We start from the raw sequence: 57671 nt of genomic DNA on the forward strand, positions 1-57671 counted from the left end.
GCTGAGGTGCTCGCCGCCCACCGTTTTTCGGGGCAGTGTTCCGAATGCACTGCTCGTGTCGGGAAGGCTGGGTGTGCGCAGCCGGTCGTCGCCCCCTTGGTCAGCCAGTGGTCGCGGGCGTGAGCATTTGGCCGGCTTGCGTAAATCATTCACCGAGATAGGGAGCGGGGACTTGTGGCTACTGGTGTACGTGCGTCGCCGTGACAACAATGGCGGATGACCGCCAGCGTAGCTTTCGCCAGCCAGTGTGTCGTCCTACATTGCGGTCATCTGCTTTCCCGTCTTTGTGGTTACATGGCTGCCCGGCGGACGGCAGTGAGGATATGTCGGAGGACAGCTCGTGCCGGGGTCGTGGGGACTTGTGGCTGGCGCGGCGGGGACTTTTGGCTAGGAAGCGGGGACTTGTGGCTGGGAGGTGTGTGAAAACGACGAGCAAATACCGGGACATTTTGCCGTTTCGTGGACGACAATACATAAATAAGAGATATTCAATCAAGCGGCTTGGAGGATTAATTCAGCTCGCTTCGCTCGCCGCTGCACATGGAAGTTTTGCCGCCTGCGAGGGCCACGTGTGTCTGTGCCCCGTGTGAATCGGCTTGCCAGGGCGGGCTGCGTACGGTCTTCCGGGCACTGAGGTGCTCGCTGCCCGCCGTTTTCCGGGGCAGTGTTCCGAATGCACTGCTCGTGTCGGGAAGGCTGGGTGTGCGCCGCCGGTCGTCGCCCCTTGGTCAGCCAGTGGTCGCTGACGTGAGCATGTGGCCGGCTTGCGCAAATCATTCACCGAGATTGGGGGCGGGGACTTGTGGCTACCGGTGTGTGCAATGTCGTGACAACAGTCACGGATGACTCCAGCGTAGCTTTCGCCAGAGAGTTAGACACAATTTTTCGGATGCACGCCCGAAGCCAAAGCGGGCGTCGAGTCGTGGGGAAATGCTTCCGGCATGTCACTTGGCTCCATCTCATTGCGGCACTAAAAATTTGATAGGAGCTTGGCTGGTCATTGCGTCCTCCGTTGGTTTTCGGGGAGCCACAGATTTCAGGCGGTCCTGCTGTGCGAACCGCAAGGTCCATGCCGAGCGGGCGGTGCCGAAGCCGGACTCAAAGTCTCACCGAGTCGTTATCTTCGGTTTGTGAAGCCAGATAGGCGGGCTGCGCGGTTTTGTTTTTCCGTCCGGAAAGTGAATTTAAATTGATGAAAGTGTCCTATTTTCTCTAATATTCTCGGGTTGCCGCCTCACAAGCGTTGCGAAAGACACAGGGTTGTCGGTCGCGAACCGCGCTTGCGCGCATTGTGGCTGTAGCTAGAAAAACGCACCGGAAAATCAAACAACATGCTTCCCTTCGCACCAGGTTCGCGAGCCGTAATCCGCGATGAAGAATGGCTGATTCGCCGTGTTGACCCCACGACCGATGGCGGTTCGATGTTGACTTGCGACGGCGTCTCAGCGCTGGTTCGAGGTCAGTCAGCGCTGTTTCTGACCGAACTAGAAGACACGATTGAGGTCCTCGACCCAGCAGAAACCGAGCTGGTGCCCGATACGAGCCCCACGTATAACGCGACGGTCCTGTACCTCGAAAGCCTGCGGCGACGTGGCGTGGCGAACGACGCGCGCATCCATCTCGGACATCGTGGCGTGATGAACGTCGTGCCGTACCAGCTTGACCCTGCGCTTCAGGCGCTGCATCAACCACGCTCGCGCATTCTGATTGCCGACGCCGTCGGTCTTGGTAAGACACTGGAAGCAGGAATTCTTGCCACCGAGCTGATTCAGCGCGGGCGTGGCAAGCGCATCCTCGTCGTCACACAGAAGGCAATGCTTACGCAATTCCAAAAGGAATGGTGGAGTCGCTTCACGATTCCGTTGGTCCGCCTCGATTCCGTGGGCCTCGCCCGGGTGCGCAACCGGATTCCGACGAACCATAACCCGTTCAACTATTTCGACCGCAGCATCATCTCCATCGATACACTTAAAAGCAATCTCGAGTATCGGAACTATCTCGAGAACGCATGGTGGGACATCATCGTCATCGACGAATGCCATAACGTCGCCGCGCGTGCGGGCGAAGGCGCCCTGTCTCGTCGTGCACGCTTGGCGCGGCTGCTGTCCAGCCGTTCAGATACGCTCATCTTGCTGTCCGCGACACCTCATGATGGCTCCGCTCGCAGCTTTGCGTCGCTGATGAGCCTGCTGGACCCGACGGCCATCCCCGACCCGGATGATTACACGCCAGAGGATTTTCGCAGCAAGGGGTTGGTCATCCGTCGGTTCAAGAAGGACATCAAGGACCAGGTGCAATCGGATTTCCAGGAACGCAGGACGCTTTGCCTGCGCCAGGATGCCAGTGCAGAGGAGGAGGCCGCGTACCGTGCGCTGCTCGACGTGCCTTTCACGCAGAGCGGCCAAAGGAACGGCGGGCGCCAGCAGGAGCTGCAGCGCGTGGGCATGCAGAAGGCGCTGTTCTCGAGTCCCGCGGCGGCCCTGAAGTCGACCGACAGGCGTATTGCGGTGTTGCGGAACAAATCTGGTTCGACGCCCGAAGAGCTGTCCGAGGTAGACGGTCTTGAGGTCCTGGCTGATGCGCTCAACGTGCTCGTCAATGACTCCACTGCGCGCAGCTTCAGCAAATACCAGCGACTGCTCAAAGAGCTGCGTTCGGATGAGTTCGGTTGGCAGCCGCATAATGCAGATGACCGTCTGGTCATCTTCTCCGAGCGTATCGACACACTAGAGTGGCTGCAAAGACAGCTTACCGTTGACCTTCGGCTCAAGTCGAATCAACTGGCCGTATTGCATGGCGGCTTGCCCGACACCGACCAGCAGTCACTGGTCGAGCGCTTCGGTCGCAAGGAGGACACGCTGCGTGTGTTGCTGTGTTCCGATGTCGCGAGTGAAGGTCTGAACCTGCATTACTTCTGCCATCGCCTCGTGCACTTCGACCTCCCGTGGTCGCTGATGGTGTTTCAGCAGCGGAATGGTCGTGTTGACCGGTATGGGCAGAGGCATCAGCCGAATATCCTCTATCTGTTTACCGAAACGGAGAGCGAAAAGATTCGTGGCGACCTGCGCATCCTTGAAATTCTGCAGGCTAAGGACGAGCAGGCGTACCAGAATCTCGGTGACCCCTCGGCGTTTCTCAACGTTTTCGACCCGGATAAAGAAGAGGCAAAAGTCGCCGATTTCATGGCCGACGGGATGCAACCGGAGGAAGTTGAAGCTCAGCTCGAGCAGAATGCTGCGAACGACAGTACCGACGAAGACGATGGCGATTGGTTGATGCAGCTCTTCGGTGGTGGCGCGGACGGTCCAGATGGTCACATGGACCATACTCCCGCTACGGCTGCCAGTAGCAGTCTCGACCAGATTGACGACCGCGCATCGCTGTTCCAGAGTGATTACCACTTCGCGAACATCGCCCTCACGCAGCTCAATCAGGGGCAGACGTTGTGCGACTGGGCCGCGCACGACGAGGAACAGGTCATCACGTTGACCGCCCCGCGCGACCTACAGGAACGCCTGCGGCAGCTCCCACGTGAAGTACAAGCCGACAACGACCATTACACGCTTTGTGCCAACACGAAGAGTATGATGGACGAGATTGAAATTGCCCGTCAGGCGCGCTCCGAAGAAGAAACTTGGCCTCAGCAGCACTACCTATGGCCGCAGCATCCCATTATGGAGTGGCTTGGTGACCGGGTACTCACGCACTTCGGTCGACACAAGGCGCCGCTGCTGCAAAGCCACAAGCTTGCGCCCGATGAACAAGCGTTCATCCTGATGAGCCTGATTCCGAACCGAAAAGGCCAGCCGCTGCTGGTCGAATGGCAGGTAGCCTGCCGCAACGGTGACGGCGTGTTCGCGTTGGATTCGTTCGACACTTTCATTGAACGTGCAGGTATCCGCGCAGGTGGTCTGCCAAACCGTGGAGAAACGCTCGCGCTGCAGGCACTCCAAGCGAAGATGCAGCACGCACTGCCACTGGCAGTGAAATATATGCACGAGTTCATGGTGGAGCGCCAGCAGACCTTCTCTACTGACATGCAGGCGAGGCTGAAGGACACACTTGTCGAGCTGGAGCGCCTGCAAGGGCGTCAGATGGAGCAGCTTGCGCTGAACCTTGAAAAGCAGCTTGAGACCGTCAAGCAAGGCCGCTTCGAGCGGCGCAGCCAGCAAATCCACAAAGTATTTGATGAGTACCGCCGCTGGGTGGAGGACACCCTGACGACCGAGCCGCGGCCCTGGATTCAGGTGCTTGCCGGTGTGTGCCATCCCCAAGCTGCCGGAGTCTGAACATGCCCGTACTTGACGCCGTACAAACCTTTGCTGGTATCAGCAACGAAAACGAGTTCTACAGCCACACGTACCTGACCGCTGTATTCAAGGATGACATCAGGGACCGTCTGACCGACTGGGATGCTGAGGAAACGCAGCACCCTGGCGACGACGCTCACCGCGCTCCGTACAAGCGGCTGCAGGGTTGGGCGCAGCGGTGGTTTGCTCTACGCGGTCAGGTGACGCGAGGCCGTGATGAATATGAGCGCTGGCAGCTTTTCATGGAGCTGCAGAATGGCTTGATGCAGGCGCTCGGCTATCGCCAGTCGCCGCGCACGCTCACGTTGCACGAGTTCGTCAGCGGGTTACCAGTGCCGGTCTGGGATGTACAGGGAACGCGCCTCGCTATCATTCCGGCCTATCATCCTGGCGCAGAAGACGACGACCTCCTCGACCACCAGCTCACTGCGTTCCATTATGGTGGTGAGCCGGTGCCTAGCGAGTTGCGCGGTGAGACATGGGCGACGATGCTGTCCGACGCCGTGTTCGGCGCTGACAGCCCGCCCCGTTATGTGCTGCTGGTTGGCCTTGATGAATGGTTACTGCTCGACCGCTACAAGTGGCCGAACAACCGCGCTCTGCGATTCAATTGGGCCGACATACTCGACCGCAAGGACGCGGACACGCTCAAGGCATGCGCTGCGCTGCTGCATCAGGATTGCCTTGCCCCAGGCGAAGGCGGTAGTCTGCTCGAGAGCCTGGATAGCAATGCACACAAGCATGCGTTCGGCGTCAGCGAGGACCTTAAGTACGCGCTGCGCGAGGCCATTGAAATCCTCGGCAATGAGGCCGCGCGCCAGCTCGACGAACTTGCCACGGGCAGCAAGAAGAGCATCTACTCCGGCGCCTACAAGCTCGATGCCGGCACGCTGAGCCTCGAGTGTCTGCGGCTTGTGTACCGGCTGCTCTTCATGTTTTACATCGAAGCGCGCCCGGAGCTGGGCTATGTGCCAATCCAGAAGAGCGAGGTCTACCTCAAGGGCTACAGCCTCGAAAGCCTGCGCGACCTGGAGATGCAGCCGCTCATCACCCAGCACGCGCGCGAGGGCAGATATTTCGACATGACGCTGCGGCGGCTGTTCAGCCTGGTTGCCCATGGTTGCGGCATGGAGAACCAGCAACACTTGCACGAGATGGTCCAAGGTGCGATGGACATCTTTGCGCTGGCACCGCTTGACAGTCGCCTGTTCGACGACAGCACCATGCCGTTGCTTGATAAGGTGCATTTCCCGAACGAGGTGTGGCAGCGCGTCATCCGTCTGCTGTCGCTCAGCAAGGTACAGGGAAAGGGCCGTCGCCTTGGTCGCGTGAGCTACCAGATGCTTTCGATTAACCAGTTGGGCGCAGTGTACGAGGCGCTGCTCAGCTACCGCGGATTCTTTGCCGAGGAAGACTTGTACGAAGTCAAACCCGCGCCGAAGAAAGCAGGTGCGGCAAGCAGCAGTGACGACGAAGATGGCGACGATGACGACGTTGACGACACCACCAGCCGCCGCGCGCGCGCAAGCGACTCCGATGCCGACAAGCTCGAAAACGCCTGGTTTGTGCCACGCAGCCGCATCGACGAATACCGTGACGACGAAAAGGCCTACGACGTCGATGAGAACGGCCGTCGCAAGCTGCGCATATATCCGAAAGGCTCATTCATCTACCGTCTTGCGGGCCGGGACCGGCAGAAGAGCGCGAGCTACTACACCCCCCAGGTGCTCACGCAAAGCCTGGTGAAATATGCTCTCAAGGAGCTGCTGGCCAGCGAGCGCGTGAAATGCGCCGACGATATTCTGACGCTCACGATATGCGAGCCCGCAATGGGCAGTGCGGCGTTTCTGAATGAAGCGGTCAACCAGCTGGCGGAAGCCTACCTGGAGCGTAAGCAGGCTGAACTCAAGCAACGCATCCCGCACGACGAGTACCCGCAAGAACTGCAGAAGGTACGCATGTACCTGGCCGACCGCAACGCGTTCGGTGTGGACCTGAACCCTATCGCGGTGGAGCTGGCCGAAGTGTCCATCTGGCTGAACGCTATTTACGGCGGTGAGGATGAGCATGGCAGGCCGTTGCCAGCACGTGTGCCGTGGTTCGGTTATCAGCTCTTTACCGGCAACAGCCTCATCGGCGCGCGTCATCAGGCGTTCAAAGCGACAGCGCTGGTCAAGGGCGCAAAGCCTGCGTGGCACGAAGAGCCGCCCCGTCGAGTCACCGCGCACGCACTCCGACAGCATGACGAAATCTGGCACTTCCTGCTGCCAGACCCCGGTATGGCGAACTATACCGACAAGGACGCGAAGAAACTCTATCCGCAAGATTTTGAGCGCCTGAAGACCTGGCGCAAGGCCTTTGCCGCACCACTCGCCGACTTCGAGATTGCGCGTCTGCAGCAGCTCAGTGCAAGGGTGGACGAACTGTGGGCGGAGCATACCGAGGCGCTTGCACGTGACCGCATCCGTACCGAAGACGCGTTGGCGGTGTGGCCGCACAAGGAGGGAACGAAAGGCACTGGCGCTGGCCAAATGAGTCGTGCCGAAAAGGACACCATCCGCCGCGAAGGCTTGCTCAATGAGGATGGTGACCTCGCTACCCCGTTCCGGCGTTTGAAGCTGGTAATGGACTACTGGTGTGCGCTGTGGTTTTGGCCCATTACCGAATCGGCACAACTGCCGCCCCGCGAGCAATGGTGGATGGAGATTGGCGCCATCCTCGAAGGTAACGTGGTGGACGTGTTCCCGCAACTTGGCCTCGACTTGCAATCTGCCGAACGGGGGCAACCTCAAGCGCTGGTGCCGGAGATTCAAGGTAGCTTGATTGGTTTCGAGACCCAGCTTCCGCTGACTGAATCGGCGGTGCAGCCTAAGTTGCATGACAAGCTTGGACAGCTGCGTATCAGCAAGCTGCGCCAGCTTTTTCCGCGCGTGGCGATGGTAGAAGCCATCGACGACGTGCGTCACTTCATGCACTGGGAACTGTGCTTCGCCGATGTACTGCTGCGCAATGGCGGATTTGACCTGATTCTAGGGAATCCACCCTGGATTAAGGTGGAGTGGAACGAGTCCGGCGTACTGGGCGAACGAAACCCCATCTTCGCCATTCGGAAAATCAGCGCAAGTGACCTAGCCAAACTCCGGGCGCAAGCCTTTGAAGAGTTTTCTGGGTTGCAGGCGACATGGACCGAGGAATTGCAGCAAGCAGCAGGCATGCAGAACTTTCTCAATGCCGTGCAGAACTACCCGCTGCTCCAAGGCATGAAGGTCAATCTTTACAAGTGCTTTATGCCACTGGCTTGGGGGCTGAGCGGGACAAATGGTGTGACGGGTCTGCTACATCCGGAAGGCCCTTACGACGACCCTGAAGGTGGCGAACTGCGCGAGGCGCTATATCGAAGGCTGCGGTTCCATTTTCAATTTCAGAATCAGAAAATGTTGTTCCCAATCGGCCACAGGGAAAAATACAGTATTAACATTTACGGAGCGCAGCTACGGCATCCATCTTTCGACACTATCGCTAACCTTTTTGTGCCAAGCACCGTAGATGCTTGTTACCAACATGACGGCACGGGATTACCGGGTGGCATTAAGAACGAAGATGCGCAGTGGAACACGTCCGGGCACCGTGACCGTGTCGTTGGCGTGGATGACGCTGCATTGGCGACATTTGCTCGACTATACGACGAGCCTGACACTCCACCGCTTCGCGCGCGTCTGCCAGCCGTGCATGCCAACGAATTGAACAGTGTGCTCAAAAAACTGGCCGCTTATCCGAGCCGTCTTGCGGATTTGGGGGATGGCTATTTTTCTACGCAACATTGGAACGAAAAGCTCGCACAGGACGAGGGCATCATCGTGCGCCGCTCGATTGGCGACAATGGTTTCGCTACCACGCCGGAAGGGTGGGTTTTGTCGGGGCCGCATTTCTTTGTGGGCAACCCCCACATGAAGACTCCGCGGAAGGTATGTACCGAGAAGGGCCACTACGACGTCATCGACCTCGAAACCCTGCCCGAGGACTACCTGCCGCGTACCAACTATCGGCCGATGGTCGACCGGGCTGAGTACGCGCGCCGCACGCCTGCGGTGTCTTGGGTCGAGCCCGGGGAGGCAACTGCGAAGCCAGTAACGGCGTACTATCGGTATGCGCATCGGCGGCGCATCAGTACTAGCATGGAGCGAACGCTCATTCCGACGCTCGTACCTCCGGGAAGCGCGCACATTCACCCGGTGCTTTCTCTGACCTTTAGGGACCCCAAATACCTGACGGATTTGTCCGGCTTCGCTGCTTCTGTGGTCGCTGACTTCTTTGTGAAGTCAACGGGCCTAGCCGATTTGTACGAAGGCACTCTTGGGCGACTACCACATTTGAGTTTGTTCTCGGTTGCGGCTCGGTCCCTTTCGTTGAACTGTCTTACGAGCCACTACGCGCGACTGTGGGAACAGGTCTACGACCTCGCATTTGTCGACCAAATATGGAGCCAGTCCGAAAATCCGCGTTTGCCGCAAGATTTCTGGCAAAACCTCACAAGCACATGGACACGCGATTGCGCTTTGCGCAGCGACTACGCACGCCGCATGGCGTTGGTAGAAATCGATGTGCTGGTGGCGAAAGCATTGGCGCTCACGCTCGATGAACTTCTGCTTATCTACCGCGTGCAATTTCCGGTGATGCAGGGCTACGAGCGCGACACCTGGTATGACATCAAGGGTCGAATTGTCTTCACCAACAGCAAGGGCCTGACTGGCGTCGGTCTACCGCGCAAGGGCAGCCGCAACACGCCGAACACGCGCATCGTAACGCCGGACGGAAAGCCGCGCGAAGGCAACTTCGCCTGGGAGGACCTCTGGACCTATGCTGATGCAGAGGTCGGCGACAGTGAGGATGTCGTCAAGGCAGGTGGAAAACCGAAGGTTCCTGATGGGACCGTCATTACGCAATGGGTAACCGATGACACGCTTCCTGGTGGCCCGCGCACCGTTGAGCGTACCTACGTCGCGCCCTTCGCCCGAGCCAATCGTGAAGACGACTATCGCACCGCGTGGGCGGCGTTTGCGACAGACAATGCTTGAACCTGAGTAACTGCTTCAGCCCAAGCTGACGCCCTCATATAGAAATCCAACAGGAAGAAGCAACAGATGCTCCCTTCGCTGCTCGCAAGAGACATTCAGACTGGTCTGAAACAGTTCCTCATATCGGCGTATGAGCCGGCCGATTCGTTCACTCATGGCCTGATGAGCCGCTTTGTCGAGGGCGAGGACAACTGGCTCAAGGGTCCCTATGTGCAGATTGGCCTTCCCTTCAGCATTGGTACGGCTGGCCATAAATTCTTCACGAGCTTCGACACCCAGTACGAGGGCTTCAGCCATCAAGAAAGGGCTTGGGAGCGACTGTCCAGTGACCGCAAAGCGCTGAGCGCACTGGTTGCCACCGGCACCGGTAGCGGAAAAACCGAGTGTTTTTTGTACCCAGTGCTCGACCACTGTGCCCGCGCCCGCGCGGAGGGCGAGGCAGGCATCAAGGCACTGGTCATCTACCCGATGAATGCACTTGCGTCCGACCAAGCGCGTCGTATTGCTGAACAGGTCGCGAAGGTGACCGCGTTTGCCGGATTGCGCGTAGGTCTGTACGTCGGCGGTCAAGTTGCATCACCTGGAGAAGGAACCGTGATGACCCCGCACGGCGTCATTACCGACCGCGAAACGCTACGCAAGAATCCGCCGGACATCTTGTTGACCAACTACAAGATGCTCGACTACCTGATGCTGCGCCCAAAAGACCGGCAACTGTGGGCGTCTAACGCAGCGACCACGCTACGCTACGTGGTGGTCGATGAGCTGCACACCTTCGACGGCGCCCAGGGCACGGACCTCGCGCTGCTGCTGCGCCGTCTGCGAGCGCGTTTGCAGATGCCGGAGAACCATCTCATCTGTGCGGGAACGTCTGCGACGCTTGGCGATGCTTCGGATACGAGTCCGCTGCGGCAGTACGCAGAAGAGGTGTTCGGCGTGGCTTTTCCGGAAGACTCGGTCATTACCGAAAGTCGCCAGTCGATGGACGAGTTTCTGGGCGATTCGACGGTCGATTACATGTTCGCCTATCGCCCGGAGGTGATGGAACATCTCAACCCGACACGCTATGCCAAGCCCGAGGAGGCTGTAGCGACGTGGTTTCCGCTGTTTTTTCTGGGCACTGCCGAGCTGCCGGATGTTCGCAATGCCGAATGGCGCCAGAAACTCGGGACGCTCCTCAAGCGCCACCAGTTGTTCGTCAACCTGCTTAGGCTCGCTAAAGACGGAACCGTCAGCTATCGGGAACTGACCGACGCCTTCGCACGCAGCATGCCGGCGGCGAGCAGCGACGATGTTGGCAAGGTTACCGATGCACTGCTCGTACTGGTTGCATGGGCTCGCCGCGAGCACGACCTGCCATTGGTCACGCTTCGCATCCAGCTCTGGATACGGGAGCTACGCCGCATGGTTGGCAAGCTCAGTACCGTGCCGGAGGAAATTCAGCTACACAGTGAGCGCGACTTGCCGGGCGAACGTGATGGCGTCTATTTGCCTATGGTGCAATGTAGCCAGTGCCGCACCACGGGGTGGCTGTCCCGACTGGTCGAAGGCAGCTCGCGTCTTTCCGTCAAACCCGACGAGATTTACAACACATGGTTTGACCGTCGGCCTGAGGCCACGCGGCTCTATGCCGCCGAGAGCGTTGGTCGCAGTCATGTCGAGGGCGTCCCAGCACGCGTGTGCGTGTCGTGCGGAACCATACAGCAGTCTCGAGATGCGTGCGTCGCGTGCGGCTACCAGGAGTTGCTGGACGTCTTCCGAGTCACGGCCAAGCGCACCCAGATGCGTGGCGAGGCCCAGTTCACGCTGCACGACACGACGTGCCCGGCTTGTGGCGAGGACGACAAGCTGCTGCTCCTTGGTGCCAGAAACGCGACGCTGGGTTCCCAGGTAGTGGAATCGAGCTGGGCAAGCGTCTTCAACGACGACAAGAAGCTCATCGCGTTCTCGGATTCCGTGCAGGACGCCGCCCACCGCGCTGGGTTCTTCGGCGCACGGACATACATGAACAACGTTCGAACGGCCCTGGCCCATGTGATGGATGAGCTTCAGCAGCCGGTTATCCCATGGAGCTTGTTCCTGGACGAGGTGGAGACGCGTTTCGGCACCGAAGGTTCGGTGCTGTACATGTCGCCGGAGACGGTGGTCTCGGAATTCATCGCGCCGAACATGACGTGGCAGCGAGACTGGGCAGTGGAACTGTTGCAGCATCAGCGCCTGCCGAACGAGAGCAAGCTGCCTGCGCGTGTAAAAAAACGCTTCCTCTGGCAGGCCTACAGCGAGATGACATACCACAGCCAGCGCGGGCGCACGCTTGAGCGGATTGGTAAGGCTGTGCTGTCGGTACCTTGGGCAGATGTCGAGGCTGTGGCGAGAAGGCTGACACCATCGTTGCGTGAGCAGTACGGTGTGCATGGGCTGGAAGTGCAGACTGTGACCCAGTGGCTGTGGGGCATGCTCACGCACATGCGTCGCCGTGGCGCCGTCATGCACCCCGAACTTGCCACCTACGCTGGCGACGGTAAGACCTATGCATTGAGTTTTTTGGGCGGACGTGCAGAATGGATGCCGAGGATGGGGGAATTTACGGCACGGCCAATATTCCTGACCCTCGGCAAGCAGAGCGGATTCGACAAGCTTACGGGCACGCGGCGGTCCACGTGGTACGACCGCTGGGCGTACGTTGTGCTGGGGCGCGATACGCTCCTGCCAAACGGTATTGCTCCAGACCTGTGCAAGGACGCCCTCTGTGCGATGCGCGACGCGGGCCTGCTGGTGATGACATCCCATCACCAAGGTGATACCTGGGCGCTGAATCCTGACCGTCTCGCGCTGTATTTGGATGTCTCGTTCATTGCAACCAAGGGCAGCAAGCGGCACCTGTCCGTCCCGCGCGAGTTCGCCGAGCATCTCATCGGTATGCCGTGCCTCGATGCCCCGGAATCGACCTACGAAGTGCCGGTGCCGGATGCCGCGAACTGGTGGGTCAAGCGCTTTAGCCAGGGCGACTTGCGTCGGGTCATCGCCGCCGAACATACCGGCCTGCTCGAGCGCAAGGAGCGTGAGGACCTTGAAGGCCGGTTCAAAAGCAGGCAACCAAAGCCCTGGTACGAAAACCTGCTTTCTGCCACGCCGACCCTCGAGATGGGCGTCGACATCGGCGACCTCTCGTCCGTGATGCTGTGTTCGGTGCCGCCGAACCAGGCAAGTTTTCTGCAGCGCATCGGTCGCGCAGGGCGCCGTGACGGCAACGCGATGGCCACGACGCTTGCCGACGGCAACAGCCCGCATGACCTGTACTTCTTTGCCGAAACCGGCGAGATGCTCGGTGGCGAGGTGGCGCCGCCGGGCGTGTTTCTGGGAGCTGCAGAGGTTCTGCGTCGCCAGTTGTTTGCCTTCTGCATGGATGACTGGGTGGCAAGCCTGACCAATACGGCAGCTCTACCGGAGAAGACTTCGCAGGCACTCGATGCGATGGAGCAGGCAAAGCAGGACCGTTTCCCGTACGTGCTGTCCGAATATGTGCTGCAGCACGAGCAGCGACTGTTCGACGGTTTTATTAGCCTGCTCCCGGATGCTGTCAGGAATAACGGCGCAGTCTGTGGACGGCTTGCTGACTTCATGCAGGGGCAGGGTGAGTCCGATGGCCTGCGAGCAAGACTGATTAAGTCCTTGACCGAATTGATGGAAGAACGGCGCGACTATAAGAAGCGCAAGGACGACCTCGACAAGCGCAAGGGCAAACTCCAACAGCGACCGCAGGATGACGCGACGCGGGAGGAAATCGACCAGTTGCTCCGCGAGCGAGATAAGCAGCTGGAACTCATCAAGGAAATCAACGGACGCGACCTGCTCAACACGCTGACTGACGCGGGCCTGATACCGAACTACGCGTTCCCTGAGGCCGGCATCGAACTGAAATCCGTGCTGTGGCGCAGGCGTGGGTCCGACGAGCCGGGCCAGGGCGGGTATGTCACACTCAACACGCTCAAATATGAACGGCCGGCACAGTCGGCGCTGTCCGAATTCGCTCCGGAAAATCGTTTCTACGCGAACCAGCGCAGGGTCGAAGTCGACCAGATAAACATGAATCTGGCGAGCACTGAGCCCTGGCGTTTCTGCCCTTCATGCCATCACATGCAGAATCTGGTCGTCGAGCCGGACGTACACATGACCTGTCCGCGTTGTAACGATGCGATGTGGGGTGATGCAGCGCAGAAGCGAACGCTGTTGCGCTTCAGGCAAGCTATCGCAAACAGTAACGACATTGAGGTCCGCATCGACGACAGTGCCGAGGACCGTGAGCCGAAATATTATGTTCGGCAACTGATGGCGGATTTTGGGCCAGGCAATGTCCGCAAGGCGTGGCAAATCAGTACCGGCCAGTTGCCGTTTGGCTTCGAGTTCATCGACCGTGTGACCTTCCGCGATGTCAATTTCGGCGAGCTCGCCAAGCCCGGTGAGAACTTCAAGGTGGCGGACAAGGTCTCGGCGCGACCCGGCTTCAAACTATGCCGCCACTGCGGCAAGGTTCAGAAGGCGCCAAGGCGCAATAGCGTCGCCGCGGAACAGAACCACAGCTTTGATTGCCAGAAGCGAGAAAGCAATGACCCTGCTGACTTGCTCGAGTGTTTGTACCTGTATCGCGAATTCGAATCTGAGGCGCTTCGCATCCTGGTCCCGTACACGAAGAACGGCGTTGATGAAGGGGTCGTCCAGTCCTTCATGGCCGCCGTTCAGTTGGGCCTGAAAAAGCGCTATGGCGGCAAGGTGGACCACCTGCGCATGGTGCTCCAGGACGAGCCTGGCAAGGACGGTGGGCCACGTCGCTTCTACGTCATGCTGTACGACTCGGTCCCAGGCGGAACGGGGTACCTGCAGGAGTTGCTGGAGCAAGGCGCGAAGACGCTGGGTGACGTGCTGCGTATGGCGTTGCAGGCCGTCACATCTTGCCCGTGCAACGACGACGCTGAAAAGGACGGTTGCTACCGCTGCGTCTACCAGTACCGCCTTGGCCGCAACATGGACCTGGTCTCACGCGACACGGCGAAGTCGGTCTTGGGTGAACTGGTTGGGGCGCTCGACAAGCTGCAAGCCGTCGAAACCATCTCCGACATATATATCAACCCGAATTTCGACTCGGTCCTTGAGGCCCGCTTTCTGGAGGGGCTCAAACGCCTCAGTGGTGTCGGGGACCTGCCGCTTATCAAGCTGGTCCAGGACGTGGTCAACGGCAAGGCGGGATACGTGCTCGAGGTTGGCAGCCAGCGCTACCGGATTGAACCGCAGTGCAATCTGGGTAGCGACGACGGGGTGGCGATACCCAGCAAGCCGGACTTCGTCATCTGGCCTTGGGCTACGTCAACCAGACGCCGGCCAATCGCGGTGTTCTGCGATGGCTGGACGGACCATCAGAACTGCGTGCGCGACGACGCGGCCAAACGTAGCGCCATCGTGGCGAGTGGCCGTTATTGGGTCTGGTCAGTAACGCACAACGATGTCGCCTCTGCGCTCAAGGGCGAACTCAACACCGACCTCGATTCACCGCTAGAATCGATGGGCCGCCACGATGGCAAGGTGGCCCCGGCGAGCGTTCCCCGGGCGCAGGAAAAGGCATTTACCCACCATGCGCTAGCCCGCCTGCTTGCATGGCTCGCCTCGCCCGCGTCACAGGAAGACGACCAGGGACTCAAACAGTTGCAGCGTAATGCGTTGTGGCTGGGTTTCCTGATGGTGCCGAACGACCCTGACGACCGTGCTGCGTGTGAGCACGCAAAAGCTCAATGGGTAGAACGCCTGCCTGAGCATGTACGGGCAGCCGGCAATGGATTTGCGCCGAGCGTATCGAAATCGCGGGACGCGCAATGTCGCTATTTCGGCAACTGGCCGCTGGTCATTGCCAAAACTGGGCTTGAAGCGCCATCTGGCTGGTCTGCACCCGGTGTACTGGTCCTGGAGGACATTAGCGTCGAGAGTAAGGAGGCCTTGCATACGGCCTGGCGTCAGTGGCTACACGTGTTCAACACGACCCAGACGTTGCCGGCGATGTGGCTCGTGACGACTTCCGGACTGGATGCGCATGATTACGATGTCCTGAGTCCGTCTGCAGCAGAAGGCGTCCTACCAGCCCAGCCGACTGCTGCAACCGCGCTGGGTGGCGCCTGGCAGGAAGCACTGGGGCAGGCGCTCGATGAGATGAAGGCCGGGCTGCAGAAGCTGGCCGAGGACGGTGCACGGATACCGGAACTAGGCCTTGAGCTCACTGACGAGAAGGGCAAGGTCGTCGCGGATGCGGAACTTTGCTGGGTCAACCGGAAACTCGCCGTATTGCGCGATGACCAGGCTGACCTCGCCCAGGAGTGGGCAGCAGCGGGCTGGACAGTCTTGGTCCTTGATGAATCAATGACCAGCATTGACGGGGGCGATTGGGTATCCGCCGTTGCCGTTAAGCTTGACCTCAACATGCCGAACGAGGAATCACAGTGAGTCTGAAGCCGAAAGTTGCCCTGAGCAGCGAATTTCTGGCACAGCTGGCGAAGCTGCCATCCAGCATCCATACGAAGGTTCTGAAATGGGCCATCGGGTTTCAGACCAACCCGACAAGTTCTGGTACCAACTACGAGAACATCAAGGATGCGCGTGACCCCAACTTGAAGTCCGTTCGCGTGGATGGTGACTGGCGCGGCATCGTCTTCAAGCCGTCGTCCGGTGATGTCTACGTGTTGCTCTACGTTGGTCCCCATGACGAAGCATACCGCTGGGCAGAAAACCGCAAGCTCACCATCAACCCGGTTACCGGTGCGATGCAGTTGATAACCCTCGAGCATGTGAAAGAGCACGCGCCGGCGAGTGAAGTCACGCAGCCTGCTGAACCGGCACTGACAAGCGCGGTGCAGGCCGCGCCGCCGCTCTTTACCGCGCTCGACGACCGGGAACTGATGAGTCTTGGGGTTCCCCAGGAGCTGCTGGGACCAGTGCGTTCGATTGCCAGCGACACCGAACTCGATGCAATGCAGGACCGTCTGCCTGTCGAAGCGTACGAGGGACTGTTTCTCCTCGCGGCGGGTGATACGGTCTCACAGGTTCTGACCGCGCGAGAAAGCCGCATCGACAAAGTCGTCGATACCGAAGACTTTGCGACAGCGCTGAATACGCCGGAGTCACAGTCGCGGTTCGTCGTCGTCGACGACGAAAACCTCGCGGCCATCCTGAACGCGCCACTCGTGCAGTGGCGCATCTTCCTGCATCCGTCGCAGCGCAAGCTCGCCGAGGGTGACCGTAGCGGCCCAGTTCGTGTACTGGGCGGCGCGGGCACTGGCAAGACGGTGCTTGCAATGCATCGTGCCAAGTGGCTTGCCGAGAACCGCTCCAGTGATGCGCAGAAAGTCCTCTTCACCACATTTACGCGTAACCTTGCGACCGACATTGAGCAGAACCTGCGCACGCTGTGCAGCGCCGCGACGCTCGAAAAACTGGAAATACGAAACCTCGATGCCTGGGTGCATGGCTTCATGAGAAGCAACAAGCTCGAACACCGTATCGTGTATGAGCGACAGCAGGACGGCCCCCGGCAGGCTTGGGAAGCAGCTCTCGCCGTGAAAGACAGCAGCCTCGACCTGCCGGAAAATTTCTATGAGCAGGAGCTTGAAAAGGTCATCCTTGCTCAGGGGATTACAACCCTTGACGAGTACCGGAAGGCGCGCCGCACTGGTCGTGGGGTGCTGCTCAGCCGCGCGAAGCGTGATGCAGTTTGGCCCGTCTTCGACGAGTACCGCGGCCAGCTCGCCTCCCGCAAGCTCAAGGAAGTGGACGACGCATACCGTGAGGTGACGTCAATGCTTGACGCGGACAATTCGCTCGCCCCGACTTACAGCGCCATCGTCGTCGATGAGACGCAGGATTTTGGCCCACAGGCGCTGAGATTGCTGCGAGCGATGATTTCCGAAGGGCCGAACGACCTGTTCTTTGTTGGCGATGGCCACCAGCGCATCTACAGCCGTCACCGGGCGGCGATGAGCAAATGTGGCATCGATATTCGTGGGCGTTCCAGGAAGCTCTACATCAACTACCGGACGACAGACGAAATCCGTCGGAAGGCGGTCGCGTTGCTTGAGGGCGTGGAAGTCGATGACCTCGACGATGGCCAGGACGAGTCGGGCCGGTACCGGTCGCTCACCCACGGACCTGCGCCAGTCGAAGTTCAAGTCGTTGGAATGGAGGAGGCGGGTGAGAAAGTCCGCGAATTCCTGCATCAGTGGCCAAAGGCGGAGGATGGCCAGTCACCTCACAGCTATTGTGTGGTGGCCTCCAGCGAAAAGAGCCGAGACACGCTCGCACTCCTGCTGCAAAAGGCCGGCGAGCGGACCGTCACGATTACCGCGCAGAGCAATCACACCGAAGAACAAGACGTGGTGCACATGGCCACGATGCATCGGGCGAAGGGCCTAGAGTTCGACTATGTCGCCGTTGTGGCTCCTGGTTCGTACGTCGGGGAGCAGAGCGAAGATAGCAATCGAAGACAGTTGCTCTATGTGGCGCTGACGCGAGCGAAGCGTGGGGCAATTCTGGTGTTGTGCTGATTGAAGCCAGGCTCAAAGCATTGGTATCCCTCATGAAGGTCGAGTCTGTGCTTGTGGTCAGGCGAACCGCGTTTTGTCACTTCTTTCCTGATAACCGGTGTTCTCGTGGCTGTCACTCGGGCTCGCGCAGCAGTAGCTTACTTCGGGTGTGCGAGACCCCAGCCTTTGCCACGTGCGTGGTGACGGAGGGAGCCATGGCCGACGAACTTCCCGTCGGGCATCTCCTCATCGGACGCTGACTGTTGCCTCGGCGCGGTTGGCTGCGGTCGATGCCATAAAGTGATAAACGCCAATTAGGTGTGAAAGAGGTAAGTGCTGGAGCGTTTGAGTTCATACTCGCGAGTCGTGGCCTCCCCTCTAACAGCGCATGGCAGCGTTCGGTACTGTATCCGCGAGATGTTCTGGAGGATGTAGTCCCGCAGCGGTGCGTTGTTACGTGTCCCAGCGCCCAACGGGGACGGTAGTAGCGAGCTCATTCGCAATGCAACGTTGCCACCGCTGCCGCAATAAACGAGGGCTTCTTCATTGCGCAGTTCGTAGACACCTGGGCCAAATGGTGCGACGAGAATTCCAAAGCTGCGCGGGTCGGGGAAGCCCCGCCAGTCTGACCAGTCGGGTGCCATGGGTGCGTCCTGTTGTTCGCTATAGCCTTCATGAAGAAGCCTGCTTTCAAAGGAAACGAATCCGGGTCGTCACCTGCTCCCACTTAATGGGCCCGATTCTCTGCAACTCCTGCATCAGGCGCCGCCGTAAGCGTCCGAGGGACTTGCGAGCATCGTCGACAGTCGCACAGTCCTTCTGCAAATACCAGTAGCTATCTGCGGCAATTGCTTCCAATTCTGACAAAGCATAGCGCCCGGTCTGCACTTCGAGAGCGAGACGCCGCACTTCCTCAAGTGGATGGCGGTGCCAGATACGTCGTAGCTCCTCGTCCAGCGGGGTTACAAACGGGGGAAGTCCGTACCTGCAACGTTCCGCGCGCGCTCGCCGCTCGCGGTGCCATGGAACGTCAGCGGTCGGCGGGTCCACAGATGGACCCGAGGTGTGATTTCGGTCGCGCCTAGTGTGCTCGAGCCTGTAGACGCACATGTCGGCGCTGCCTTCAGTTTGAAACTGACGTCAACGCACCTCATGAAGAGCATTTTCCTTGACCGCCCGCTCCCACTGTAACCGTGCGAGGGAAGGGGCTCGCCGAAACTGCCGAACTACCTTTTACGACTTACCGCCCTCGTGCCGCGCTGAATGCTATCTGAAAGAATTTAGGCGGCTTCTTGAAGCGGGCTGCGGCAATTTTCAGTGACTGGCGGTTTATTCTCGGTAGAGAGGTGAAACTGGCCATTTCGCGGGCCATCATTTTTCACATTATGGGAATTTGGTGCGGGCGAAATTTTCTCGAAGTTTTTTTGCCGGTTTTTGGAAGTGGCTGCCATTAGTCAATATCAGGCGCTTGAGGGGAGGCCATATGGCCCGAAAGTTGACGAAAAAAACCCTTGCTGGCCAGCCGTTGGTACGGCGCCCGCAGGTGGAGGCGGAACTGTCCGAGCTGCGCAAGCTTGGACAGACGGAACTGATTGAACGTATTCGCGGTTCTTCGGGTGGCGCTAAGGGGCGGTGCAGTACCGAGGCGATGATGGCCCTTCTTCGAGACGGGCAGTCCGAGCGGGTGCTCAACGAACTTATCGTTCGCATTCACAGCCGCTTTGCCAGTGTCGCTGAACACAAACTCAAGAGCCGCAACGCCTTTTCGGAAGAGGCTTTGGAGAATGTGATGAGCGCGTTTAACGAGGCGCTCGCCGCTGACATCGCGACGCGCTGTGAAAAGCTCGACTTCTTCGAGGCCTCTTTCTCACTCGCTGTTGCCGGTTTCATCCACAGCGAGGTGCGGCGAGAGATAAGCAGGCGTCTTCGTTACGTCTCGATGACTCCGACGGACGACGACGAGGACTCCGGCGCAGATGACGCGGACGCGTTTGTCGATGTCGACAGCCTGTCCCTTCGCTTGTCACACCCCGAACGTGAAGTCTTTACCCAGCAGCTTCTCGCAGTGTTGAGTCAGCTACCGAGGGAACTGCGCGACGTCGCCGTACCGCTGGCTCTCGGCGTACCAAAGGAATCGACTGACCCGAACGAGACGACGATTGCCACGATGTGCCAAATCAAGCGTCGCGCGATTCAGTATCGCCAAGAACGACTCGTGCAGAAGCTCGCTAACTTCAAGGAGTAACAGAATGTCCCACACCAAGCAGAACACGCCGGAAGTCGACGAAGTTCTTATGCAATTCGCGGCTGAGCGAAGCCTCCCCACGCCGGCTCAATTGCAACATTACATCCAGGAATTCCCGCAGTTCAAGGCGGAGCTTATTGAATTCGCGGCATCCCTCGTCGAAGACCAGTTCCATGGCGAACCTGTGGAAACCGAGACGAGCGAGGCTGCGGCTCAACGCGCTGTCAGTCAGTTCCAGAATCTGCGCTACGAGTACGCAAAACGAGGAGTTCCTGTGTCGTCGGCGAAGGCCGATAACCCTATTGCTCGGCTTTCCAAAGGAGAGTTCGGGGAGCTTGTCGCAAAACTCCAGTTACCTAAGCAAGTTGTGGCAAAGCTTCGAGATAGAAAAATCCGATTTGGAACCATACCGGAACGCCTGATAGATGCATTAGCTTCCGGTTTAGAGGTGGCTAGGGACGGAGTTATAGCGCACCTAATGGCGAGGCCTCAGATGGCGAGGCTTACAACCTCATCATTAAGTCCAGGAGAGCCACGTGAGACTCAACAGGAGTCCTTCGAGGAGGCTCTCGCATCAGCTTGTCTCCCTCCTGAGCAGGTATCTGAAGTGATGAAGCGCTTTTCAAATGAAATTTGAATGATAGAAGGCATTCCTAGGCATTTGGTCACAATCTGATGTGCATCCAGCTCCGATTGGAGCTTTTGTCGTCCCTGAAGATTTACGTCTGATGTCGGTCACTGAAGCGTTGGTACTCAACATTTCAGTGACCGACTTTATACAAGCCGGCTGATGCGGCTGCTTGTCACCTTTCTCCCCTCAAAAAACGTCGCTGCTGCCATTTCGAAGGCACAGACATTCGGCCGTCATCCAGTCGGCGACATTCCGCATAACCCAAAACTCTTGCGCGCGCATTGCCGGTTTCTGACGGTCGCTGCCATATCACTATTGACGGGTTCGTCGATGGTACGTTGGTCGATGCCGTTTGCCGACTGGTTGCGTAGCGCGAAGAGACTTTTTTGCGAATGCGTTGCCGGTTTATGGCGGTCGCTGCCATATCAATATTGAAGGGTTCATTGATGGCGGAAATGCCAGCTGTCAACCAGTCGTTGATGCCTTCGTGATGGAAATTTTTGCGATTGTATTGCCTGTTTTTGACAGACCCTGCCATATGTAATTAAGGCCACGACCAGCACCCGCCGAGAAGGCCAAATTTTAAGGATTGCAAATCACCATGCCTATCTTTTACCAGAAAGAAGATTCGCGCCAGGTTCATACCCTGGATGTTCCCGAGTACGTCACGCTCGTTGAAATTGTGCGCTCGGTCTCCGGTGGTGTGGAGGTAGACCTGAAGGTCTTCGAGGAGGACGGCGACGTCGTGCTCACCGAGGAGATGCTGGTCGAGATTCTCCGTTCCAAGCCGCACCCGAAGTTGCACTTCCACAGCCATCACGAGCTCAAGGTGACGGTCCACTTCAACGGTCGCGAAATTACCCGCACGGCACCGCCCGCCATGACGATTCACCGCTTGAAGCAATGGGCGGATGACAGGTTCGGCATCGACGCCGCGCACGCACCGGAGCACGTGCTGCAGCTCAGCGGTACGACCGAGCGCCCGGCAGGCTCGACGCACCTGGGCACGCTCACGCCCAAGCACCAGCACCACGTGTCGTTCGACCTCGTGCCGAACGAACGCTTCCAGGGCTAAACCATGGACGCAGCTCAACAACTGGTGACCCCCGATGCCCGCGCTTTCCAGGCGGACATCAACGGGCCGCTGTTTCAGATGGGGGTGGCCGACGGCAAGTGGCGCCTCCTGGCGCTCGGCTGGCCGTATGCGGTCATCGAGGTCACGGCGGCCGTCGGTGTGTTCGCGCTTCGCTTCGAGCTCACCGGCTTCTCGGCTAAGCCGCCGACCGCGCAGCCATGGGACCCGGCTCTGAACGGCCCGCTCGCCCATCACAAGTGGCCGCGCAGCAAGGGCGGTCGGGTCAAAGACGTTTTCCGGACCGATTGGCTGGGTGGTACTGCGCTTTACCTGGCGTGCGACCGACGCACCATCGAGGGACACCAGAATTGGGTGGCCCAGATGCCCGCCAGGTTGTGGAAACCCGGCGGTTCGATTGTCCAGTATCTCGAGGAAATTCATGTCCTTCTCAATTCGCAAGACTTTACGCCGCCTTTGGTCGCCGCAGCATAAGTTGGCCTGTTCGGCGCAGCTGTGGCGTGAGCTCGTGGAGGAACTGCGCGTGCGGAGTGCAGGCGTTCGCGAAAGCGGTGCCTTTCTGCTTGGACGTTGCGAAGAGGACGTTCGCACGATTACCGCGTTCGTTCTTTACGACGACCTGGACCCCAACGCACTCGAGTCTGGCTATGTGCACATCGACGGACGGTACATGGGGCGGTTGTGGGAAATCTGCCGCGAGCAGAAGGTGTCCGTCGTCGCAGATATTCACACGCATCCCGGTGGTTATGGGCAAAGCGATACCGACAGGAAAAATCCGATGGTCGCCGTGAAGGGGCATATCGGGCTCATCTTGCCGGACTTCGCTGCGCGCAAGTTTTCGCGCTCGAACATGGGCATCTACGTTTACCGCGGTTCCCACGAATGGGAAACGGTTGGTAAAGCCCGCAACCCTAGCTTCTTTTACATTGGCCTGTGAGGTGAACGTATGTCGTCCCAATATGATGCTGACTCGCTGCATCGAACCGTCAAACGGCTAATCGACAGCGGTCAGGCGAAGTCCTTCGAGGAAGCGCACGAGATTGCACAGAAGTATCAACTGCAACTCGAGCTGACGGCGCCGGCAGATTTTCACGAGCAGGTGGCCGCTCTCGCCGTCGTGATGCTCGGCCGCCGTGCTTTCCTCGGCGGCGTGTCGGTGTCGGGGTGTGGCGAAGCGACTCTGCATCCGTCGCTGGGCAGCGGTCAATCGCTTGCGGACGCATTGCACGAAGCGGGCGCGACCCTCGCCGACGCAGTGGCCGGCCGTCCGACGATTGCAATCGGCGGAGTGCGCGAGCGCAGTGCGCCTTTCCACGTGCGTTTGCTCATGTCAGGGTGGCGGGCCGGAACTGCGCCGGCTGACGAGCCGAACAGCATGGACGACGAGGCGGGTGGCTACGTCATGCCGCTGACTGCTGTCGCGGCGGCTGCCATCGCCGTTAGCCAAGCCTTTCAGCATGTGAGCGATGCGGCGCCGACCGGCTACGAGCCCGTCGGCATCTCCTTGTGGGCCCCGGCGGAGGTCGCGTGGGAGTTGCGCGACTTCGATGGGCCGGTGCTGCAGGTGTTGCCGTCGTCCGCCTGGTTGCTCGGCTTGGGCCATCTGGGGCAAGCATTCGCATGGTGCTTGAGCTTGCTGCCATACCCGAAGGATGCGCCCGAGCCACCCCACGTTCTTCTGCAGGATGTCGACCGCGTCGGTGTGTCGACGGAGAGCACTTCCGTGCTTACGGCAAAGCTCGATAAGGGGCGAAGAAAAACGCGCGTGGTCGCAGAGTGGCTCGAAAAACGCGGGTTCTCGACGGCCATCGTCGAGCGCTATTTCGATGGCGAGACGCGCAAAGGACAAGGTGAGCCGTCGCTGCTGTTCTGTGGCGTCGACAATCCAGAGGCGCGTCGAGCGCTGGACAACGCGGAAGTCAGCTTCATCGTCGAGGCGGGCCTAGGAAGCCGCCACGACGACTTCCAGAGCGTGCGCGTGCACACCTTCCCCGCGTCGCGCACAACGGCTCAGACGTGGCCGCGAAGGCCGCCGAATGAGCCCGTCATCGAAGGTCTGTATGCCGACCTCCTCGAAAAGGGCGAGCTTGGCCGTTGCGGCGTCGTGGAACTTGCGGGCAAGGCCGTCGGGGCCGCGTTCGTCGGCGCATTCGCCGCCGCTCTCTGCGTTTCTGAGGCGCTTCGCGTCCTGCACGGGAGCGCGTCGAGCGAGGTGCTTGATGCCGACATGTTCGCTCTTAAATTCCGCAGCGTGGTCATCAACGAACACGACTTCGCTGCACTAAATCCCGGGTTCATCGCAGTTCGATAACCCGGTCCTCGTCTCTCAGCTGAAAGACATACGAAGGAAGTGAACGATGAGCAACTTCGACAAGACGACTGTGAGCGTCAACGGTAAAGGGAACCACGTCGGTGACAAGGTGAACGTCACCAATAAGGTGACGAACAACAATAGCCACAACCACGTCACGAACATGTATCGCGAGCCCCCGCGCAGCGGCGGGGGAACGGACGGCGAGTTGCCGGCCGCCGTGCTCTTCGGTGCGCTCGCGGTCTGGCAATTCTTTCGCCACTACGAGCAGCTGATGTCGGCGATGCAGCACGCAATCGCTTTGGCCGTGGTACCGAGCCTCATCGCGGCGGTAATCGCGTACATCCGGGACAAGGACGCTCAGCCGGCGACAATATCGACGTTGCCCGCAATCGTTTTCGCGCTCGCGGGTTATCTGACGCTCCAGGTGATTGGCGACAACATCCCGAAGCCGGTTGAGGGCCTCGCCGCGAACGGGCCGGTCATCCAGTTCTGGCGGAGCCTGACCGAGTACGGCCGCCAGGTCGTCCTGCAGAACACCGCCGCAATCGTGTTCGTGTTGATGGCGACGGTCTCCAACGCACTCGCCGGGCTGCGGACCTTCGCGACGACGAACTACGGCTGGTTCGCTTGGCTCTGGAATTTGACGTGGCGCAACTCTCCCCGCCGGCACGTCTTCACTCAGGTGGTGTACCTGGGTGCTGCAGCGCTCTTTGCTTCCGGGAAGGCCGTTGCTGCATGGGCCTGGTTCCAGGACGCAATTCGGTCCGCTCTGAGCTGACGCTCGGCGCTCGGGCCAGTACTGCTGGTCGGCACGAAGCCGGCCCGCCCGAAAGGTTGACGGATTGTCCGCGATATAGTCTCATACGCACATTTTTCGCGGAACACTGCACGTGAAGCCTTCAAAGTTGCACCTTTTTGGCACTTTTGTGCAGCTATGCGAGTTCGCCCTCGATAAGGCTGCGGACCCCGAGCTCGTGCTGCAAGCAGCTGATGAGTTAGAGAAAGCTGGCGACGCAGACGGTGGACAGGCAATTCGCGACTTGGTGAGCGAAACGCTGAGCGCAAAAAAGGCGAAGCCTGTATCCAACCGCGTCGTGCACCTGTTGGGCGAAGAACTGACCCGGAGCTCTCGCATTCCTGTCGACAGGGAGACGTCGGCGCCCCTGGCGAGCATCATCGGCGGGAAGTCGTTGCCCACCGAAGGCCCCATCCTCCCGCCGAGGCTTGCTGGCGGCATCGAGTCATGGATAGTTGAGTGGCGACGGGCTGCAGAGCTGATGGAGGTTGGTATCGAGCCCGCGCGCAGCTGCGTCCTGTTCGGCGAGCCCGGTACGGGAAAGACTCAGCTCGCGCTTTGGCTCGCAGGGCAGCTTGGGCTACCCGTCATTCTCGCGCGTCTGGATGGGCTGATGTCTTCGTTCCTCGGGACGACGTCGAGGAACATCGGCAACCTCTTTGATTTTGCGAATCGACATCGGGCGCTGCTCGTTCTGGACGAGTTCGATGCGATTGCAAAACTGCGCGACGACCCGAACGAGGTCGGCGAGATTAAGCGAGTCGTGAACACGCTGCTGCAGAAGCTTGACGAGCGTGCCGAGCGCGGACTAACGATAGGAATTACCAACCACCCCCAACTCCTTGACCCAGCGGTCTGGCGGCGATTTGAGCTGCAGGTCGAGCTGCCGAAGCCCGAACTTGACGCGAGAATCGAGATAATCGGGCGCTATGCTGAACCGCTCGAATTCAGTCGCAGCCAGGCAAAATTATTGGCCGCGATACTTGAAGGAGTATCGGGCGCCGAGATTCAGGACGTGGTCAAGTCACTGAAAAAGAGTTGGATTTTAGATGGTGCGAAGCTATCCTTTGCTGAAAGATTGCAGACTGTCATGGGCATTCACGCCGCTCGAGTGCCCGGCGATGCAATTGGCATACTGAATTTGCCATTGCGAGAGCTTGCCCGTGCGTTTATTGAGCACTATGCGTTCAACACCGTAGAGCTCGGGGAAGTTTTTGGAGTCAACAGGACGACGATAAGCCGCTGGGTCGCTTGACCCGGTTCCGGGGAAAGTGATGGCTGGCGATTATCCACTCTTATACGTACAAAACCCGAAAGTCCTGCGTCAACCTCGCAAAGTAAATCCGGGTAGCAAGAAGACGGATTTCTTCGCTGACCGCGACGCGGCGTTCGCCGAGCTTCGGGCTGCTGTGACCTCTAGCCTGAAGGAAATTCAAGGGCAGTTGCGGCAGAATGCCGCCCGATTTTGCTCGTCGGGGTTCGTCAAGGTCAGACTTCAAGAGAAGGCTTGGGCGAAAACGCACCGGCCTGTGAAAAAGCTGTTCACGCCGCATAGCGCACCGGTTGTCGGAGGAGATGACATCGGTGAGCTCATCGTCCGCACAAGCGCCTTCGGGCTTGGTCAGGTTCTTGAAAGCGTTGGACGGGCCGATGACGCGACCACTCGCAAACGTGATAAGCATGGGCAATGGGTCGTAAATCCGAATCGCGAGCGTTCCGAAGTCGGCGCCCTCGAGAGTCTTCGCCTTTGGTCTGCCGCTGACCGGCGCCTGCCGGAATCCGAATACGCTGTTGCGACGTTCGCCGAAACAGGCTTGGCGCCGATGTACGCCGTTCGCCTGTTCGAACCTATCGCGGCATCTCTCGAAAAGCTGAAAGCCCCGAGAGGTGGCACGCGGTTCGAAGATGACCCGGCCGATTCTTTCGTTCGCTCGTTGAAGGAGCTGTCGAATACGCTCGGGGTATATGTCGTCCTCGAAGAGACTCTCCCGACGATTCACCTGGCGTACATTGGACTAACTGATTCACCGGGTTTTGCGGTCATCCGCGGCGTCTCCGAACTTTCGAAGTTCGGCGAGCAGTTGATGGCGGATGGCGACTACTCGGATGATTCCCACCACCGACTGCTGTCGCTGCTTGGTGAGCACCCGAATGTTCGCACGGTCGCCGTGCCGCGCATCCTCTCATCTGACCGGACGCCCACCCTCAACGCATCGGCCGTTGCCCAACGGGTTCAGCGTAAGGCGACCGTCATCTCGGTCACCCCAGCACCCATTCCTGAGCCTGAGGAGCACGTCGCGTATCCGATGGTCGCGGTTGTTGACGGCGGCATTTCGGACAAGTTCAGTGCTTGGGTCAAGGCAAAGTACGGGAAGATACCGGCCAACCACCGAGACCTTGACCATGCCACGAATATTGCGGGACTGCTCGTTGGGGCGAGACATTTCAATCCTGAATACGGGGTTCGCTTCGAAGAGAACGGTTGCTGGTTAATTGACGTCGCGCTTCATACGAAGGATGCGTACTTCGGGAAGCACTACGGCAACGGGTCCGCGAAGTTCATGGATGAGCTTGAACGCATCGTCGCGGAGTGCCGCAGGAAGTATGGAGTGCGTGTATTCAACTTCAGCCTCAACAACAAAGAGGACGTGATACACAGCGGGTTCAGTGAGGAAGCGACGCGGCTCGACAAGATTGCCCACGAGCATGATGTGTTCTTTGTCATCTCCGCCGGGAATATTCGAGACGAGGACAGGCGGCCAGAATGGGACAAGGTCATATCAGTCGCAGCCGCTCAATTGATTGAAAGCAAGTCGGACACACTGTGGGGACCGGCGGACTCGCTGTTGAATATTTCCGTCGGCGCAATGAACGGCGCTGGCGTCAAGGACTGCCTCCCAGATGTACCAGCGCGCTACAGCAGACGCGGTCCGGGTGTGCGAGGTTCGGTGAAGCCGGACGTTTGCCATATTGGTGGCGCCGACGGCAAGAACGACCTCTCGGGCCTCTCTAGCGTCACGGAAGATGGGATGCTGGCAGCGGTGAAGGGAACAAGCATGGCAGTCCCCTTGGTTGCGAAAACCCTCGCTGCGCTCGATATGGAGCTTGCGGGCGTCGCACCGCGCGAAGTTGTGCAAGCGCTCTTTTTGCACAATACCTACTTCGAAAAGCCGTTCCAAAGTCAGCAAGCTCGACGGATTGGCCGAAGCTTGATTGGTTTCGGCTATCCCCGGGCAAGCCATCAATCGCTCATGCTCGACAGGCATACGTTTGGCGTAGTCGTTCACGACAATCTGCAGGTCGATGAGAACACAATTATTGATTTCAGATGGCCCAAAGAGCTTGTCGATGCAACAGGTCGTTGTCGCGGTATTGCACGCCTCACGCTCGTCTACTCGCCCCCCCTTGACTTCAAATATGGAGCAGAAGTCGCACGTATCAATCTCGAGCCAGCGCTCCGTCAGCGGAACCCGAATGCCAAGGTCGCGCGCGAGGATGAGGAAGATGACGACTTTGATGACGAAGAGGACGTAGGAAAAGTTGGGTGGATTGGACGCGCGAAGCCGGTTCACGCGCACGGATTAAAACGAACATCCAGAGAGGCTGCGCTGCTGGTGGACGGGTTGAAGTGGAGTCCAGTGAAGGTTCTTGAGGGTAGTTTCAAAGGCATTGGTCGCTCGCCGGAATGGCGGCTGAGTGTCAACTATGTCTTGAGGGACCAGGCAGAGTTTCCTAAAGAAGGCATCCCCTTCGCGGTCGTGTTGACAATTACCGACCCGGCTGGCGCAGCCAACGTTTATGGGGACCTCGCGCAAGAACTGGTGGCCACCTCTGCAGTTCGAATGAACGATATTCGCGCCGCGATGCGTATTCGCCCGCAGGCTAAGTAAAAAGAATTTCCGGAAACAAAGAAAATGTCTGAACAAAGCAAGCGATATATCGTCCTGGCGAGGACCGTCGAGGAGACGGAGTTTGTAGGTCCTTTCGCGCAGTCTGGTCGCAAGCAAGGTGCCCTGCGTTCGCTGCTCCACAAGGCCTTCCCGCAGGGTGCACAGATTTCTGTGACTTCTTCGTCGGTCGATGACGGTGTTGCAGTCCTGGAGTTGACGGATGCACAGGCGCGCGCCTTTGAGGAGGCAAACGCGGGCGTTACGCTCCATCCTGTACGCACGTATCGCCTTGCCGCTGTCGACCTAGACCGCGTCCTGATGGCAGGGGCTCCCTTTGATTTTGGGGCGCTCACCTGGACGGCGGGGAAGCCTTTCAAAATCAAGGTGTGTGACTCGAACGGAAATCCGATTGCCGGAGCGTCGGTCACGCTGAAGGAGCCAGGCGCTGCTGAACCTCACGCAGCCGTAACGAACAGCCGTGGGCGCGCGACGATTAACACGACGAGCGGGCATGCAGACTATATCCGAGTCGCTCCCTTCTCGGATTTTTGGGCGGAACTGCGGCGAGGCGTCACGTCGACGAAGACGGTCAATTTCACGCTGGAGAGCCTGACGCCAGCAACCGCGGATTGTCTGAAATATCACTGCTCACAAGCACTTTGCCCGGAGGCTTGCCAACCGGATGCGCCGAAAGTCAAGGTTGCTGTCATTGATACCGGCATAGACGAACACTGTGACCTCATGAATGTGTCCGAACGCACGTCCTTCACGCAGGCCGACGAGGATGATGACCTTGGTGACAATGGCACTGGGCACGGAACACACGTCGCCGGGATTATTGGCGCCAACGGCGCCGCAAGAGGGTTGGCGCCGAATGCAGAATTGATTAGCATCCGGGTCTTTGAGCGCAACTCCGGCGCAACTGACACAACGTACGTGTACGATGGAATCAAGGCCGCCGTTGATGCCGGCGTTGATGTTATCAACCTGAGCCTCGGGCAGGAATATGAGGACGCAGTCCTTCAGGCTGCCATTGAGGACGCGGAAGCGGCCGGCATATTGGTTGTAGCAGCATCAGGAAACGAAGGGAGCGACGTCCCTCAATATCCCGCCGTCTACTCGAGTGTTGTTTCGGTAGCAGCTTTGGCCCGCCGTGGAACGTTTCCTGCTACCTCAGTGCATTCGGTGCACCAACCTCGGGTAATTGGTAGCGATAAGGATGACTACGTTCCAGATTTCTCGAACTGGGGGAAGGTAGACCTTGCAGCGCCCGGTGTCGCAGTCATTTCGACCGTCGGCACGGTGGGATACGCTGCGCAGGACGGTACTTCAATGGCGTGCCCTGTGGTGTCCGGACTTGCCGCGAGGTTGCTGGAGTCGTCGCCCAAGTTGAAAGGTCGGCCGCGCAGCCCCGAGCGGTTGGCTGACTTGAAGGAGTTGCTATACGACCAGTGCAAGTTGCTGGGTTTCGGGGCGCCTGATGTTGGTAAGGGGTTGCCTCACATGGGTGGAGGAACGTCATGAGCCGCTTTGTTCTGGTGTTCAGAGGTCCAGGAGAGATTCCGCAGGACGAGCTCCGCTTGATTCGCGAGCACGCTGGCGTGCGAATCCTCGACATGCGCCCGTCGAAAGCAGTGGTGCTTGAGGTGGATGGACCGGCCAGCGACTTGTTGGCTGACGTCAAAAAATTGAAGCATTGGGTAGCGAGCGAGCAACGAACTTACAGGCTAGCCTGAACCCAGAAGCCTTTAAAGAGAGAGCGTCGGTCGCCACAGGACGATTATCGCCCTGCTGCCGCTCGCTTGGCTGTCGGGTGTTTAGCTGTGGCGGGTGCTCCTGCCGCTCGCTTGACCGCCGGATTTTTAGTGGTAACAGGCGCTCCTGCCGCTCGCTTGGCTGCCGGATTTTTAGTGGCAACGGGCGCTCCTGCCGCTCGCTTGGCTGCCGAATTTTTAGTGGCAGCGGGTGCTCCTGCCGCGGTCTTGACGGCGCCTGCACGACGAGTAGTTCCAGACTTTTTGGTGAGCACTGACGCGACCAGCGATGCGACCAGCGGTGCGCCCGCCGACGCGAATACTGGCGCGACCGCCGCCGCGCCCGCAGCCGCCACTGCTGCCTTCGCAGCTGCCTTATCAATGACTACCTCGCCGTCAGCCGTACCCTTGGCCACCTGCATGCCAATGCGCAGATAATTGCGAAGAAGTTCGTTTTTGCTCGTGCGGAGGTCGAATGCCTCGTTCCGCAGCTGGTCGTCGACCTCGGGGTCGATGTAAACCGTGCGGAGGACGAGATTTTTGTCTGTCACTGTCATGATGCTTCCCTGTGCCGGGCCGTAGCCCACGTGTTCATATGTATACGTATACACCTTTGCTGGGGGGGCATCAAGGTGCGCCGAAGGCAGGCTGTATTCAGATGTGAGCCTTTATCACCCGGTCAGCCATAGCACCCAACACCATCAGGCTGCCAAATCCGGGGCCGACATTGCTTGAGAGCATCGGGGCATGTAAGGCAGGATAGGCGTCCCATGGCTGACCGGTCAACTGGAGGCCGTTCGCCATGCTTATCTGCCACTGGTCGCGCTGCTTGGCTCTTTGGCGTTTCGTTCGGAGCGGGGCGGGAAGCCCACGTACGAGGGAGAGGAACCACCAGGCGTCGAATCCCGACGCGTCAATTAAAAGCGACGGCCGCAACTGGACCGTTACACCATCGTCGCGTCGCACGGACAGCTCAATGTCGCCAGACGTCGGCACCGAGATTGTCTGAGCCCGGCCAACGACCATCGTGAAGTTGGTCGCGGATGACACGTGGTCCATCACCGTCGCCCACACAACCCCGCGATTCAACCGGTCGAAAAACGCTTTGCGCAATTCGGACGATAGTGTCAGCCATTGCTCCTCGTCAGTGAACAGCCGGTTTTCAAAGACACTGTCGACCCGTGTGTAAAGGGTTGGCTGGCCTGCCACCAACTGGATGGGCAAATCCCGTGCACCATTGGCGACCAGCCATGAAAGGATGGCCGCGGCGGTGCCGCCCGCACCGACGATAACGATGGGATTATCTGAATACTTGCGTACTTCCTTGGCAAATTCCAGTCCCTTAAGGACCTCGTCGCGGCGTGACCAGAAATTACTGCCATCAAAGATTCTGTCTCGCGGCACAGTTGCGCTCCTGGCGGGCTTCACAGGCAGGCGATTGGCCGGACCTGGGCCGGTTACGACGACGGCGTTGAATCTGGTTCGGTGTGTCGAAGCGCTGCCGCTCTTCCTCTGGCTGTCGATGCGCCAACGCTTGTCATCGGTGTCTTTATCGAGGGCGGTCACGCGCTTGTTCACTACCGTCGCCTCTGACTCCACTATGACCCACTGGAGGTAGTCTGCAAAATGCTTGTGACGTGGAGGCTTGCGACCGGCGTCGACCCAGGTGCTGTAACCGTGCTCATATCCCGGCGTGCGTCCATGCAGGAACGTTCCCCACGAGAAATTCGATGCCATGGCGACGTCGACCTCGCTGCCGAACATCGACTTGTACGGGTAACCGACATCTCGCTCTGCAATCGTGCACAAACGTTGTTCACCATCCGTGTAGCCAGTATCCCTTCCTGACCAGTAGGCCCCGATGTGTTCGGCCTCGAAGATGGTCACCCGAACGTTGGCGATTCCAAGGTCTCGCAGAACCTTGGCTTTGGCCGCGATTGCCGCTGCTTTGGGGCCACCACCAATAACCGCTATCTGGACGCGGCGGGATTTTGTCGTTTTGCGAGCCGTTGGTGTGGACATGTTTCTGGTTTCAGTGCCATGTACGAGATAACCGGCACTATGCCCTCTGCGTTTGGAGTGAGTCAACCACAGCGGGTGTCGCCCGGCCGAGCATCACTATTCGCCACGGAAGAGAACTTCATTGGCGAATAGTTATGCAGCAAATAGGTCCAGCTGTGCGCCCTTCCTGTGACGTACGCACCGATGGGTCTTGACCCGCTCGGCGACATCCGGATTGGCCTTCAGGTAACCGTGCACTTAAGTGACAGACGACAGTCGGGAAGCCAGGTGCAACCGGCGTGCTCGGACATTGTCGGATTGATGCCTACTTCTACGTAGACACGCGCCGGCGCATTAGACTCCTGTCCCCCAAGGGGGCTCGCGCTGGCCGCCTTCGGCCAGCGCTTACTCGCAAGAGAGTCGAGTGAGTCCGTTTACGTAAGGCATGAAACCAACGCTCAGCCGTTCGGTCTTGCAGCCCTCACAGGCTTCGATTCGTTCTATGGTGCCTAAATGCGAGCACTACGTGGCAGCTTCTTTTTCGAACATTGACAGTATCGAAAGCGCGCCAATCTGCCAGTCTAATAAAACGGATGTTGCCAGAGCAGCCGAAATTTACATGCATTCGGATTCAGCAAACTCGATTAGGTATTCCGCCTCCTGTTGTACGAGGGGCCATGCTTCGAGCAGAAGTCGCACGGCTTCGTCGACGACGTCGTAACTCAGTGCGCAGTCGTCGACGTCCGTGATGTTCATTGACGCGAGGTCCGATGCTGATGCCTCTCCTCCGGTGATTTTGAAGAACAGGGTATCTGCCAATGCGCCAACGTCATCAGTTTCGCCGCTCAGAATGTCCTCGGCCAACAGGCCAGCCATACCAACTATTGCCTTCCAGTTCATCGGTAGGTCAGGAGCGGGAAACCCGTTTGCAATCGCAATCTTGCGTACCTCTTCGGGGCAGGTCCGGGGTCGAAACTGTCCACACCAGGCCTTCTCCGCTGGATTTCCACTCTCGTTTCTCCATATGACTGCGTCGCCGCTGCCGCCGAAGCGCTCGTAAAGTATCTTGTGGCCGGCCTCGTGGTAAGCAGCGTTGCGCAGTTCTTTAGCAGCAATCTGGTCGTCTGTGAGGTGAGTCATGTTCGTCCGATTTCGTCGTGGGGCGTTAGACCGTATAGCCCCGCGAGAGAGCCATGCGGGTTTTAGTTTGCTACGCGGTCCCGTACTTCCGCAAGTCTGGCGAGGGGATGCGGGCGCGTTTGAACTACGTGAGGCTCGTGTCCGTGGACAGATGCGGGACGCAAAGCGAGTGACTCGTCTGGACAACGGCTTTCCGATAGTCCAGAAACCAGCCAGCGTTCAAATTGAGGAGCTGGAAGAGCTCGGCCTCAGTTTGCGGGACGGCAAATCGAGCGCGTTTATCGCGACCACGCGGCATGCCTCGATGAGTCGCGCGCGCTCAGGCCAGTCGCACGCGGCACCGTTCGAGCTGAGCCAAATCTGTGCCGAGTTGATGGGGTGGTCAGCGCGTAACCACTCGCCAAGGCAACCACGCATGCGCCGGTCTTCCCTCGTAGGTTCGAGGCTGCTGGCTAAAGTTTCTTGTAAGAATTGTCGTTAACGACTGCGCGGCATGCATCTGAGCGCGTCGCAATAGCGACTGCGCGCACATTTCACGTTCAAGTAACGCATTGCGAGAGGGCGTTAGATGACTGTGTTTCTGGAAGAGCAGGGTTCCGACGACGGATTCGTTGGGTTTCAGCGTGTTTCGCTGACCAGTGGCCAGAGCGAGAGCTGGCTGCAGGAGAGGCTATTCGAGTACGCGTCCCTCATTCCGATGGTCGAAATGTTTGGCCAAGGGGAGGCCTTTGTGCCGCTTTGTCGGGAATATCCCCTTCGGCATGGCGCATCCAACGTCTTTCTCGACCTGCTCGGAGTGTCGCCTACCGGCCGCCTCGTCCTGATTGAGTGCAAGCTCTGGCGCAATCCCGGCGCGCGCCGGGAAGTCATCGCCCAGCTCTTTGAGTACGCGTCGTTGATGTCTGGCCTGACCTACTCCGACCTCGAAGCGAAGCTCAAGCAGGCGCGCGGCCTGACGGGAGAGAGTCCGATATTCAAGGCAGTCAGTGCGGCATATCCCGAGCTCGAGGAAGCACGCTTTGTCGACTCTGTGAACGAGTCACTCCGGCGTGGCGATTTTCTGCTCGCAATCGCGGGTGACGGCATTCGAAGCGACTTGCATGCGCTGAAGAACTTGCTGGCGAATCAGGGCGGCCTGCTGGCAAAGCTGGCGCTCCTCGAAATCAGGCTCTTCAGGGATGCACGCGGCCGCACGCTTCTCGTGCCCAACGTGCCGATTCAAACCGAGGTGGTACGTCGCGAGGTATACGTCGGCGCGGGCAGGGAAGTACCCATCGAGGCCGCCAACTCCGTGCGCAGCGACGCCGCGGCAATCGGAATGGAAGGCTCCGAGGCTGCCTCGAGCTCGGCAAGTACTTCGAAGGCACAAAACAAGGAGTTCTGGACGCGGTTCATTGCCGAGGTGCGCTTCGACCACCCGGACCAGTCACCGCCGCGGCACGGCGGAAACAACTGGGTAAAAATGGACCTTCCGGGCCCTGTTGGCGGCCTTGTCGCATATCGGACCGTCGGCAACGTGGCAGGTTTCTCGGTGAAGTTCAAGGGGCCCGAGGGGCGGGAGGTCATGCAGACGCTTCTCGAGGACCAGCCAGGCGTGGAAGGAGAGATTGGGCATGCAGTCCAGTTCCGGGTCGGAGATTCGACGGGAGATGACGGCCGTGAAGTTGGCGGGCTGTTCATCGAATACTTACCGCACGAAGGCCCCGAGATGGAATCAGAGCAGATGGCCTGGCTGCTCAAGACCGCCAACGCCCTCGTCAATGCACTGCGACCGCGCCTGGCGGCTACAGTTGTCTGATGTAGTCTTACGTGGCATAAAGACTGCGCCGCAGCGCGGTTCGCCGGCTCTGACGCCAACACAACCATTGGCGCCTGAACAACTCAGACTTCGATGGCTAGCCGCAGCCGCTGACGTGCTCTCCGCGCGCTTGACCGCCCTGCGTGGTTTGGCCGGCATTGCCGCGACTCAGCAGGCTCAGGAGTCTTGGCGGCCGGCGCCTGCGCCTTGCCACGGCGCGCAGGGCTTCCGTGAGGTCGAAGACCTGGTTGCCTTCAAGTTTGTATTCTCGTTTCTTTAACTATCCGATTTATGCGCGGTTGCCATGCACGTTATCGATTAACTGAAGCGTTTCAGAAGCACCTCCCGCAATACCCAAACCCACGGTCGGCGCTATCGTGTATTCACGCGGGTTGATACGAATAACACGAGGTCCGTGGCGCTCACTGAAGCGCCTGACGGTCGGCAATGCCCGGCCGGCCCCCATTTCGACAACGACGAGCCGCTCGACGGATTCGAGCCAGCGTGCAAGCCGACTCTCTTGCCTGTCCGTGTACTTTTCCACCCACTTCCAATCCCCGAACATCAGGATGTTCGGCCGCGCGAGCGCGCCACAGTGTGGGCATCTCGGCATCGCGTTCTCGAGATGGCAACTCGTGTCGTTGACGATGGGATTGAAGTCGTCCGCCGGCCAGGCGTCATCGGTGCAAGCCTCGACGCATTGAAGCCGATGGATGCTCCCATGGCATTCCGCGATGCGTTCGGCATCAAAGCCGGCCTTCTGGAACTGGCCGTCGACATTACTGGTGAACACGAACGCACCGTGCTTCATCTTCGACGCCCACTTGAGAAGGATGCCAAAGCCTGCATGAGGCACGGTTGAGCGATAGAGCGCGAGTCGGTGTCCATAAAATCCCCAGCTCAAGCGTGGGTTGCTCGTAAAGCCAGCGGGATTGGCTATGTCCTCGAACGAGAAACCATGATGGCGCAGCGCCGGATAGGCACGCCAGAACCCCTCCGTTCCCCGAAAGTCTGGCAGACCGGAATCTACACCCATGCCGGCACCGGCGGTGATGAGCAGCCCGTTCGCATCGCTAATCCAGTCGACCGCCTGCTGGATTGCATCGTCGTTATCCACCTGCTACCTCCATTACTCCATTTGAACAGCAGTGAGGGCCGAAACATCGTCTCTGAGTTTCAGGCCGTCGCGCCGCGCGAAGAGCGTGCGGCGCTAGGATTTCCACTGCCGCGTCGAGTGGCCAAATGGGCAGCCAAGTCGAGAATCTCAGACCCACATGGGTACCGTAGATTGCTCAGCCAATCCACCCCGAGTCCGTTTTCGCGAAGACACTCGGCGCCTTCGCCGCTGCTGCGTCGACGTCGCTCAAAGTCGGAAAATGCTTGAGAATTGCCGCAGCTTCGCGACATAAGACATCCGGGTCAATGTCGTCAGCACGGGCGAGCTCCATCAGTAGTTCTCTCGCTCGCAGTACGGCCAACGTCCGCTCATATGGAATAGTCATAGCTCATTGGTTCCTTTGCCTTCACATCAAACTCATAGCTCGTGTGGCAACGCAGTAATGGTAAGTCAGGCTCACTCTCTGAGACGGGCGAGATAAGAGGCCGGGACATGCGCCGTAAGCCAAACCCCGTTGTCCGAGCGTGAGAAAGAAAAGCCGTCGCAATGCATCCGCGCAGCGTCAACTACAAGCACGATGGGGCGGCCGTGACGAGCACCAACACGCGTCGCGGTATCAACATCGGCGCTCAAATGCACCGCCTGCCTGCTTTGGGCCCGCAGACCCTCACGGGCGATATGTGCCCAGTTGTTCCAGGCAGTGCCGTGATAGAGGATTGCTGGAGGTTCCACAGCTGCGTACCCCAGGTCAATCTCTATAGAGTGGCCTTGTGCAGCGCGTATTCGCTCGCCATCAGGTGAAAGGGAAAAGCGCTGTTTATCGTTCGTGGTCACGACGGCCAGAACGAGTTCCTTCGTGACAGTGGGCAGCGTTCTCAGACGCTTAGGGGCGCCAGCCTTACGCGCAGTCTGCTCGATTGCGTGTATAAGCTCGTCGACGGATACCCAGCCTTGACTGTCGAGTCGGATGCCAACCAGCTCTGGTTCATGCCGCAGTATTTTCGACAGTAGTTTGCTCAGCGCGACGTGCTCATCTGATGGATGACGCTCTGTATCGGTGTTCATATGGTCAATTCTCGAGCGAAACCGGAATAAGAACTCCGCAAATCACTATGGCGCCCAGGTTAGCAAGCGCGCTAGGTGTGTGTCTTCACGAGCCACTCCTTGATGCGCCTCAGCGCGTTTTCGTCGCTGATGCCGCGTCTTGGGTCGAGTAACAGGAAGTGGTCGACGAGCTCTCTAGGCTCCCGGCCAAAACGGGCTGCGCCGAATACTGCGTCGTCGATTGCAAGCCAATTTTTCAGCTGCTTGCCGAAAGCGTAGCAACTGATAACGTATGTGCGCTCGGTTCCTTCCAGTACATAGCTGCGCCGGGGCTTTATATCCCTTGTAGTCCCGGCGACGCGTTGGCGTAGCTCGTGAGGCAGATAGGCTATGACGCGCTCCTCTGGCAAGCTCCTCGTCCACGACGTCGTAAGCACAATTTCCACGTCGGGATATGGCTCCAGAAGCTCGACGAGAAGCGGCGCGAATTCCAGAAGTGGCCGGCCGGTGTCGAGTGTTATCTCACCGGCGTCGTCTATGTAGGCGTTGCCAATATGCAGCGTCCCGTCGAAGTCGACGAAGAGGGTCGGTGTGGCGTTGTCGAGCGTCAACGGAGTTGGAGCCGGGCGCGCTCGCGGAGGCGAGCGCTGCTCCATTACCGAATGCCAGTTGACAGTGTGTCCGATGGCCGTCAACGCATCACTAGCGTCGTCGCGCGTCATGACGAGCATCTCCAACCCTAGCTCCGCAAGCACCTTGAAGAGCAGCGCGATGTCGGACGAGTGACCATCTTCGATGCGGCTCAGAGCCGCAACATCGACTCCGACAAGGTCCGCCATGTCAAAGGTGTCAATGCCGCACTCGAGACGGCGAGTGCGTATGAGACTGCCTAGCGAGTACCGGTCTGCAGCTAGGGGGGCGTGCAAGGGTGTACCTGCGGATGGGGTGGGTGACATGGTTGAGGGCCCTTCGTCGCGCTGTAATGTGCCGTGTAGCTGGTTACCCAGTCGGAGGTCGGCACAGGGAGTTACAGCAGCGCCGGATTATTCAGGACGAAGGTCCAAATCTCTTTCATGGCTTCAGGAGATGTGAGAGCGTAGTTCCGTGCCACTAGGAAGTGCTTCGCCTACCGCTCCGCGAAATCTGCGGCTGCCTTCAGTGCCCGCTCTAGTTCCTCACGCATGAGGAGCCGGAGCGGCGTGAGACCGCCAAGCGACTCTGTCGGCGTCATGAAGAACTTCCACTTAGTCCAGCCGGGTGAGTCAGCCAACCTCCGCACGACCTTCGCAAAGTCCTTGCGGTCGAACAGGTTTGAGAGAAAGAACGCTGGGTAGTATGGCTCGGCCTCAAATTCAACGCTGAAGATTCGGCCTGAAGCGACGTCCTTGCTCAGTCTCTTTTCTGTGATGCCTAGTGCCTGGCAGAAATCTTCCGCGCACAGTAACTTCCCTTGAAGTACGAGGGAGTACCGTTCCACGTTTGCCGCAGAGAAATCAGTCAAACCCCCGAGTTCCGACGCCCGTCGTCTGGTGCGATTGCCTTGTTTCTCGTCTTCTTCACGAAGCGAGCTTAGGTCCAGGTTCAACGCTGTAGCTACACCGATGGCTTGCATGAGGCGTGTTTTGAAGCGCCGCCCAAGTTCTGCATCAGGAATGTCGAGAAGTGCTATAGCACCTGTTGGGTCGAACAGGATTGCCGCAACGACGGCGGCATTGATGAGATGCTGCAATCGTGCGTTGTGAAGCGACGGATTGTCCTTCATATCATGCGGATGTAGTGGCATTTTCATCTCCGTGCTTTGGCCTCGTCGCAAGTTGATACTTAGCTAATGCGCGAAGCGCTGCGTCCCCATACGTCTTGCCGCTAGCTGTCACATTCTTGAGCACGCAAATCACTTCTTCGTCGCATACCATGAAGCTGGCACCGCTGGTTTGAGCGCATTCGAGGGCGGCAAGCATTGTTCTGGTTTCATGGGAAACCATGTGTACGAATTCTGTGTTTTTTGAGTACACGTTGAGAATCCCTTGGCTCGCGTCATAAACCGCAAACGCCCGCTCGGGATTGCCTACCACCTCAGTCCCTTCACTCTTGCAAAGCTGGTAGAGCAGTTCCAGAGTGGTCAATCCGTCGATGTCGGGCGCACCGTCGGTCACCGACCGCATGGGCGCTTGAGGATTGGCCTGGACGACAGATGCCACGTTGCTGTCGTAACTGCCCATAAGAGCCTTCAAACCTGTATTGACTTGTCCCATAGGCTTTCCATTGCTGCGCTGTGCGCGGGTCACGGCCATCCACGACTTGCCCGAACACCGGCCCGACGTTCACAGACAGCTCGCTTGCCTCGTGTTCACATAGATTGCGGAATAGTCGATTTTGGACTATTTCAAGCTGCGCTGCAAGCTGGCCAAGTGCTTACAGCTTGGTCATCCTGTGGAAAAATCAATCTATACAGAGCAGTACGGTCTCATGGTCGACGCGCTCCGGAAAGCAAGAGAGTCGGCTGGACTATCGCAAGTCGAGCTGGCGACGAAGTTGGGCCTGACTCAGTCCACTGTCGGTAAATGTGAGCGCGGAGAGCGGCGCCTCGACATTATTGAGCTGAGGGAATGGTGCCTCGCACTTGGCGTGACCCTGAGCTCGTTCTCCAACGACCTTGAAGTGGCTATTGCACGGCTTGCGCAAATTAAGCTCAGTGCACGGAACACGCCACGCAAACGGTCTCAATAATCTGAACCGGTTCCCGGTTTGTATAACTTCGCTGGCCGCACCGTAAAGGCGCGGCCGCCGCTTGCACTCGATGGCCCGAGTGAATCACAATGTCCGCGCGGAAAGCCCATGGGTGTCTTGCTTAGCGGCCGACGCTGGATAGCCGGGCTGGACTGCTAGCTGACGCGCAGGCACACGTTCGTTGAAATCATTGAGCGACTGACATGCCATACGAACATCAAGTTTTCGAGCGCGAAAAGCTTTACGAGGAAGTGTGGTCGGAGCCGGTCAGCAAGGTGGCGAAGAAGTACGACATCTCTGATGTCGGGCTCCGCAAGATTTGCATCAACTTGGACATACCAGTTCCGCCTCTGGGCTACTGGGCGAAGGTTTCTGCGGGTAGGGCTGTCAAAAGGCCGCCCCTAGCGCCAAGCAAGGGGGCGACTACTTACCGGCGCGCTGTACTCAAGGACCCGAGGGATGACGAGCTCGCAAGGCGCACCCAGGTCAAGATTGACGAAGACGCCGCCTGCGCACCCAAAATACCGGTGGTCACTTTGCGCGGGTCCATTGACGAGTGCCTGCCGTTCATAAAGCGCATGGCAAAGAAGCTCGATGGCAAACAGCGAGAGTCGCAAACCTGGCTATATTGTGAAGGGGCTGGGCTGATGCGCGTCTCGGTGTCACAGCAAAACTCCCTGCGGGCTCTAGTTGTGCTCAATCAACTACTCGAAACGCTGTTGGCTGCGGGTTATACAGTTTCCTCGAGAGGCAAGGAGAGCTCCCCGGCGTACACGACCATACTGGACGTCAAGCTAACGTTCCGTGTAAAGGAACGTAGTCGACAAGAGAGCATACCGCTGACGAAAGAACAGCAAGCTGAAAACAAACGTCTCGGATTTAGCCGGCACAGCCAGAACTACATCTCTCATCCGACGAACGAGCTCGAAATAGCGGCATTCAAGCTCGGGAACAGCTACGCTATGGCGAACATCGTGGACACCCGAAGCCTTCCAGTCGAGACGAAAACCCCGGGATTCGTCAGCCGGCTTCGACATCTCGTCATCCGCGAATCCGTGAATACGGAGATGCTCGCCGAACAACGAGTCATCGCCGCGGCTGAGGAGGTCGAGCGGTTCAGACGCGGCGAGATTCGCCGAGTCGCGCTTGGCCATTTGAAACGCGCCGAGGAATGGGCATCTGAACTTGAGAGAGCGAACCGCCTGCGCGCCTTGGCCGTCGAGTTCGAGTCAAGGCAACTCAGGTCTCCCGACGACGTCATAGACGGGGCGTGGATAAGGCGCGCGGCAGATTGGCTGGACCCCACTGTCAAATGTCGCTGGGACGATGTCGACAATGCTCCCGCCCAATACGGCGAGCCGTATTAGTCCGTGGGCTATCCCAGCGGTCGCTCAACGAAGACGGCAGGATTCACTTCTCTAACACTTCGGAAAGCTCGCCTCAGGGCGCGTATCGACGGTACGACCACTGATGCTACTACCGTCGCAAACCACGCTGCCAATCTAGGCGGGTGATGTTGCTTGCAGCTTGCGCGCGAAAGGCGGCGGCCAGTCGGGGAGGCGTGGCGGCAGAAAGTCGGCAACGGCGTCGTCCATATAGCCAACGCGTTCCAGTTCATTTGCGAGCGCGATAACTCGGGCCCAAATTTCTGGAGCGCGCAGTACCACAGTTGTAACCATGCACGCGTACTCCAGTTCGCCGCGATAGTGCAGTAGTCGCGCGAGACCATCCGCCTTCGCCATATCGGCCTCGGGGTCCTCCCATCCGTCCCCGCCCCAAAGGTCGAATTCTCTGCCGTCGTAGATAGACTCTGCAATGGGACCAGCCAGGAGGCCGCAAATTTGCAAGCGTACCGCACGTGTGTAGTCGGCACGCAGTCGGCGTTTGAATTCAGGCATGGACAGCTTGGCGCGAGCGGCTTCTGCTCCAGGTGCCTCAGCCAATTGGGTAACAAATTCGCGAAACCCGGCCTTATCAGCTAGGTAACGAAGCCGTTCGTCGTCCCAGGTTAGATGCATCGAGATAAATGCGGCGTCGGATGGTTCGCAGGCACCCCATAGGTCGATGATAGCGCGACCTTTTCTGCCCTCGTAGGACCACAATTCGCTGCCCTCGGGCGCGACCGCGAGACCATAAATTTGGGCCCCGCCCAGTGCATGAACGACCGCGTGGCCTGCCTCATGAAAGCAGACCGCGCGCCGAGATTCGAAATTGAACATTTTGGATGTGTCGGATATGCGGGTGCTTCTGCCTGCATTCCGGCTGTGAAACGGAATACTTGTCTACGCGGGGAGCCCAAGGAATGTCGACATCAATCGACTGCCTGCACCGCATTGCAAAATAACGGCAGGCTGGTCGGAAACTTGAGGCCCAATATCTGACACAGCCACGCCGTTTGACGGAAATAATGTGCTCTCTGACTCATCACCCAAGTCAGTTGGGGGTGACAGGGCGACGCTGGTCGTAACACATGACGACGAAAGAGACGGAATCGACGGCCGAAAGATAGATGGACTGATTGAAGAACTGTTCGGTTGACGTTCCTATAGATTCCAACGGTGTTCGCGCGATGCTGCGCGACGACCAGCACCTCTACTACGACTGCGCGCCGCTCGCAATGATTGAGACGGGCGTCGCGCGTTCACATCCTGACCCACCGGGAGATGCCTGCCGACGGTTGACTCATCGACAACCTTATCCGTGTGGTCGGCTCGGGCGGTTACGGCGTGGCGATGAGGTATCGCCGGGGCGAAGCTGCACACGTGCGTCAAAGCCGGCAGGCGGCCGTCATTGTCATCGAGCACGGCCGGCGCATCTAGCCCATACGGACGCGCGCGCCGGTCCGCAGGGCAGATAACGGCAGCCGTGCAACAGGGAGGCTCGAACGACTGGCTGGACCGGAGCGTTGCAGTGCACTGGGTGCACCAGCCGCCTTGGAACGGGTCGATATAGCGGAGGATGGCGTACTAGCATTACGCACTGTAGAGGGCGCGAAAGTGTGACCTGCTACCAATCAGGAACGGGCAGTGAAACCGAGGAAAATTGGCGATAATATGTGAGGCGCCGGTAACCGTGACAGTCGTGTTGCAGTTTCTGCGGTCGGACCTTTGGTCTGGATTTGCAGCCGCACCGACTTTGGGGCATGTGATGGGGCACGCTGAAAAGTCGCGAAGAAAAAATCAGCGCCATTGTTTCGGTGTTTTCGCAACAGTTCAAGAGCCATCCGCACAGCTGACGTGGTCGCAGATATGTTTGCAAATTTCTCGTCTGCGAATTGGAGTACGCACCCTGAGGCTCGCACTTTTCGGCCCTTCGTCTTCTAGGCTGATATCCCGGCCGAATTAGTAACCGTTATCCACGAAAGGCGGTAAATTGACCGCAGCGAGATTGGACCGTGTATGGTGAATGTCTTGCCGAAAATAGGCGGATAATATTCTGTTTGGAATCCGAAAATGTCGAATTCCTAAATTTAGTAAAATCAACGATTCACTCGGCGCAGCGTGCTATCGTTAGCGTAGACTACTTGCTCTGCACGCGTCCATGAATGCGGACAACGAACAGTTTTTCAGAATGCTTGGCGAATGTGTTGCCAACGCGCGTAGAGCGCACGGCATGACTCAACAGCAACTAGCCTTTCGGATCGGCATTGCACAACAAACGCTGGCTCACTACGAAGTTGGACGTTCACGCATTCCTGCGTCCATGCTGCCTGAACTCGCGGGCCTGTTGACACTCTCGTTCGACGGGCTGATGGGCAAGCCCGTAGTTCGGTTGGGCGGCAAACGTATCCCAATGTCGCGGCTACAGCAGCAGGTCGCCGCTATCGAGCAGCTACCCAAGACCAAACAGCAGTTCGTTTCACAAGGGCAAGATACCGTGCTCGCAGAAGCGCGGCAGTAGAAGGAGTTTCAAGCCCTTAAACGAAACGCGGGCTGAGAGTGTTACCAGCACTCTCAGCCCGCTAACCACAACCAACTCACCTCAGGAGTTGACCATGGCTGACGCCAATCTTAATGCATTGCACGCACATCTCGTGCGTCACGTAACCATCCAGCAGTCGTGGCGCTATCGTCGCATCAACGCGCGAACCCGCACCGAACCGTCGCTGTACCCCCGGATCAAACTCGCCGGCCGATGGCTAGAACTCGCAGGCTTCGAAGCAGGCCAGCGAGTAAAAGTCGAAGTGCAGCACGGCAGACTTGTTATCACGCGAGACTGAGTAGAACGACAAACAACACCCCCGGCCAACCGCCGGGGCTTGTCTTTCTAAGGCTCCCGAATCTCCGCCTCCACGAGCGTCTTAAGCAAAGCCACCGACTCCTGCCACCCAAGATAACAGGCCTCAACCGGAATAACTTCCGGAATCCCTTCCTGCACGACATTCACCTCAGTCCCGCAGAAGACAGCGCGCAGCGAAACCGTAGTCTCCATAACCCCGGGCAGATTCGGATCCTCAAACACCCCCGTATACCGAATCCGCTCATTAGCCACGAGCTCCAGATACTCCCCGCCAAACGAGTGACTAGCTCCGTTAGTGAAATTCGTAAACGACATCCGATACTTCCCACCAACAACCGCATCGATCTGATGCACGGTCCCCGTAAACCCATTCGGCGGCAGCCATTTCGCTAGCGCAGCAGCATCAAGAAACGCGCGATAAACCCTCTCAGGTGGCGCGATGAAAACCCGATGAATTCGAACGGTACTTGTAGGCATATCAATCCTCCAGGCGCAAAGGCGCAGGGCAGTAGAGCAACCAAGCATCCAAGATTCTAGTCAACAGCCAAACAGACCACCCCACACCCGCCCCCGCACCGCAGCAAACCAACGCATCCGGGTAGCCTAAACTTCCCCTATGCCCCGGGCCACCCGCCCGACCATCGCCCCTCGGAGGCCACCATGCCCGCCGCCCAGCTCGAGACTCAAAAAGTCGACTACGAAGGCTTCGAGATCCACATCAGCGCCATGCCGGTAGAGGAAGGCGGCAAGCGCTACACCTACACCGCCTACATCTGCCACCCAGGCGCGAACGCGGCGCTTCCGGGCCATTCGGTCGCGTATCACGCGGACGGCGACGAGACCTTCCGCAGCGAGCAGGAGGCGGTTGAAGAGGCGACGCATGTGGGGCGGAGCATCATCGAGGGCACGCATCCCGACCTGTCGGTACTTTCGCTAGTGACCCACGGCTACTAGCCACCCAAACCGCAACTAACAGCACCCCATCCACGACGCCGACAAAAAAGCGGCGCAGCATCCCCGCTGCGCCCTGAGTCAACTCGCGCGCTTCAAACTCCCGCACCACCGTACCACCGTACCACCGCACCCACCGCACCACCGCAAACCCCGCAACACAAGCTCCCCGCTGCATCAACCCCGCCGTTGCGCATCCCCATCGCTTTCCCAAAAAACCCGCCCATCAGCAAGTCAAACATTGCATATTGCCTACATTCCTTACTAATATTTCACCATTCTGCAAGGCACCCGGGCCGTGCGCGCGCCCAAAAAGCGCCGCAGCACCATCCCGCCGCCGCCACAACAACTCACCGTTCAACCCTCTCATGACCCGCCCTTCGCACCAGAAGGCCGCGCTTGCCGCTGCCTGCGCCGCCACGTTCGCCTGCCTGACCGCATCCGCCCAAGCCCAGTCCACCGTCACGCTCTACGGCGAGATCGACGCCGGCCTCGCCTACGCAAACAACGTCGGCGGCCACGCGCAATACCAGCTCACCTCGGGCCTCATCGACGGCAGCTTCTGGGGCCTGCAAGGCAGCGAGGATCTCGGCGGCGGCACGAAGGCGTTGTTCCGTCTCGAGCGCGGCTTCGCGCCCGCCAACGGCGAGGAGCGCAACGATCACCCGTACTACGTCGGCCTCGAATCGGAGTCGTTTGGCACGCTCACGCTCGGCCGCCAGTACGACTCGGTCCACGACTATTTCGCGCCGCTCACGCTCACGGGCAACGCAGGCGGCACCGCGTTCGCGCATCCCTTCGACAACGACAACGCCAACAACACGTATCTCGCCGCAAACTCCGTGAAGTACGAGAGCCCGAAGTTCGGCGGCTTCACCTTCGGCGGTATGTACGCGTTCTCGAACGGCGCGGGCCGCTTCGCCGACAACCGCGCCTACAGCCTCGGCGCGAACTACTCGGGCGGTGCCTTCAGCGCGGGCGTCGCGTGGCTGCACAACAATGGCCGCGGCGCGAACGGCACGGGCGCGTACGAACCGTTCGCGCTGCCGGGCTCGGGAGACGCAGCGGGCTCGGTCATCGATACGTTCGTCGGGAAGCAGGACACTATCGGCGTGGGCGCGAACTACATCATCGGCGACGTGACGCTCGGCGCCGCGTGGTCGCGCGCGATCCAGACCGGCGTCGTCGATGCGGATAGCGGCGCGGGCCTGCCGTCCGTCGCCTTCAGCAACTACGAGCTCAACGCGGTCTGGCAGGTCACGCAGGCAGTGTCGCTCGCGGGCATGTACGTCTACACGAAGGCATCGGCGGCGCATTGGCACGAGGGCGGGGTGCAGGCGGTCTATCAGGTTTCGAAGCGCACCGACGTCTACGCCGAAACGGTCTACCAGCGCGCGAGCGCGGGCGCACCCGCGGTCATCAACGCGTTCGATCCCGCGAGCGGGCGCAACCAGCTCGTGGTCGCCACGGGTATCCGCCACCGCTTCTAGGCATCCGCGTTCGGGCACGCGCCGCCATCCGGAGGCGGCCAACGCAGATTCGGGCAATCAGAAAACCGGCCAGCGCATCCGCGAATGCGCTGCTACCATCGCCCGTTCGTCTTTCATCTTCGTCTTCAGCCCCGATGCTCGCGCTCAAGCTCACGCTCGTCCCGCTCTTCCTGCTGTTCGTGTCGATGGCCGGCAGGCACTGGGGGCCGAAGGTCGCGGGCTGGCTCGCCGGGTTGCCCGTGATCGCGGGCCCCATTCTCTGGCTGCTCGTGATGCAGCACGGCGATGCGTTCGGCGCGCGCGCCGCCACGCTCTCGCTTTACGCGATCCTCGCTTCCGAGTCGTTCAATTTCGCCTACGCCTGGACGTGCCGCGCGCGGCCCTGGTGGCTCGCGCTCGCGGTGGGGCTTGCTGCGTGGTTCGCCGCCGCGTGCGTGCTGTCGCACCTGCCGGTGTCGTGGCCGTGGGCGCTCGGCGTGGCGCTGGCCGCGACGCTCTTCGGCCAGACCTTCCTGCCGCGCAGCACCGTGGTCGCCGCCGGCGCGCCGCTTACGCGCACCGATCTCGCCGGGCGCATGGTTGCGGGCGCGGCGCTCACGCTGGCCGTCACGGCGATGTCCACGCGCCTCGGCCCCGTGTGGAGCGGGTTGTTCGCGGTGTTTCCGCTGCTCAGCAGCGTGCTGGCGGTGTCGTCGCATCGAGCGCACGGCGCGGCGTTCGTCATCGCGTTGCTGCGTGGGATGGTGCTCGGGCGATTCGGGTTCGCGGCGTTCTGTCTTGTGCTGTCGCTCACGCTCGAACATCAGGCGTCGACGCTGGCGTTCGTCGAAGCGGCGGCGCTCGCCATGCTGGTTCAGGCGACGAGTGCGCGCCTCGCACGGCTCAAGCGCGCGGATCCCGCGCAAAGCGGCGTGCGCGCCGATACCGTTTCCACGGAGTAATCGGCGGGTCGGCAGAAGAAGAGGGGGGAAGGGCGGGCTCGCGCGCCGGTGCCATGCGGCGCGAACCGTTACGGCGATCAATGCCACCCCAAAGCCAGGAAAAAGGGGAAAAGGGGAAAAAGGCCCGGACAACATGTGTCCGGGCAAGCCGCCGGATCACCGGCGGCGGAGGTTTCCTGTGGGCGTGCCCCGCGCAACGCGAGGTTAACTAACGTGTTAGCACAAAGACTGACGGGCCCGCTCTCGAGTTCCATCGAGAGCGGGCCCGTCTGGTGTCCTTCATACAGCGCGCCGCCGTGCGGGGCGCTGCCTTCGACTGCGATTACTGGCCGAAGTAAACCGACTTGGCGTTCGTCGTCACGCGGCTGCCGGCTTGCGTCGAGCCGTTCGTCGAGGCGCCGTAGGCCGTGGCTTCAGCCGTTGCGTTTTGTTGCGCGACCTTCGCTTGCGCGGCTTGCAGGTCTTCCGGGTAGTACGGGCTCGAGACGCCCGGGTGATAGCCGGCCTTTTCGAGTTGCACGAGTTCTGCGCGCACCTGGGCGCGGGTCACCGGCTGGCTTTCTTGAGCGAACGACAGGGCCGGGGCGGCAAGAACGGTAGCGGCAAGCGCTGCAGCAATCAGAGTCTTCATGGTCACTAACCTCCAAAATTTATCATTTGAACCGTAACAATCGGGTTGTTCGATTCGTTGATGCAACTTTATTGCAGCGCACTTCGAAGATAAATATCGGGATGCGGCAAACATCATTACCAAAATGAAGACAATTGCGGCTGGATTGGATACGGGATCGAATTGTTGGATGCACGCGCTCACGCGCGTGCGTCGCGTGCCCAGCGGTGAGGCAAAATAGTGCGCATGAGACCGCGCGCGGCGCGGTTCTCACGACTTATGCAATCCCGCCAACCATCGAGGAGATATCCCATGAAAAACGCGCTCGGCCGTCAGGCCGTGATTGCCGCCGCGCTGGCGGGGCTTGCGACGGCAGGCATCGCGCACGCCGACGACACCGTGAACTGCTATGGCGTCGCCAAGGCTGGTCACAACGATTGCGCGAGCAAGACCGGCGTGCACGACTGCGCCGGCGAGGCCAAGGTCGACGGCGACAAGGGCGACTTCAAGGCCATGCCGAAGGGAACCTGCGAAAAGCTCGGCGGCACGCCGGAAAAGTAAGCCACGGCAAGAGCGGCGCAATGAGCAGCGAAACGCGTGGCGCAGCACGGCTCGATGCGAGCCTCAACACGACCGCTGCCGCTGGCATGCTCGCGACGTCCACACGATGATGCAAACCCCATCGCGCACCATTCCGGCACAAGGCGTTGGCATCGGTCTGCGTCACGCGCACTATGGCGCGTTCATGCAGGCGCCACCGTCGGTCGGCTGGGTCGAAGTCCATAGCGAAAACTATTTCGGCGATGGCGGCTACGACCTGCACGTGCTCGAAACGGTGCGCCGCGATCTGCCGGTGAGTCTGCACGGCGTAGGCCTCGGGCTCGGCTCGGCGGCACCGCTCGACGAGGCGCATCTCGCGCGTCTGAAGCGGCTCGTGGAGCGCATCGAACCCGCGCTCGTCTCCGAGCATCTGTGCTGGGGAGCGACGCCTCACGCCGCACTTCACGATCTCTTGCCGATGCCGCTCACGCAGGCGTCGCTCGATCATTTATGCGAGCGCGTCGCGCAGATGCAGAACACGCTGCGCCAGCGCGTGCTGATCGAAAACGTCTCCACGTACGTGCGCTTTCGCGACGATACCTACTGCGAAACGGCCTTCCTCGCGGAGCTTGCGCGCCGCACGGGCTGTGGCGTGCTGCTCGACGTGAACAATCTGTACGTGAACCAATGCAATCACGGTGAGGACGCGCTAGAGGCAATGGCCGCGTTGCCGCGCGAGGCGGTGGGCGAGCTGCATCTCGCGGGGCATCGCGTGACGACGGCGGCGGTGATCGACGATCACGGCTCGCGCGTCGCGCCTGAAGTCTGGGCGCTCTACGAGGCCGCGCTGCGCCGTTTCGGCCCGGTGCCCACGCTGATCGAATGGGACACCGCCGTGCCGCCGCTCGATGTGCTTCTCGACGAAGCGAGGCTCGCCCGCGAGCGCATGACACGCATCGCGCACGATCCGCTTGCGAGTGTGCAGGTGCACACATGAGCGCGAGTGAAACGCTGACGTCGCTGCAGATGGCCTTTGCAGCAGCGCTCGACGATCCGGCCGCTGATGCCGCGCTCGTCGCCCACCTTCGGCCCGCCGCCCCAAACGCTGCCTTGCAGGAGCGTCTTGGCCTCTATCGCGGCAACGTGCGCTCGACACGGCGCGCTGCGCTTGCGAGCGCATATCCGGTGCTCGCGGCGCTCGTCGGCGATGCTTACTTCGATGCGCTCTCGCGCGACTATGCGAGCGCGCATCCTTCACGCGACGCCGATCTGAATCGCTTCGGCGCGGCCTTGCCGGCCTTCATCGAGCGCTATGAGACCGATGCGCGCTATGCGTGTTTCGGCGATGTCGCGCGTCTCGAATGGGCGTTGCACGTGGCCGCTTTCGCTGCCAATGCCGAGCCGCTTGGCGCGGCGCAGTGGCAGGCAATCGGCGCGGAGCGTCTCATGTCGGCGCGGCTCGCCGTGCATCCGGCGTGTGCCGCGCTCGCCTCGCGCTACGCGGCGCTCGCGATCTGGCGCGCGCATCAGTACGACGATCAAAGCCTCGACGACACAAGCCGCAACGCATGGCCCGAACACATCGATACGCCGGGTTGGACGCTCGTCGTGCGTCCGCGCTGGCGTCCCGCTGCGCTGGCGCACACACATGCCGCGCACGAGGCGTTCGTGGCGCTCCAGCGCGGCGCGACGCTCGATGACGCGCTCGAATGCGCGTTCGCCATCGACGAGGCGTTCGACTTCGGGAGCCAATGGCGCACGTGGATCGAGGCGGGCGCGATTGTCGGCTTGCGTGAGGACTGAAACGTTCACGCGCCGCTCACACCCATTGAGACAGCAACTTGAGCGCAATCAAATATTACCCGGGTGATATTGCGTCCTGTAATTTACCCGGGTAGTATTCGCTCCGTGAATCGACACAGGAGCAAGACATGACATCGACGAATGAGCTCATGCCGCAAGGCGCGGGCGTTACGGCTTTTGCCGGCACGCGGCTGATCGCGCGCGGCGCGCCGCTCGACGTGGCGCTGGCGGTGAAGGCGGCACTGGAGGGCGGCGAGAGTGCATCGGTACTGGTGTTCGACGACCGCGACGCGAGGCCGGTGGAATTCGATCTGCGCGGCAGGCCCGCAGATGTGGCCGCGCGCCTTGCCGCCGACGCGGCATGGCAATCCCAGACCGAAGACAGCGCACAGGTACAGCCGGATGAGCCCGGCGCAGATGCTCCGCGCGGCCGCGGCCGGCCCAGGCTCGGTGTGGTGGCGCGCGAGGTCACGCTGCTGCCGCGGCATTGGGACTGGCTGGCGGAGCAGCCCGGCGGCGCATCGGTGGTGCTGCGCCGGCTCGTGGATAGCGCGCGTCATGCGAGCGAGTCGAAGGACCGTGTGCGGGCGTCGCGTGAAGCGGTGCATCGTTTCATGACCGCGATGGCGGGCAACCTGCCGGGCTATGAGGAAGCGCTGCGCGCGCTGTATGCGGGCGAGCGCGCGCGCTTCGAGGCGTGGAGCGTGGACTGGCCTGAGGACGTGCGCGACTATGTGCGGGAGTTGGCGCAAGGCGCGTTCGCTTGAGGCCGCAGCCTGCCGGCGCGGCGTCACTATGAGTCGCGCCGGTTCCAGGAAAAACAACGTAGAAAAATACCCGGGCAAAAAAAAGCCGCTCAAGCCACAGGGGCATGAGCGGGAAGTCGGAGAGTTTACATTTACAACCTCTGCATGAACTGTCATGGGGTCACGCAGTAAGTTCAGTCTAAGTGCAGGGTCTCTCCGTCGCTATAGGAGAAGTCCGAAACTCCCGTCCGGCGGGGCTTTGCGTCAGGGCAATCGCATGAAGCTCAAAGGCCAAGGATCTTTTCGCGGTACGGATCGCTGGCGCTGGCTTTGAGCCTTCGATTCTTCAGTCCGGCCTTTGTGGTCGAGTCGCGTTTGAGCAGATTCAGCGCCATGCGGCGCAGGATTGCAAAGTTCTGCGCCGCGTTTTCAACCCGTACGCGGCATTGATCTTCGCCGAAGGCCACATCGAGCACCCAGTGCAGGCTGTTCTCAATGTGCCAGTGCGAACGTACTGCATGAGCCACGCGTGCCGCCCGGGCTGGCAGGCTGCTGATGTAGTAGCGCCGCTGGGTCGACACGCTCGCACCGCATTCACGTGTGGCCTCGATCATCACCACTGTGCGCAGCCCCGGCCAGCGGCCGGTGACCTTGCCCGGCCACGCGCGGCTGATGTCCTGCACCACACAGCGGCGCGTCTCGATGCGCCCGTGGTCCTTGTCACACTCCCGGTACTCGTCGAACGTGCCTGCATGCAGTTGCGGCCAGCGCTCCAGTGCCGCGAAGACGCCACGTACCAGTGCGCCCAGCGCACGCTGATTGTCCTTGACGGCCAGTACGTAGTCGGCCTGTGCGTCGACAATTCTCTGTGCGATCTGCGTCTGGCAGCCCATCGCGTCGATCGTGACGATGGCGCCCTTGAGCAGCAGCGCATCAAGCAGTGCGGGAATGGCCGTGATTTCGTTGCTGTGACCGGCCGTGCGCTGCTGTCCCAGCACCACGCCCAGGCCGCAGCCATATGCCGATACCAGGTGGATCGCCCGCGCGCCGTCATGATGCGAGCCGCGTACTGTCTTGCCGTCGATGGCCACCACCTGATCGTGCAGCGCCGGGCACAGCGGGGCCACCCAGCGCATGAAGCAGGCCTCGAATTCTCGGGCATCGAGTGCGGCAAACACGCGCCCAAACGTGTCGTGAGAAGGCACGCCGCTGGCCAGTGGCACATAGCGGCGCAGCCAGTCGAGTTTCGCTTCGGCCCACAGCTGGATGGCGACCCAGCTATCGGCGCCTGAGAGAATCGCGCACAACGCCACCAACAGCATTTCCTGCAGGTGGTGCGCGGGTGTGCGGCTGCGTGGATCGCGCAAATCGCCAAAGGCTTCCTCGATGCTCAGCACTTCATGCATGACGTCGTTTCCGGGGAAAAACCCGAGTAAACGCGTCATGCGGCGGGTTTGCAAACTTTGTGTCATACCCTTTTACATTTCATGCGATTGCCCTGGGCTTTGCGTGCCATGGCCGGCATGCGCCCCGCACGCGCGGCGCGCTGTTTCGTCCGGCACACAGGCGCGCACGTCCGCCTTGCCACGTCGTTTGCGGCTCCGTACACTCGCGCGTGATTTCTCCCCCACAAAAGACAAAACCAGACCACGCCGGCAGCCGATGCAGTCACCGGTGCATCACGGTCAACAATGGCACAAGAGGAGCCCCCTATGTCCGATTCCTGGTTTCCCCGCTGGCGCGTGCAAGCGAGCGGCGCGCAGAACGTCGTCGCGCCCGACGAGCGCCTGCCCTGGCCGCAGATGTTCGCAATGGGCGTGCAGCACGTCGTCGCCATGTTCGGCTCGACGGTCCTCGCGCCGCTGCTCATGGGCTTCGATCCGAACCTGTGCATTTTCATGTCCGGTATCGGCACGCTGCTGTTCTTCGTCCTCGTGGGCGGGCGCGTGCCGAGCTATCTCGGCTCGAGCTTCGCGTTCATCGGCCTCGTGATCGCGGTCACGGGCTACGGCGGCCACGGGCCGAACACCAATATCCCGGTCGCGCTCGGCGGCATCATCGCGTGCGGCGTGGCCTACGCGCTGATCGGCGTGCTCGTTTCGGTCATCGGCACGAACTGGATCGAGACGCTCATGCCGCCCGTCGTGACCGGCGCGATCGTCGCCGTGATCGGCCTGAATCTCGCCCCCACCGCCGTGAAGGGCGTGAGCGCCTCGGAGTTCGATGCGTCGATGGCGCTCGTCACCATCCTCTGCGTGGGCGGCGTGGCCGTCTTCACGCGCGGCATGCTGCAGCGCCTGCTGATTCTCGTGGGCCTCGTGATTGCCTACGTGATCTATGCGATCGTGACCAACGGCATGGGCCTCGGCAAGCCGATCGACTTTGCGATCGTCGCGAACGCCGCCTGGTTCGGCCTGCCCAAGTTCACCGCGCCCGTGTTCGATCCGCACGCGATGACGATGCTCGTGCCCATCGCCGTGATCCTCGTGGCGGAAAACCTCGGCCATATCAAGGCCGTCTCCGCGATGACGGGCCAGAACCTCGACCGCTACATCGGCCGCGCGTTCATCGGCGACGGCCTGGCCACCATCGTCTCGGGCTTCCTCGGCGGCACGGGCGTGACGACCTACGGAGAGAACATCGGCGTGATGGCTGTCACGCGGATCTACTCGACGCTCGTGTTCGCGATCGCCGCGATCATCGCGCTCGTGCTCGGCTTCTCGCCGAAGTTCGGTGCAGTGATCCAGACGATTCCGGGGCCGGTGCTCGGCGGTGTGTCCATCGTCGTGTTCGGTCTCATTGCCGTGACGGGCGCGCGCATCTGGGTCGTGAACAAGGTCGACTTCTCGGATAACCGCAACCTGATCGTGGCCGCCGTCACGCTCGTGCTCGGCGCGGGCGACTTCTCGCTCAAGCTCGGCAATTTTGGGCTCGGCGGCATCGGCACCGCGACTTTCGGCGCGATCATCCTCTACGCGCTGCTGCGCAAGAAGCCGGCGCAGGGAGCGGTGGTTTAAGGTCGGTTGAAGGCGGCGCCTTCGAGCGCCAAAGGCGCGCTGAGCGCCGCGCCCAAACGCGCGTGAGCTCGCGCGCATGAAAAACGCGACGCCTTTTTCGAAAGGGCGTCGCGTTTGTTTTTGCGCGCGCGGCTTCGTGCGTTTTTACGGGCGTTTCTTCGCGAGCGTCTTTGCGCGCGTCTATGTGGGCTTCTTTATGATCTCGCCGCGCCGACACGCCGACACGCCGACACGCCGACACGCCGACACGCCGACACGCCGACACGCCGACCACGCCGACCGCGCCGCGCGCATCGCGGCGTGCTCGCGCGCCTATCCCCGATTGCGCCCGCGCGTAGTCATCGCGGTTTCCGAGAGATCCACTTCGCGCATCAGCTTCACCAGAGTCTCGTCGTTGATCGTCTGCCGGTTGCGCAGGTCGAGCAGCGCCGCGCGTTCGGCGCGCATCGCGGCAAGCCGCATCTGCATTTCGAGCGCCTCCGCCTCGCGCGCGTGCCTGGCGCGGTCGCGGTCGGCGTCAACTGTCGCGAGACGCCTCCGGTAGGTGTCCATCACGCGTGCCGTGACATCGGCGGCGTAGGCGGCCTGCTGTTCGTTCATATCCTCGGTCGCTTTTTCGTGCAGCGCATCCACGGCGCGGATCGCGGCCTGCGCGGCTTGCGCGCGCGCTGCACGTTCCTCGGCGGCGTGCGCCGGATGCGCGCCGCGCTTCACGCCGCGCAGCAGCAGCGGCAGCCCAACGATCGCCACCAGTAGCGAGGCGAGGATCACCCCCGAGGCGATGAAAATGGCGCTGTCGCGTCCCGGCAGCGGCGCGCCGTTATTGAGCGCCACGGGCAACGAGAGCACGCCCGCGAGCGTGACCGCGCCGCGCACGCCGGCCACCGTGGTGATCGCCACGGTGCGCAGGCCCGGCACTGCGTTGGCCACGCCGTGGCGCGCGGCGCTGCGGCTCGCGAACCAGCGCAGCAGCCACACCCAGCCGAAGCGCATCGCGTAGAGCGCCACCAGCACGGCCGCGATATAGCCAATCAGGCGCAGCATCTGCACGTTGCTCGTGTGGTGCGCGTCGAGCAGCGCCTTGCCGAGAATCCCGGGGAATTGCAGGCCGAGCAGCGTGAACACCATGCCGTTGAAGATGAACTCGATCATCGACCACGTGCTGCTCGCGCGCACGCGCGAGGAAACCGGGCCCGTGAGCGCGACGCTCGTGTAGTTCATCATCATCCCCGCGGCCACGGCGGCCAGCACGCCCGAGACTTCGAGATGCTCGGCGATGAGGTAGGCCGCGAACGGAATCAGCAGGGTCATCACGACGCCGGGCGCGGGGTCGCCTTCCGCCGTCACGTTGAGAAAGCGCGCGGACGCGAAGCTGAAGAGCCAGCCGATCGCCGCGCCCACGGCAAGCCCGCCCGCCGCGATCAGGAAGAAGCTGAGCGTGGCTTCGCGCAGTGAGAAGTAGCCCGTGAGCGCGGCGGCCACGGCGAACTTCAGCGCGACGAGGCCGGACGCATCGTTCATCAGCGCTTCGCCTTCGAGGATGTGCATGAGCTGCGCGGGAATCTTGTCCTTGCCGGCGATGGCCGAGAGCGCCACGGCGTCGGTGGGCGAGAGCACGGCGGCGAGCGCGAAGGCCACCGGCAGCGAGATCTGCGGCACGAGCCAGTGCACGAAATAGCCCACGGCCACCACGGTGAGCAGCACGAGGCCGAGCGCGAGCATCAGGATCGAGCGGCGCTGCATGAAGAATTCGCGCTTGGGCATGCGCCAGCCGTCCGCGAACAGCAGCGGCGGAATGAACAGCGCCATGAAGATGTCGGGGTCGAACGTCACGTGCGGATTGATGCGCGGAAACGTGAGCAACGCGCCGATGCCGATCTGCAAAAGCGGCAGCGGCAGCTTGATGGGCAGCAAACGCACGATAACGCCCGAAAGCGCCACGGCCAGGAGCAGAATGAGAACGGTGAAAAGGGTTTCCATCGATGGGGAAGGCGGGGACGCCGTGCGTCCCTTTAATGCGGAAGCGTTGCGAACGGATGCTGAGGTGCCTGGCGAGGCAGGCGGCGGCTGGCGGACAGTTTAGCTTGAGGGCGGCTCTGGACGCCGCGAAGCCGGCAGTGGCGGTGCGTGCCCGGGCGATGCGCGCGTGGTCACGCAGGAACGAGCGAGCGTCATGCACGGTTTTGGTGCGCCCCGAAGTGCTGCATGCCCGTTGAGCGCGCATGCGCGCGGGCGGCGGCGCGGATTTCGATGCGCGCCGGGTCGTGGCGTGCGTGCGCACGGACCTTGCTTGATCGCCACCGGAGGCGCAACGCAGGGACCGCCGGCACGCGAGCCGCGGCGATCAACTTGCGCGAAGAGGAAAGCATGATCACAGAGCAACAGGACAAGACGGCCACGGCGCCGCACGGCTTCGATCTGAGCGTCACGTCGGGGCTGGAGCGCTATAGCGTGCAACATGGCGAGCTCACGCTCACGAGCGTGTTTCAGCCGGTTTTCAGTCTCTCGCACATGCGCGCGATCGGCTATGAGGGCTTCTTGCGCGCGCACGACTCGCTCGACAGGCCCATCTCGCCCATCGACGTGTTCGGCGAAGCCGCGCGCGTGGGCGAGCTGCTCCAGATGGACCGGCTCGCGCAGGCGCTGCATCTGGAAAACTTCGCCTTGCTGGGCGCCGAGCGCGAGTGGCTGTTTCTGAACGTGCATCCGGGCACGCTGATCGAGCCGTATCACGCGGCGGCGCTGCTGGCGAACTTGCTGCGGCTCGATTTGCCGCCGCGGCGTGTCGTGCTGGAAGTGCTCGAAGCCGAGGCGACCGATCTCGACGCACTCGCGCACGCG

The 57671-nt window shown here is 60.3% G+C and carries 43 protein-coding genes (1 of these 43 only partly in view); 29 read left to right on the top strand and 14 right to left on the bottom strand.

Annotation, left to right across the window (positions count from 1 at the left end; genetic code table 11):
• Positions 1 to 1331 precede the first annotated feature (1331 nt).
• The 15 genes from EYW47_RS11700 (at position 1332) to EYW47_RS11770 (ending at position 30648) form a co-directional block, all read left to right on the top strand.
• Positions 1332 to 4289 carry a DEAD/DEAH box helicase gene (locus EYW47_RS11700; RefSeq protein ID WP_133195000.1) on the top strand — a complete coding sequence of 986 codons (2958 nt, stop codon included), beginning with the start codon at positions 1332 to 1334 and terminating at the stop codon, positions 4287 to 4289.
• Positions 4290 to 4291: 2 nt separating this feature from the next.
• Positions 4292 to 9385 carry a DNA methyltransferase family protein gene (locus EYW47_RS11705; protein WP_133195001.1) on the top strand — a complete coding sequence of 1698 codons (5094 nt, stop codon included), beginning with the start codon at positions 4292 to 4294 and terminating at the stop codon, positions 9383 to 9385.
• Positions 9386 to 9451: 66 nt separating this feature from the next.
• Positions 9452 to 15871, top strand: coding sequence for a DEAD/DEAH box helicase (locus EYW47_RS11710; RefSeq protein WP_133195002.1), 6420 nt, complete (start codon positions 9452 to 9454; stop codon positions 15869 to 15871).
• Complete coding sequence (locus EYW47_RS11715; RefSeq protein WP_133195003.1) at positions 15868 to 17964, top strand: UvrD-helicase domain-containing protein; 2097 nt, start codon at positions 15868 to 15870, stop codon at positions 17962 to 17964. Before EYW47_RS11710 ends, EYW47_RS11715 begins: the two co-directional genes overlap by 4 nt.
• Before the next feature lie 1462 nt (positions 17965 to 19426).
• Positions 19427 to 20188: a hypothetical protein gene (locus tag EYW47_RS11720; RefSeq protein ID WP_133195004.1), complete on the top strand. Its 762-nt coding sequence runs from the start codon at positions 19427 to 19429 to the stop codon at positions 20186 to 20188.
• Between the two features lie 4 nt (positions 20189 to 20192).
• Positions 20193 to 20825 carry a hypothetical protein gene (locus EYW47_RS11725; RefSeq protein WP_133195005.1) on the top strand — a complete coding sequence of 211 codons (633 nt, stop codon included), beginning with the start codon at positions 20193 to 20195 and terminating at the stop codon, positions 20823 to 20825.
• Positions 20826 to 21420: 595 nt separating this feature from the next.
• Positions 21421 to 21894: a hypothetical protein gene (locus EYW47_RS11730; RefSeq protein ID WP_133195006.1), complete on the top strand. Its 474-nt coding sequence runs from the start codon at positions 21421 to 21423 to the stop codon at positions 21892 to 21894.
• A 3-nt stretch (positions 21895 to 21897) separates the two neighbouring features.
• Positions 21898 to 22386, top strand: a complete 489-nt coding sequence (locus EYW47_RS11735; RefSeq protein ID WP_133195007.1) for a DUF7665 family protein — start codon at positions 21898 to 21900, stop codon at positions 22384 to 22386.
• The gene (locus EYW47_RS11740; RefSeq protein WP_133195008.1) at positions 22334 to 22849 is read left to right on the top strand and encodes an MPN domain-containing protein; all 516 of its coding nucleotides are present in this window, start codon (positions 22334 to 22336) and stop codon (positions 22847 to 22849) included. The genes EYW47_RS11735 and EYW47_RS11740 overlap by 53 nt, the downstream gene beginning before the upstream one ends.
• Positions 22850 to 22858: 9 nt before the next feature.
• The gene (locus EYW47_RS11745) at positions 22859 to 24223 is read left to right on the top strand and encodes a thiamine biosynthesis protein ThiF (protein WP_133195009.1); all 1365 of its coding nucleotides are present in this window, start codon (positions 22859 to 22861) and stop codon (positions 24221 to 24223) included.
• Positions 24224 to 24269: 46 nt separating this feature from the next.
• Complete coding sequence (locus tag EYW47_RS11750; protein ID WP_133195010.1) at positions 24270 to 25004, top strand: hypothetical protein; 735 nt, start codon at positions 24270 to 24272, stop codon at positions 25002 to 25004.
• 112 nt (positions 25005 to 25116) lie between these two features.
• The gene (locus EYW47_RS11755; RefSeq protein WP_133195011.1) at positions 25117 to 26277 is read left to right on the top strand and encodes an AAA family ATPase; all 1161 of its coding nucleotides are present in this window, start codon (positions 25117 to 25119) and stop codon (positions 26275 to 26277) included.
• 19 nt (positions 26278 to 26296) lie between these two features.
• Positions 26297 to 28912: a S8 family serine peptidase gene (locus tag EYW47_RS11760; protein WP_133195012.1), complete on the top strand. Its 2616-nt coding sequence runs from the start codon at positions 26297 to 26299 to the stop codon at positions 28910 to 28912.
• Positions 28913 to 28936: 24 nt separating this feature from the next.
• Positions 28937 to 30436, top strand: coding sequence for a S8 family serine peptidase (locus EYW47_RS11765; protein ID WP_133195013.1), 1500 nt, complete (start codon positions 28937 to 28939; stop codon positions 30434 to 30436).
• On the top strand, positions 30433 to 30648 hold the full coding sequence (locus EYW47_RS11770) for a hypothetical protein (RefSeq protein ID WP_133195014.1): 216 nt from the start codon (positions 30433 to 30435) through the stop codon (positions 30646 to 30648). Before EYW47_RS11765 ends, EYW47_RS11770 begins: the two co-directional genes overlap by 4 nt.
• A 44-nt stretch (positions 30649 to 30692) precedes the next feature.
• Here EYW47_RS11770 and EYW47_RS11775 read toward each other — a convergent pair whose 3' ends face one another.
• The 3 genes from EYW47_RS11775 to EYW47_RS11785 form a co-directional block, all read right to left on the bottom strand.
• Positions 30693 to 31223: a hypothetical protein gene (locus EYW47_RS11775; RefSeq protein ID WP_133195015.1), complete on the bottom strand. Its 531-nt coding sequence runs from the start codon at positions 31221 to 31223 to the stop codon at positions 30693 to 30695.
• A 97-nt stretch (positions 31224 to 31320) separates the two neighbouring features.
• On the bottom strand, positions 31321 to 32688 hold the full coding sequence (locus tag EYW47_RS11780) for a SidA/IucD/PvdA family monooxygenase (RefSeq protein ID WP_133195016.1): 1368 nt from the start codon (positions 32686 to 32688) through the stop codon (positions 31321 to 31323).
• 594 nt (positions 32689 to 33282) lie between these two features.
• Positions 33283 to 33807: a hypothetical protein gene (locus EYW47_RS11785; RefSeq protein WP_133195017.1), complete on the bottom strand. Its 525-nt coding sequence runs from the start codon at positions 33805 to 33807 to the stop codon at positions 33283 to 33285.
• Between the two features lie 568 nt (positions 33808 to 34375).
• Here EYW47_RS11785 and EYW47_RS11790 point away from each other — a divergent pair.
• The gene (locus tag EYW47_RS11790; RefSeq protein WP_133195018.1) at positions 34376 to 35605 is read left to right on the top strand and encodes a PDDEXK family nuclease; all 1230 of its coding nucleotides are present in this window, start codon (positions 34376 to 34378) and stop codon (positions 35603 to 35605) included.
• 289 nt (positions 35606 to 35894) lie between these two features.
• Here EYW47_RS11790 and EYW47_RS11795 read toward each other — a convergent pair whose 3' ends face one another.
• The 6 genes from EYW47_RS11795 to EYW47_RS11815 form a co-directional block, all read right to left on the bottom strand.
• The gene (locus EYW47_RS11795; protein WP_133195019.1) at positions 35895 to 36722 is read right to left on the bottom strand and encodes an SIR2 family NAD-dependent protein deacylase; all 828 of its coding nucleotides are present in this window, start codon (positions 36720 to 36722) and stop codon (positions 35895 to 35897) included.
• Between the two features lie 175 nt (positions 36723 to 36897).
• Complete coding sequence (locus tag EYW47_RS42660; RefSeq protein WP_377785247.1) at positions 36898 to 37107, bottom strand: BPSL0761 family protein; 210 nt, start codon at positions 37105 to 37107, stop codon at positions 36898 to 36900.
• Between the two features lie 71 nt (positions 37108 to 37178).
• The gene (locus EYW47_RS11800) at positions 37179 to 37787 is read right to left on the bottom strand and encodes an RNA 2'-phosphotransferase (protein WP_133195020.1); all 609 of its coding nucleotides are present in this window, start codon (positions 37785 to 37787) and stop codon (positions 37179 to 37181) included.
• Between the two features lie 71 nt (positions 37788 to 37858).
• Complete coding sequence (locus EYW47_RS11805; RefSeq protein ID WP_240763646.1) at positions 37859 to 38605, bottom strand: HAD domain-containing protein; 747 nt, start codon at positions 38603 to 38605, stop codon at positions 37859 to 37861.
• A gap of 287 nt (positions 38606 to 38892) precedes the next feature.
• Positions 38893 to 39549: a hypothetical protein gene (locus EYW47_RS11810; protein WP_133195021.1), complete on the bottom strand. Its 657-nt coding sequence runs from the start codon at positions 39547 to 39549 to the stop codon at positions 38893 to 38895.
• The gene (locus EYW47_RS11815; RefSeq protein WP_133195022.1) at positions 39530 to 40018 is read right to left on the bottom strand and encodes a hypothetical protein; all 489 of its coding nucleotides are present in this window, start codon (positions 40016 to 40018) and stop codon (positions 39530 to 39532) included. Before EYW47_RS11815 ends, EYW47_RS11810 begins: the two co-directional genes overlap by 20 nt.
• A gap of 121 nt (positions 40019 to 40139) precedes the next feature.
• Between EYW47_RS11815 and EYW47_RS11820 the strand changes: the two genes are divergently transcribed.
• The gene (locus tag EYW47_RS11820) at positions 40140 to 40493 is read left to right on the top strand and encodes a helix-turn-helix domain-containing protein (protein WP_240763647.1); all 354 of its coding nucleotides are present in this window, start codon (positions 40140 to 40142) and stop codon (positions 40491 to 40493) included.
• Positions 40494 to 40696: 203 nt separating this feature from the next.
• The gene (locus EYW47_RS11825) at positions 40697 to 41860 is read left to right on the top strand and encodes a hypothetical protein (protein WP_133195023.1); all 1164 of its coding nucleotides are present in this window, start codon (positions 40697 to 40699) and stop codon (positions 41858 to 41860) included.
• A gap of 135 nt (positions 41861 to 41995) precedes the next feature.
• Here EYW47_RS11825 and EYW47_RS11830 read toward each other — a convergent pair whose 3' ends face one another.
• Complete coding sequence (locus EYW47_RS11830) at positions 41996 to 42712, bottom strand: hypothetical protein (protein ID WP_133195024.1); 717 nt, start codon at positions 42710 to 42712, stop codon at positions 41996 to 41998.
• Between the two features lie 1321 nt (positions 42713 to 44033).
• Between EYW47_RS11830 and EYW47_RS11835 the strand changes: the two genes are divergently transcribed.
• Together EYW47_RS11835 and EYW47_RS11840 are read left to right on the top strand one after the other, a co-directional pair.
• Positions 44034 to 44393: a helix-turn-helix domain-containing protein gene (locus EYW47_RS11835; RefSeq protein WP_133195025.1), complete on the top strand. Its 360-nt coding sequence runs from the start codon at positions 44034 to 44036 to the stop codon at positions 44391 to 44393.
• A 94-nt stretch (positions 44394 to 44487) separates the two neighbouring features.
• Positions 44488 to 44712 carry a SymE family type I addiction module toxin gene (locus EYW47_RS11840; RefSeq protein ID WP_133195026.1) on the top strand — a complete coding sequence of 75 codons (225 nt, stop codon included), beginning with the start codon at positions 44488 to 44490 and terminating at the stop codon, positions 44710 to 44712.
• 47 nt (positions 44713 to 44759) lie between these two features.
• On the opposite strand, the gene EYW47_RS11845 is transcribed toward EYW47_RS11840, so the two are convergent.
• A complete protein-coding gene (locus EYW47_RS11845) occupies positions 44760 to 45209 on the bottom strand; it encodes an SRPBCC family protein (RefSeq protein ID WP_133195027.1) in 450 nt (149 codons plus the stop codon).
• 183 nt (positions 45210 to 45392) lie between these two features.
• Between EYW47_RS11845 and EYW47_RS11850 the strand changes: the two genes are divergently transcribed.
• The 3 genes from EYW47_RS11850 to EYW47_RS11860 all read left to right on the top strand — a co-directional run bounded on the left by EYW47_RS11850 (position 45393) and on the right by EYW47_RS11860 (position 48114).
• On the top strand, positions 45393 to 45686 hold the full coding sequence (locus EYW47_RS11850; protein WP_133195028.1) for a hypothetical protein: 294 nt from the start codon (positions 45393 to 45395) through the stop codon (positions 45684 to 45686).
• Between the two features lie 365 nt (positions 45687 to 46051).
• Positions 46052 to 47173: a porin gene (locus tag EYW47_RS11855; protein WP_133195029.1), complete on the top strand. Its 1122-nt coding sequence runs from the start codon at positions 46052 to 46054 to the stop codon at positions 47171 to 47173.
• 134 nt (positions 47174 to 47307) lie between these two features.
• Positions 47308 to 48114: a hypothetical protein gene (locus EYW47_RS11860; protein ID WP_133195030.1), complete on the top strand. Its 807-nt coding sequence runs from the start codon at positions 47308 to 47310 to the stop codon at positions 48112 to 48114.
• A gap of 322 nt (positions 48115 to 48436) precedes the next feature.
• Here the strand turns inward: EYW47_RS11860 and EYW47_RS11865 are convergent, their stop codons facing one another.
• Positions 48437 to 48745 (bottom strand): DUF4148 domain-containing protein, encoded by a 309-nt coding sequence (locus EYW47_RS11865; RefSeq protein WP_133195031.1) that lies wholly within the window; start codon positions 48743 to 48745, stop codon positions 48437 to 48439.
• A gap of 291 nt (positions 48746 to 49036) precedes the next feature.
• Between EYW47_RS11865 and EYW47_RS11870 the strand changes: the two genes are divergently transcribed.
• The 4 genes from EYW47_RS11870 to EYW47_RS11885 all read left to right on the top strand — a co-directional run bounded on the left by EYW47_RS11870 (position 49037) and on the right by EYW47_RS11885 (position 51834).
• Complete coding sequence (locus tag EYW47_RS11870; RefSeq protein WP_133195032.1) at positions 49037 to 49285, top strand: BufA1 family periplasmic bufferin-type metallophore; 249 nt, start codon at positions 49037 to 49039, stop codon at positions 49283 to 49285.
• Between the two features lie 106 nt (positions 49286 to 49391).
• A complete protein-coding gene (gene bufB, locus EYW47_RS11875) occupies positions 49392 to 50261 on the top strand; it encodes an MNIO family bufferin maturase (RefSeq protein WP_240763648.1) in 870 nt (289 codons plus the stop codon).
• Positions 50258 to 51067 carry an HvfC/BufC N-terminal domain-containing protein gene (locus tag EYW47_RS11880; RefSeq protein WP_240763649.1) on the top strand — a complete coding sequence of 270 codons (810 nt, stop codon included), beginning with the start codon at positions 50258 to 50260 and terminating at the stop codon, positions 51065 to 51067. Before bufB ends, EYW47_RS11880 begins: the two co-directional genes overlap by 4 nt.
• Positions 51068 to 51195: 128 nt before the next feature.
• Positions 51196 to 51834, top strand: coding sequence for a DUF2239 family protein (locus EYW47_RS11885; protein ID WP_205710057.1), 639 nt, complete (start codon positions 51196 to 51198; stop codon positions 51832 to 51834).
• Between the two features lie 263 nt (positions 51835 to 52097).
• Here EYW47_RS11885 and EYW47_RS11890 read toward each other — a convergent pair whose 3' ends face one another.
• Positions 52098 to 53219, bottom strand: coding sequence for an ISAs1 family transposase (locus EYW47_RS11890; RefSeq protein ID WP_133195128.1), 1122 nt, complete (start codon positions 53217 to 53219; stop codon positions 52098 to 52100).
• Between the two features lie 306 nt (positions 53220 to 53525).
• Here EYW47_RS11890 and EYW47_RS11895 point away from each other — a divergent pair, with 306 nt between their 5' ends.
• Entirely contained in the window at positions 53526 to 54830 is a 1305-nt protein-coding gene (locus tag EYW47_RS11895) for a solute carrier family 23 protein (protein WP_133195033.1), read from the top strand.
• A gap of 312 nt (positions 54831 to 55142) precedes the next feature.
• On the opposite strand, the gene EYW47_RS11900 is transcribed toward EYW47_RS11895, so the two are convergent.
• Entirely contained in the window at positions 55143 to 56810 is a 1668-nt protein-coding gene (locus EYW47_RS11900) for a Na+/H+ antiporter (protein WP_133195034.1), read from the bottom strand.
• Positions 56811 to 57197: 387 nt separating this feature from the next.
• Here EYW47_RS11900 and EYW47_RS11905 point away from each other — a divergent pair, with 387 nt between their 5' ends.
• A protein-coding gene (locus EYW47_RS11905) for a sensor domain-containing phosphodiesterase (RefSeq protein WP_133195035.1) crosses the window boundary here: on the top strand, positions 57198 to 57671 show its 5' end (the start). 804 nt of this gene lie beyond the right edge of the window; 474 of the gene's 1278 nt are visible here — the first part of the coding sequence; its start codon is at positions 57198 to 57200; its stop codon lies beyond the right edge, outside the window.

It is taken from the genome of Paraburkholderia silviterrae, from assembly GCF_004353915.1.
In the GTDB taxonomy this organism is placed as follows: Bacteria; Pseudomonadota; Gammaproteobacteria; order Burkholderiales; family Burkholderiaceae; genus Paraburkholderia; species Paraburkholderia silviterrae.

Excerpts from the sequence above, each read along its gene's own strand:
- EYW47_RS11805 (WP_240763646.1), bottom strand. The coding sequence starts at position 38,605 with ATGGCGGACCTTGTCGGAGTCGATGTTGCGGCTCTGAGCCGCATCGAA.
- EYW47_RS11885 (WP_205710057.1), top strand. The coding sequence starts at position 51,196 with ATGACATCGACGAATGAGCTCATGCCGCAAGGCGCGGGCGTTACGGCT.
- EYW47_RS11890 (WP_133195128.1), bottom strand. The coding sequence starts at position 53,219 with ATGCATGAAGTGCTGAGCATCGAGGAAGCCTTTGGCGATTTGCGCGAT.
- EYW47_RS11710 (WP_133195002.1), top strand. The coding sequence starts at position 9,452 with ATGCTCCCTTCGCTGCTCGCAAGAGACATTCAGACTGGTCTGAAACAG.
- EYW47_RS11785 (WP_133195017.1), bottom strand. The coding sequence starts at position 33,807 with ATGACTCACCTCACAGACGACCAGATTGCTGCTAAAGAACTGCGCAAC.
- EYW47_RS11725 (WP_133195005.1), top strand. The coding sequence starts at position 20,193 with ATGTCCCACACCAAGCAGAACACGCCGGAAGTCGACGAAGTTCTTATG.
- EYW47_RS11765 (WP_133195013.1), top strand. The coding sequence starts at position 28,937 with ATGTCTGAACAAAGCAAGCGATATATCGTCCTGGCGAGGACCGTCGAG.
- EYW47_RS11880 (WP_240763649.1), top strand. The coding sequence starts at position 50,258 with ATGAGCGCGAGTGAAACGCTGACGTCGCTGCAGATGGCCTTTGCAGCA.
- EYW47_RS11735 (WP_133195007.1), top strand. The coding sequence starts at position 21,898 with ATGGACGCAGCTCAACAACTGGTGACCCCCGATGCCCGCGCTTTCCAG.
- EYW47_RS42660 (WP_377785247.1), bottom strand. The coding sequence starts at position 37,107 with ATGACTATTCCATATGAGCGGACGTTGGCCGTACTGCGAGCGAGAGAA.
- EYW47_RS11825 (WP_133195023.1), top strand. The coding sequence starts at position 40,697 with ATGCCATACGAACATCAAGTTTTCGAGCGCGAAAAGCTTTACGAGGAA.
- EYW47_RS11870 (WP_133195032.1), top strand. The coding sequence starts at position 49,037 with ATGAAAAACGCGCTCGGCCGTCAGGCCGTGATTGCCGCCGCGCTGGCG.
- EYW47_RS11900 (WP_133195034.1), bottom strand. The coding sequence starts at position 56,810 with ATGGAAACCCTTTTCACCGTTCTCATTCTGCTCCTGGCCGTGGCGCTT.
- EYW47_RS11800 (WP_133195020.1), bottom strand. The coding sequence starts at position 37,787 with ATGAACACCGATACAGAGCGTCATCCATCAGATGAGCACGTCGCGCTG.
- EYW47_RS11830 (WP_133195024.1), bottom strand. The coding sequence starts at position 42,712 with ATGTTCAATTTCGAATCTCGGCGCGCGGTCTGCTTTCATGAGGCAGGC.
- EYW47_RS11860 (WP_133195030.1), top strand. The coding sequence starts at position 47,308 with ATGCTCGCGCTCAAGCTCACGCTCGTCCCGCTCTTCCTGCTGTTCGTG.
- EYW47_RS11790 (WP_133195018.1), top strand. The coding sequence starts at position 34,376 with ATGACTGTGTTTCTGGAAGAGCAGGGTTCCGACGACGGATTCGTTGGG.
- EYW47_RS11865 (WP_133195031.1), bottom strand. The coding sequence starts at position 48,745 with ATGAAGACTCTGATTGCTGCAGCGCTTGCCGCTACCGTTCTTGCCGCC.
- EYW47_RS11810 (WP_133195021.1), bottom strand. The coding sequence starts at position 39,549 with ATGCCACTACATCCGCATGATATGAAGGACAATCCGTCGCTTCACAAC.
- EYW47_RS11705 (WP_133195001.1), top strand. The coding sequence starts at position 4,292 with ATGCCCGTACTTGACGCCGTACAAACCTTTGCTGGTATCAGCAACGAA.
- EYW47_RS11850 (WP_133195028.1), top strand. The coding sequence starts at position 45,393 with ATGCCCGCCGCCCAGCTCGAGACTCAAAAAGTCGACTACGAAGGCTTC.
- bufB (WP_240763648.1), top strand. The coding sequence starts at position 49,392 with ATGATGCAAACCCCATCGCGCACCATTCCGGCACAAGGCGTTGGCATC.
- EYW47_RS11720 (WP_133195004.1), top strand. The coding sequence starts at position 19,427 with ATGGCCCGAAAGTTGACGAAAAAAACCCTTGCTGGCCAGCCGTTGGTA.
- EYW47_RS11780 (WP_133195016.1), bottom strand. The coding sequence starts at position 32,688 with ATGTCCACACCAACGGCTCGCAAAACGACAAAATCCCGCCGCGTCCAG.
- EYW47_RS11840 (WP_133195026.1), top strand. The coding sequence starts at position 44,488 with ATGGCTGACGCCAATCTTAATGCATTGCACGCACATCTCGTGCGTCAC.
- EYW47_RS11775 (WP_133195015.1), bottom strand. The coding sequence starts at position 31,223 with ATGACAGTGACAGACAAAAATCTCGTCCTCCGCACGGTTTACATCGAC.
- EYW47_RS11740 (WP_133195008.1), top strand. The coding sequence starts at position 22,334 with ATGTCCTTCTCAATTCGCAAGACTTTACGCCGCCTTTGGTCGCCGCAG.
- EYW47_RS11855 (WP_133195029.1), top strand. The coding sequence starts at position 46,052 with ATGACCCGCCCTTCGCACCAGAAGGCCGCGCTTGCCGCTGCCTGCGCC.
- EYW47_RS11750 (WP_133195010.1), top strand. The coding sequence starts at position 24,270 with ATGAGCAACTTCGACAAGACGACTGTGAGCGTCAACGGTAAAGGGAAC.
- EYW47_RS11760 (WP_133195012.1), top strand. The coding sequence starts at position 26,297 with ATGGCTGGCGATTATCCACTCTTATACGTACAAAACCCGAAAGTCCTG.
- EYW47_RS11700 (WP_133195000.1), top strand. The coding sequence starts at position 1,332 with ATGCTTCCCTTCGCACCAGGTTCGCGAGCCGTAATCCGCGATGAAGAA.
- EYW47_RS11895 (WP_133195033.1), top strand. The coding sequence starts at position 53,526 with ATGTCCGATTCCTGGTTTCCCCGCTGGCGCGTGCAAGCGAGCGGCGCG.
- EYW47_RS11845 (WP_133195027.1), bottom strand. The coding sequence starts at position 45,209 with ATGCCTACAAGTACCGTTCGAATTCATCGGGTTTTCATCGCGCCACCT.
- EYW47_RS11770 (WP_133195014.1), top strand. The coding sequence starts at position 30,433 with ATGAGCCGCTTTGTTCTGGTGTTCAGAGGTCCAGGAGAGATTCCGCAG.
- EYW47_RS11835 (WP_133195025.1), top strand. The coding sequence starts at position 44,034 with ATGAATGCGGACAACGAACAGTTTTTCAGAATGCTTGGCGAATGTGTT.
- EYW47_RS11815 (WP_133195022.1), bottom strand. The coding sequence starts at position 40,018 with ATGGGACAAGTCAATACAGGTTTGAAGGCTCTTATGGGCAGTTACGAC.
- EYW47_RS11730 (WP_133195006.1), top strand. The coding sequence starts at position 21,421 with ATGCCTATCTTTTACCAGAAAGAAGATTCGCGCCAGGTTCATACCCTG.
- EYW47_RS11745 (WP_133195009.1), top strand. The coding sequence starts at position 22,859 with ATGTCGTCCCAATATGATGCTGACTCGCTGCATCGAACCGTCAAACGG.